Origin of the sequence: Flavobacterium sp. UBA7680 (assembly GCF_002482975.1) — a bacterium.
Taxonomy (GTDB): Bacteria; Bacteroidota; Bacteroidia; order Flavobacteriales; family Flavobacteriaceae; genus Flavobacterium.
Genome location: NZ_DLHA01000020.1, coordinates 1 through 54,245 on the forward strand (window position 1 = coordinate 1; position 54,245 = coordinate 54,245).

The 54,245-nt window shown below is 32.5% G+C and carries 51 protein-coding genes, 1 tRNA gene, 1 pseudogene and 1 riboswitch; of the genes and pseudogenes, 16 read left to right on the plus strand and 37 right to left on the minus strand.

What is annotated here, in order from left to right; genetic code table 11:
- The 3 genes and pseudogenes from B3C18_RS07930 to B3C18_RS07940 all read right to left on the minus strand — a co-directional run.
- Positions 1-182: pseudogene (locus tag B3C18_RS07930) on the minus strand (DUF4252 domain-containing protein); the annotation flags it as partial.
- An 18-nt stretch (positions 183-200) separates the two neighbouring features.
- A complete protein-coding gene (locus B3C18_RS07935; RefSeq protein ID WP_291145041.1) occupies positions 201-656 on the minus strand; it encodes a hypothetical protein in 456 nt (151 codons plus the stop codon).
- Positions 643-1,152, minus strand: coding sequence for an RNA polymerase sigma factor (locus B3C18_RS07940; RefSeq protein ID WP_291145043.1), 510 nt, complete (start codon positions 1,150-1,152; stop codon positions 643-645). Before B3C18_RS07940 ends, B3C18_RS07935 begins: the two co-directional genes overlap by 14 nt.
- 161 nt (positions 1,153-1,313) lie before the next feature.
- Here B3C18_RS07940 and B3C18_RS07945 point away from each other — a divergent pair, with 161 nt between their 5' ends.
- On the plus strand, positions 1,314-2,786 hold the full coding sequence (locus tag B3C18_RS07945) for a S41 family peptidase (RefSeq protein ID WP_291145046.1): 1,473 nt from the start codon (positions 1,314-1,316) through the stop codon (positions 2,784-2,786).
- Between the two features lie 68 nt (positions 2,787-2,854).
- Here B3C18_RS07945 and B3C18_RS07950 read toward each other — a convergent pair whose 3' ends face one another.
- The 9 genes from B3C18_RS07950 to B3C18_RS07990 all read right to left on the minus strand — a co-directional run bounded on the left by B3C18_RS07950 (position 2,855) and on the right by B3C18_RS07990 (position 11,374).
- Entirely contained in the window at positions 2,855-3,889 is a 1,035-nt protein-coding gene (locus B3C18_RS07950; protein WP_291145049.1) for a YncE family protein, read from the minus strand.
- A gap of 5 nt (positions 3,890-3,894) precedes the next feature.
- Positions 3,895-5,745 (minus strand): TonB-dependent receptor plug domain-containing protein, encoded by a 1,851-nt coding sequence (locus tag B3C18_RS07955; RefSeq protein ID WP_291145052.1) that lies wholly within the window; start codon positions 5,743-5,745, stop codon positions 3,895-3,897.
- A gap of 27 nt (positions 5,746-5,772) precedes the next feature.
- Positions 5,773-5,974, minus strand: a riboswitch (cobalamin riboswitch).
- 66 nt (positions 5,975-6,040) lie between these two features.
- Positions 6,041-6,577 carry an alpha-ribazole phosphatase gene (cobC, locus tag B3C18_RS07960; protein ID WP_291145055.1) on the minus strand — a complete coding sequence of 179 codons (537 nt, stop codon included), beginning with the start codon at positions 6,575-6,577 and terminating at the stop codon, positions 6,041-6,043.
- Positions 6,562-7,347 (minus strand): adenosylcobinamide-GDP ribazoletransferase, encoded by a 786-nt coding sequence (locus B3C18_RS07965; RefSeq protein WP_291145059.1) that lies wholly within the window; start codon positions 7,345-7,347, stop codon positions 6,562-6,564. The genes cobC and B3C18_RS07965 overlap by 16 nt, the downstream gene beginning before the upstream one ends.
- 428 nt (positions 7,348-7,775) lie before the next feature.
- On the minus strand, positions 7,776-8,207 hold the full coding sequence (locus B3C18_RS07970; RefSeq protein ID WP_291145062.1) for a transposase: 432 nt from the start codon (positions 8,205-8,207) through the stop codon (positions 7,776-7,778).
- A 66-nt stretch (positions 8,208-8,273) separates the two neighbouring features.
- Entirely contained in the window at positions 8,274-9,953 is a 1,680-nt protein-coding gene (cobT, locus tag B3C18_RS07975; protein WP_291145065.1) for a nicotinate-nucleotide--dimethylbenzimidazole phosphoribosyltransferase, read from the minus strand.
- A 92-nt stretch (positions 9,954-10,045) separates the two neighbouring features.
- A complete protein-coding gene (cobU, locus tag B3C18_RS07980; RefSeq protein ID WP_291145068.1) occupies positions 10,046-10,570 on the minus strand; it encodes a bifunctional adenosylcobinamide kinase/adenosylcobinamide-phosphate guanylyltransferase in 525 nt (174 codons plus the stop codon).
- A gap of 30 nt (positions 10,571-10,600) precedes the next feature.
- Positions 10,601-10,981, minus strand: coding sequence for a four helix bundle protein (locus tag B3C18_RS07985; protein ID WP_291145071.1), 381 nt, complete (start codon positions 10,979-10,981; stop codon positions 10,601-10,603).
- A 30-nt stretch (positions 10,982-11,011) separates the two neighbouring features.
- Positions 11,012-11,374, minus strand: a complete 363-nt coding sequence (locus B3C18_RS07990) for a DUF5522 domain-containing protein (protein WP_291145074.1) — start codon at positions 11,372-11,374, stop codon at positions 11,012-11,014.
- A 95-nt stretch (positions 11,375-11,469) separates the two neighbouring features.
- Here B3C18_RS07990 and B3C18_RS07995 point away from each other — a divergent pair, with 95 nt between their 5' ends.
- The 3 genes from B3C18_RS07995 to B3C18_RS08005 all read left to right on the plus strand — a co-directional run bounded on the left by B3C18_RS07995 (position 11,470) and on the right by B3C18_RS08005 (position 14,551).
- On the plus strand, positions 11,470-12,612 hold the full coding sequence (locus B3C18_RS07995) for an ABC transporter substrate-binding protein (protein WP_291145076.1): 1,143 nt from the start codon (positions 11,470-11,472) through the stop codon (positions 12,610-12,612).
- A gap of 1 nt (position 12,613) precedes the next feature.
- On the plus strand, positions 12,614-13,642 hold the full coding sequence (locus B3C18_RS08000) for a FecCD family ABC transporter permease (RefSeq protein ID WP_408611600.1): 1,029 nt from the start codon (positions 12,614-12,616) through the stop codon (positions 13,640-13,642).
- Between the two features lie 132 nt (positions 13,643-13,774).
- Positions 13,775-14,551, plus strand: a complete 777-nt coding sequence (locus tag B3C18_RS08005) for an ABC transporter ATP-binding protein (protein WP_291145079.1) — start codon at positions 13,775-13,777, stop codon at positions 14,549-14,551.
- A 10-nt stretch (positions 14,552-14,561) separates the two neighbouring features.
- On the opposite strand, the gene B3C18_RS08010 is transcribed toward B3C18_RS08005, so the two are convergent.
- From B3C18_RS08010 to B3C18_RS08025, 4 genes are read right to left on the minus strand one after another with little or no spacing between them, the layout of a single operon-like run.
- Entirely contained in the window at positions 14,562-15,032 is a 471-nt protein-coding gene (locus tag B3C18_RS08010) for a hypothetical protein (protein WP_291145081.1), read from the minus strand.
- Positions 15,033-15,064: 32 nt separating this feature from the next.
- The gene (locus tag B3C18_RS08015; protein ID WP_291145084.1) at positions 15,065-15,541 is read right to left on the minus strand and encodes a hypothetical protein; all 477 of its coding nucleotides are present in this window, start codon (positions 15,539-15,541) and stop codon (positions 15,065-15,067) included.
- Between the two features lies 1 nt (position 15,542).
- Complete coding sequence (locus B3C18_RS08020) at positions 15,543-15,998, minus strand: tRNA (cytidine(34)-2'-O)-methyltransferase (RefSeq protein WP_291145086.1); 456 nt, start codon at positions 15,996-15,998, stop codon at positions 15,543-15,545.
- A gap of 51 nt (positions 15,999-16,049) precedes the next feature.
- Complete coding sequence (locus tag B3C18_RS08025) at positions 16,050-16,625, minus strand: pseudouridine synthase (protein ID WP_291145089.1); 576 nt, start codon at positions 16,623-16,625, stop codon at positions 16,050-16,052.
- 138 nt (positions 16,626-16,763) lie between these two features.
- Here B3C18_RS08025 and B3C18_RS08030 point away from each other — a divergent pair, with 138 nt between their 5' ends.
- Together B3C18_RS08030 and B3C18_RS08035 are read left to right on the plus strand one after the other, a co-directional pair.
- On the plus strand, positions 16,764-17,138 hold the full coding sequence (locus tag B3C18_RS08030) for a hypothetical protein (protein WP_291145091.1): 375 nt from the start codon (positions 16,764-16,766) through the stop codon (positions 17,136-17,138).
- Positions 17,139-17,422: 284 nt separating this feature from the next.
- Positions 17,423-20,833 (plus strand): T9SS-dependent choice-of-anchor J family protein, encoded by a 3,411-nt coding sequence (locus B3C18_RS08035; RefSeq protein WP_291145093.1) that lies wholly within the window; start codon positions 17,423-17,425, stop codon positions 20,831-20,833.
- 58 nt (positions 20,834-20,891) lie between these two features.
- Here the strand turns inward: B3C18_RS08035 and B3C18_RS08040 are convergent, their stop codons facing one another.
- The 4 genes from B3C18_RS08040 to B3C18_RS08055 all read right to left on the minus strand — a co-directional run bounded on the left by B3C18_RS08040 (position 20,892) and on the right by B3C18_RS08055 (position 24,958).
- Positions 20,892-21,419 carry a MepB family protein gene (locus tag B3C18_RS08040; RefSeq protein ID WP_291145096.1) on the minus strand — a complete coding sequence of 176 codons (528 nt, stop codon included), beginning with the start codon at positions 21,417-21,419 and terminating at the stop codon, positions 20,892-20,894.
- A gap of 120 nt (positions 21,420-21,539) precedes the next feature.
- Complete coding sequence (locus tag B3C18_RS08045) at positions 21,540-23,396, minus strand: hypothetical protein (RefSeq protein ID WP_291145099.1); 1,857 nt, start codon at positions 23,394-23,396, stop codon at positions 21,540-21,542.
- A complete protein-coding gene (locus B3C18_RS08050) occupies positions 23,393-23,944 on the minus strand; it encodes an RNA polymerase sigma factor (RefSeq protein ID WP_291145101.1) in 552 nt (183 codons plus the stop codon). The genes B3C18_RS08045 and B3C18_RS08050 overlap by 4 nt, the downstream gene beginning before the upstream one ends.
- Before the next feature lie 162 nt (positions 23,945-24,106).
- The gene (locus tag B3C18_RS08055; RefSeq protein WP_053474304.1) at positions 24,107-24,958 is read right to left on the minus strand and encodes a protease complex subunit PrcB family protein; all 852 of its coding nucleotides are present in this window, start codon (positions 24,956-24,958) and stop codon (positions 24,107-24,109) included.
- A gap of 200 nt (positions 24,959-25,158) precedes the next feature.
- On the opposite strand from B3C18_RS08055, the gene rmuC reads away from it, so the two are divergent.
- The 4 genes from rmuC (at position 25,159) to B3C18_RS08075 (ending at position 28,845) form a co-directional block, all read left to right on the plus strand.
- Positions 25,159-26,544 (plus strand): DNA recombination protein RmuC, encoded by a 1,386-nt coding sequence (rmuC, locus tag B3C18_RS08060; protein WP_291145104.1) that lies wholly within the window; start codon positions 25,159-25,161, stop codon positions 26,542-26,544.
- A 167-nt stretch (positions 26,545-26,711) separates the two neighbouring features.
- Positions 26,712-27,260 (plus strand): acyl-CoA thioesterase, encoded by a 549-nt coding sequence (locus tag B3C18_RS08065; RefSeq protein ID WP_053474302.1) that lies wholly within the window; start codon positions 26,712-26,714, stop codon positions 27,258-27,260.
- A gap of 42 nt (positions 27,261-27,302) precedes the next feature.
- Complete coding sequence (locus B3C18_RS08070; protein ID WP_291145108.1) at positions 27,303-27,698, plus strand: VOC family protein; 396 nt, start codon at positions 27,303-27,305, stop codon at positions 27,696-27,698.
- Positions 27,699-28,275: 577 nt separating this feature from the next.
- A complete protein-coding gene (locus B3C18_RS08075) occupies positions 28,276-28,845 on the plus strand; it encodes a YceI family protein (protein ID WP_291145110.1) in 570 nt (189 codons plus the stop codon).
- Positions 28,846-28,847: 2 nt separating this feature from the next.
- Here the strand turns inward: B3C18_RS08075 and B3C18_RS08080 are convergent, their stop codons facing one another.
- Positions 28,848-29,759: a TIGR01777 family oxidoreductase gene (locus tag B3C18_RS08080; RefSeq protein ID WP_291145112.1), complete on the minus strand. Its 912-nt coding sequence runs from the start codon at positions 29,757-29,759 to the stop codon at positions 28,848-28,850.
- A 99-nt stretch (positions 29,760-29,858) separates the two neighbouring features.
- On the opposite strand from B3C18_RS08080, the gene B3C18_RS08085 reads away from it, so the two are divergent.
- Both B3C18_RS08085 and B3C18_RS08090 read left to right on the plus strand, forming a co-directional pair.
- Positions 29,859-30,521, plus strand: a complete 663-nt coding sequence (locus tag B3C18_RS08085; RefSeq protein ID WP_291145115.1) for a TetR family transcriptional regulator C-terminal domain-containing protein — start codon at positions 29,859-29,861, stop codon at positions 30,519-30,521.
- Positions 30,518-31,822: an ABC1 kinase family protein gene (locus B3C18_RS08090; protein ID WP_291145118.1), complete on the plus strand. Its 1,305-nt coding sequence runs from the start codon at positions 30,518-30,520 to the stop codon at positions 31,820-31,822. The genes B3C18_RS08085 and B3C18_RS08090 overlap by 4 nt, the downstream gene beginning before the upstream one ends.
- Positions 31,823-32,012: 190 nt before the next feature.
- Here the strand turns inward: B3C18_RS08090 and B3C18_RS08095 are convergent, their stop codons facing one another.
- The 11 genes from B3C18_RS08095 to B3C18_RS08145 form a co-directional block, all read right to left on the minus strand.
- Positions 32,013-33,308, minus strand: a complete 1,296-nt coding sequence (locus B3C18_RS08095) for a cryptochrome/photolyase family protein (protein WP_291145121.1) — start codon at positions 33,306-33,308, stop codon at positions 32,013-32,015.
- A 193-nt stretch (positions 33,309-33,501) separates the two neighbouring features.
- On the minus strand, positions 33,502-34,011 hold the full coding sequence (locus B3C18_RS08100) for an SRPBCC family protein (RefSeq protein WP_291145124.1): 510 nt from the start codon (positions 34,009-34,011) through the stop codon (positions 33,502-33,504).
- Positions 34,012-34,063: 52 nt separating this feature from the next.
- Entirely contained in the window at positions 34,064-34,504 is a 441-nt protein-coding gene (locus B3C18_RS08105; RefSeq protein WP_291145127.1) for a sterol desaturase family protein, read from the minus strand.
- A 249-nt stretch (positions 34,505-34,753) separates the two neighbouring features.
- A complete protein-coding gene (locus B3C18_RS08110; protein ID WP_291145130.1) occupies positions 34,754-35,593 on the minus strand; it encodes a phytoene/squalene synthase family protein in 840 nt (279 codons plus the stop codon).
- Between the two features lie 2 nt (positions 35,594-35,595).
- Positions 35,596-37,062 (minus strand): phytoene desaturase family protein, encoded by a 1,467-nt coding sequence (locus tag B3C18_RS08115; RefSeq protein ID WP_291145134.1) that lies wholly within the window; start codon positions 37,060-37,062, stop codon positions 35,596-35,598.
- Positions 37,063-37,100: 38 nt separating this feature from the next.
- A complete protein-coding gene (locus tag B3C18_RS08120) occupies positions 37,101-38,000 on the minus strand; it encodes a MerR family transcriptional regulator (RefSeq protein WP_291145138.1) in 900 nt (299 codons plus the stop codon).
- Positions 38,001-38,071: 71 nt separating this feature from the next.
- Entirely contained in the window at positions 38,072-39,031 is a 960-nt protein-coding gene (locus B3C18_RS08125) for an ion channel (protein WP_291145143.1), read from the minus strand.
- A 13-nt stretch (positions 39,032-39,044) separates the two neighbouring features.
- Positions 39,045-41,114 carry a CotH kinase family protein gene (locus B3C18_RS08130; RefSeq protein ID WP_291145147.1) on the minus strand — a complete coding sequence of 690 codons (2,070 nt, stop codon included), beginning with the start codon at positions 41,112-41,114 and terminating at the stop codon, positions 39,045-39,047.
- Between the two features lie 142 nt (positions 41,115-41,256).
- Complete coding sequence (locus B3C18_RS08135) at positions 41,257-41,757, minus strand: tetratricopeptide repeat protein (RefSeq protein ID WP_291145150.1); 501 nt, start codon at positions 41,755-41,757, stop codon at positions 41,257-41,259.
- Between the two features lie 155 nt (positions 41,758-41,912).
- Entirely contained in the window at positions 41,913-42,686 is a 774-nt protein-coding gene (locus tag B3C18_RS08140; RefSeq protein ID WP_291145153.1) for a hypothetical protein, read from the minus strand.
- 178 nt (positions 42,687-42,864) lie between these two features.
- Entirely contained in the window at positions 42,865-44,403 is a 1,539-nt protein-coding gene (locus B3C18_RS08145; RefSeq protein WP_291145156.1) for a C1 family peptidase, read from the minus strand.
- 418 nt (positions 44,404-44,821) lie between these two features.
- On the opposite strand from B3C18_RS08145, the gene B3C18_RS08150 reads away from it, so the two are divergent.
- From B3C18_RS08150 to B3C18_RS08160, 3 genes are read left to right on the plus strand one after another with little or no spacing between them, the layout of a single operon-like run.
- Entirely contained in the window at positions 44,822-46,657 is a 1,836-nt protein-coding gene (locus B3C18_RS08150) for a tetratricopeptide repeat-containing sensor histidine kinase (RefSeq protein WP_291145180.1), read from the plus strand.
- Between the two features lie 11 nt (positions 46,658-46,668).
- Entirely contained in the window at positions 46,669-47,430 is a 762-nt protein-coding gene (locus B3C18_RS08155; RefSeq protein ID WP_056201482.1) for a LytR/AlgR family response regulator transcription factor, read from the plus strand.
- A 32-nt stretch (positions 47,431-47,462) separates the two neighbouring features.
- Positions 47,463-50,600, plus strand: a complete 3,138-nt coding sequence (locus B3C18_RS08160; RefSeq protein WP_291145162.1) for a DUF7619 domain-containing protein — start codon at positions 47,463-47,465, stop codon at positions 50,598-50,600.
- A 68-nt stretch (positions 50,601-50,668) separates the two neighbouring features.
- Here the strand turns inward: B3C18_RS08160 and B3C18_RS08165 are convergent, their stop codons facing one another.
- Complete coding sequence (locus B3C18_RS08165; protein WP_291145165.1) at positions 50,669-50,878, minus strand: hypothetical protein; 210 nt, start codon at positions 50,876-50,878, stop codon at positions 50,669-50,671.
- A gap of 126 nt (positions 50,879-51,004) precedes the next feature.
- Positions 51,005-51,703, minus strand: coding sequence for a hypothetical protein (locus B3C18_RS08170; protein ID WP_291145166.1), 699 nt, complete (start codon positions 51,701-51,703; stop codon positions 51,005-51,007).
- A gap of 206 nt (positions 51,704-51,909) precedes the next feature.
- On the opposite strand from B3C18_RS08170, the gene B3C18_RS08175 reads away from it, so the two are divergent.
- On the plus strand, positions 51,910-52,236 hold the full coding sequence (locus B3C18_RS08175; RefSeq protein ID WP_053474281.1) for a winged helix-turn-helix transcriptional regulator: 327 nt from the start codon (positions 51,910-51,912) through the stop codon (positions 52,234-52,236).
- A 15-nt stretch (positions 52,237-52,251) separates the two neighbouring features.
- Here the strand turns inward: B3C18_RS08175 and B3C18_RS08180 are convergent, their stop codons facing one another.
- The 3 genes from B3C18_RS08180 to B3C18_RS08190 all read right to left on the minus strand — a co-directional run bounded on the left by B3C18_RS08180 (position 52,252) and on the right by B3C18_RS08190 (position 54,185).
- Positions 52,252-52,740, minus strand: a complete 489-nt coding sequence (locus B3C18_RS08180; protein ID WP_291145171.1) for a hypothetical protein — start codon at positions 52,738-52,740, stop codon at positions 52,252-52,254.
- Between the two features lie 58 nt (positions 52,741-52,798).
- Positions 52,799-53,983: a DUF6438 domain-containing protein gene (locus B3C18_RS08185; protein ID WP_291145173.1), complete on the minus strand. Its 1,185-nt coding sequence runs from the start codon at positions 53,981-53,983 to the stop codon at positions 52,799-52,801.
- A 119-nt stretch (positions 53,984-54,102) separates the two neighbouring features.
- A tRNA-Leu gene (locus tag B3C18_RS08190) sits at positions 54,103-54,185 on the minus strand.
- Positions 54,186-54,245: the final 60 nt, after the last annotated feature.

The window sequence follows — 54,245 nt, forward strand, 5'->3', positions numbered from 1 at the left end:
ATGTATTGCTGTGTTTCTTTATCAGAAGCATCAACTTTTACTTTACTCATTAAATCAAACATTTTTTTGTTTACAATTACTGAGGTTACATCGTCCTGACCGTCATATTTGTCAAAGGCACTTTGAGCATAAAAAGCTTGTGTAACGAATGCGAAAACTAGAGTTATGATGAAATTTTTCATGATTATTTTTGTGTTTAATTACTGTTTAAAAATTTTGTTTTTTGATTGTTCATATTCGCCAATGTATTGTACACTTTCAATACCTACATTAACATTGTTTGACAATAGAGCCAAAGCTTTTTGCGTTGCTGCAAGGGCTTCTTCAGGATCGTCGTAGGTTCCTAATTCTGACTGAGCGACAACCGGAGTTGTTTTTTCGCCTGCAAAATAATAGGTTCCAATTCCTAGTAAAACAACTACTGAAGCCGCAATTGATATCCACGCCACATTTCGTTTTTTAGTTTTTAGTGGAATTTCCTGCGTTGATTTTTGTTGTTTTACCTGAGAGAAATAACCAAAAATAGGTTTGTACTGCTCCAAATGCTGCGCAACATCTGATGAAGAAAAATATTCTTTTAATTGATTTTCTTCGGCAATAGAGGTTTCTCCCTGAAAGTATTTTTCTAATATATTTTCTATTTTATTTAATTCCATAACTGTGTGCATTTACCATTGATTCTCTTATTTTTTTTCTCGCTCTCGAAAGCGCCACCCGAATTGCGGTTTCGTTCATATTAACGATTTTTGCAATTTCTTCAAATTCATATTGTTCTACATCCCGTAACTGAATTAATATTTGAAGCTGTTCCGGCAGCTGATTTATAATTTTCCCAACCCATTCTAAACTATCAGCATCTTCTAATTTCCGGTCTAACTGCGGCTCACGATCTGTAAAATTATTATGAACAATCTGGAGGTTTCCGGCTCTTTTAGATTTTAACTGATCTAAACAATAATTTTTTGTCATCGTCATCGCCAGTGCTTCAACATTGTTGTAAGTGTCCAGATTCTCTTTTTTATTCCATAATTTTACCATCACTTCCTGAGTAGCGTCTTCGGCTTCCTCGGTACTGGTAAGCAATCGTTTTGCCAGACGAAAAACTTTGTCTTTAAAAGGATTAACTAATTCTATAAACACATTCTGGTTCATAAATTAAAAGGTTATTCGTTAGCTTATATAGTCAAGACGAGCCACAATTATTTTTGTTACAGGAATAATGTAAAATTTTTTTAGATAAAAAGAATACTACTTAAAACTAAAGGTAGTATTTTTACGTTAATAGAATACCAATACACCGAAACCTAATTTCTATGAAACCAATTTTAAAGTCAATACTGTTTTTATTTGTATTAACATTTGCTCTGCAATCTTGTGAAGATGAGGATGATGTAAGGGCTCCTGCTAAATTACAAGTGAATGATTTTATTTGGAAAGGCTTAAATGAAGTTTATTTATGGCAGGCTGATGTGCCTAATTTAGCCGATGATCGTTTTAGTTCTCAGGAGCAATTAAATTCTTTTTTAGAGGGATATTCTGATCCGGAAAACTTATTTCAGGATTTATTAAATAAACCAGTAAGTAAATATCCAAGTAATGCAATCGACCGTTTTAGCTGGATTGTTGACGATTACACTGTTTTAGAACAAGAACTAAACGGAATTACGAAAAATAACGGAGTAGATTTTAAATTAACGAGAGTTGCAGAAGGATCTAATGATTTAGTGGGTTATGTTCGTTATATTATTCCAGGTTCTGATGCTGCGAATAAAGATATCAAAAGAGGAGATTTATTTACGGCTGTAAATGGAACAAAACTGACAGTTTCTAATTACCAGTCATTATTGCTGGGGCCTGATAATTATACTTTAAATTTTGCCAGCCATAGTGGTTCTTCTTTTGTTTTGAATGGAAAATCACTTTCGTTAACGAAAACAACTTTAGAAGAAAATCCAATTTTAATTCATAAAGTAATTACTTCTGGCAGTCATAAAATAGGCTATTTAATGTATAATGGTTTTTATCAGGAATATGATGCCAGATTAAATGATGCTTTTGGCGAATTAAAAGCACAGGGAATTACAGATTTTGTTTTAGACTTAAGATATAATGGAGGAGGTTCTGTTCGATCTTCAACTCGTTTAGCAAGTATGATTACCGGGCAGTTTGAAGGAAGTGTGTTTTCGAAAAGACAATATAACTTTAAATTGATGGCAGGTATGACTACAGAAGATTTGGAGTCATTAAAAGAAAAATTTGTAAGCGGTTTTGACGGAAATACGGTAAATAGTTTAAATATGGCAACAGTTTATATTTTGACGACCTCAAATACTGCATCTGCAAGTGAATTGGTTATAAACGGATTAAAACCTTATATTAACGTAGTACAAATAGGGCAGACTACTATTGGTAAAAACGTAGGGTCATTTACTGTTTATGATTCACCAACTTTTACGAAATCAAATGTAAATCCTAATCATAAATATGCCATGCAGCCTTTAGTTTTTAAAATTACGAATGCTGCAGATTTTGGAGATTATACCGGAGGTTTGGTCCCAACTTATGTTCAGTTTGAATACATTGATAATTATGGGGTTTTAGGTGATCCTTCTGAGCCGTTACTAAATTTGGCAATTTCTAAAATTACAGGTTCAGCAGCTAAGAAAATACAGAATGATCATAGCGCAGTTTTACCAGATATAAGCGATTCTAAAAAAATCAACGGACTACGAAATGAAATGTATTTAGAAAATGCCCCAAAAGAGCTTCTAAGGACATTGAGATAAATAAAAAAAAAGGCTTTCAGAAATGAAAGCCTTTTTTTACCAAAAACAAATAAAAACTAATTCAAAAATTAATTAAAGTAAAAACCGTTTGGACCCACTCCAACAGTTAATTCTTTTTGTAAACTTCCAGTTAAACTGTATATATATGCTTTGCTGTCAGCTTTAAAATCTCCGCTGTCAGCTATGTAAATACGGTTGTTGTTAACTGCAAATCCGTATAAATAACCTAAACTAGGCGTTACGATTGCAGTTGTTGAAGCTTCAGTTGCACTTGTACCAATAGCGTAAACTGAATTGCCTACTGTATAATAAATTTTATTCTCGTAAACATCTAAAAACGCAGCTCCGTCTAATGACTCAGGGAATGTAATTCTAGAAATAGAGTTGTCTGCTAATTTTACTTTTACAATTTCGCTTCTGTCTCCGTAAGGACCTCTTAAAATATATAAAGTTCCATTATCTTCTTCGATACCATCTGCACTTGAACCAATTGCTACAGGAGTCTCTAATGCTTTTGTAGCAATATTTACCACTAATAATTTATCACTATTATAAGGTTCAGTGATATATAATTTACCGTTTTTTTCTACCAGTCTGTTACCTGTTGCGTTTAGATTAATTTTAGACTCATATGTATTTGTAGCTAAATTGATTACCGCAACATAATCATCGGTATTTCCGTTTGGATTACTTACTGAAAAATAAGTATTTGCATTAGTTACATACGCTTTACCATCTTTTACAACACCATATCTTGGGTTTGCAAGTCCAGTATCGATTTTAGCAATCAATTTAAACGTGTATTTGTTTACCACATTTATAACATTTGAACCACCTGCAATAATATAAGCTCTGTCTCCGTCAAAAAAGATGTTTTGAGCATATTTTCCAAGTAAATCTGATCCGTTTGCAGCAGTGTAAACATCTTTTTCAAAAACGTTGAAATCATTACTTGAAAAAGAAACACTTCCTTGTCCTGCGCTTCCTTCATTTAAAATAAGGAATCCGTTTTTATATTCTACCTGGTCATTATCGTCATCACTTGAACAAGAAACGAATAACGAAACGCTAAACGCCATTAAAAGTAATTTACTAAGTTTCATAATTATTAAAATTTTAGAGTTAAATACATATTGAAATTTCGACCCGGCATTGGTCTGTCTTCCAGACTTTCATAATTTTTATTGAAAATGTTTAAGACCTGAAAACCAAGTTTGAAAGAGTCTAAGAATTTAAAATCATAATCGATTCCGACATTTGAAATGTTATAATCGTTTATAATTTCGTCCGGATTATTATCGGCTCTTGTGTAAACAAAACCGTTGTATAAAAATTGGTAATAAGCAGAAATCCTGTTTCGTGAATAAGCAACAGAAGCCGTTACTTTATTATAAGGAACAAAGAAAAGCTGTTTTTTAGTTGCCTCATCTTTTGAAGCGGTATAAGCATAAGAAGCATTGGCACTTAAGTTATTTTTACCGTATTGTTTTTTCCAGCTCAATAAAGTTTCAGCACCGTAACTATTAACATTGTCTTTATTTATAGGACTCCAAATTCCGTTTTTACCCGGAATCCATTGCAGTAAATCTTTAATTTTGATATAGTAGAAAGTCTGCGTAAGCGAAATGTTTTTGAAAGTGAACACGTTTCCAATTTCTGCCTGATAAGAACTTTCAGGTTTTAAATCCGGATTTCCGCCTTCTTCCCAATACAAATCATTATAAGTTGGAATTCTGAAGTTTCGGGAAACATTCAGTTTGAAATTGTACAATTTACTAAACTGATACGAAGATCCTAAAGAGAATAAAACGGGAGATTTGTAATTATCTGTAAACTCTTTTCGAACACCAAATTCGTTTTTCCAGGCTTCAGAAAAATCTTGTTTGACCAATAATCCTGTTGAACTGATTTCGCGAACGTGATCGCCAAAACTGCTTCCGTATCCTTTAGTTCTGTTATAATCTAAAATTCCATTTATCTGTGTTGATTTGAATAAAGTATATCCTAAATCAAGTTTTGTAATTAAACTTTCGGTTTTTCCGTAAGTGTAGATATTGCTTGAATTATCAGCAAAATATTGATAGTTTTCAAAGATATACGCCGTTTTAAAATTGGTTTTAAATTTTCCAAAATCACCGTCGTACTCTAATAAACTTCGATTGAAACCATTTACATATTTGCTTTTCGTTTCCGTTTCTACAACCAAGGAAGTATTTCGGTCTGTATTTGAAAACTGACTATAAAGCTTTAAAGTATTTTTTGAGTCGATTTTATAACCAGCATTGGCGCTCATAGTTATAATATCGTATTGCCCGTTTTGATTCCAGCGTTGTTCGCCTCGCCAAGTGTAACGGTTTAAATATTTATAATCGTTTGTGGAGCTGTTTTTAGAAAAACCAATTTGTGCGCTCCATTTTTCGTTAGAAATATTCGTTTTATAATTTATTCCAATAGTATTAAAACTTCCGTAATCGAGTTTTAAATTATTCTCAAATCGATTATAAAATGCCAGATCGTTATTTAAATGCACCGTTCCGCCAATCGCACCGCTTCCGTAAATAACACTTCCGCCGCCCGCTTTTACACTAATCGAATTATAATCAGAACCCGAAATTGTGTTGAAATCGGTACTTCCGTTCATTTGCGAATTAATATTAATTCCGTTCCAGATTACAGCCGTTTGAGAAGAGGTAGTTCCGCGAAAAGAAACCGTAGAAAGCATTCCGCGTCCGTATTCTTTAAAATAAATCGTAGAATTGAAATTTAAAAGATCAGTCAGTAAAGCTTCATTTTTATTGATAATTGAATCACTAAGCTTTAAAACCGATTGTGAATTGGAGTATTTTTTAAGATTCGCATCAGAAACGATGATTTCTTTTAATTTAATAGAATCGCTCTGCGCCGAAATTAATTGGCACAACATTAAAAGTAAAAAAGCAAAACGTATTCTTAAAGTCATAATTTCTACACTCTTTTTCCCGAGAGCTCGATATTTGTTACAAAGGCAGGTCTCCTGGCTTGCGTCTTGTTGTTTACCTTCCCATTCGCCGGGGCGAGCAGTGGTTTTGTAGTTTACAACAAGCATTCTTTTTAGAACTTAGCTTACAGTTGCGGGAACAGCTCAAGATTTTACTTGATTCCCTTTTAATGTGTTTTGTAAAAACACAACCTTAATTTGCTGCAAAGATAAAGTTAAAATTACTGAATATTCAAATTTGTTTTACTATTTCAATTAAATTCTAAACAAAACTAAATTAAAATGTAATTTTTATGACTTGTCCGAAATCGACTTTATTTTGAAAAGCTTCTTTTAATGGCAGTGAAGTTTGATGGCATAATATGCTTCTGATAATTCCGGCATGCGCTACAATAATAATAGGCTGCTGATTTTTCTGCGAAATTTGTTCTGCTAAAAAATCACCCGCTCTTTGATGTAATTCCACAAATGATTCACCATTTAAAACTTGAATGTTTACAAAATCTTCCATCCATGGATTTAATTGTTCTGGCGGAATTTCGTTCCAGTTTTTCAGTTCCCAGTCGCCAAAATTCATTTCTTTCAAGCGCTCGTCTTCCTGATAAGAAATTGTTTTTATATTTTGCTGAATGTGTTTTGCTAAAATAGAACAGCGTTTTAACGGACTTGAAAAAATAATAGCTTCTGAAGGTAATTCTGAAACAATTCGGTTAAAAATTTCGTCAAAAGGTTCTGCAATATTTACATCAGACTGACCGTAACAAATTCCTTTTTCGCAGATGGTTTCGGTGTGGCGAACTAAATAAATTTCCATATAAAAAGAATACTTAAATAATAAATTACTTCGCAAACTTGCTGTGTTGCGCCAAGACAATCTCCGGTATAACCATTAATCCATTTTTGAAAATATCGAGCAAGAAAATATCGGGTTATAAAAACAGGAATTATAGCTAAGAGAACTTTATAATTGAAATAGGAGAGTGCCAATAACGGAATTAACCCAAAGAAAAAAGATCCGAAAACTTCTTTCCAGCTATGTTGTTTAGCTATTGGTTTGCTTTTACTTGAAGCATCATCACGAGAATATTGATGTGTAAAAATAATGCTGATCGCCGCCAAACGACTTAAAGAATGTGCCGAAATAAATAAGAGGAAAATCAGTAAAATGTTATTAGTGAAAAGTAAAATGGATTCTGAAAGTAATTTGAATTTTGCCAAAAAAAGTAAAACCAATCCAATTGCTCCATAAGCGCCAATCGCGCTGTCTTTCATGATCATCAGGATTTTTTCTTTGGTCCAGCCGCCGCCAAATCCGTCGCAGACATCTGCAAATCCATCTTCATGAAATGCACCTGTTGTTAAAACTGAAATTATTATTGCAAAAATCACAGCTGTTTCTGTAGAAAGAAAAAGGGAAAAAATATAAAAAGCCAGAAATGAAATTGTTCCAACAATCCAGCCAATAAAAGGAAAGTATCTTGTTGCTTTATTTAAATAATCTGGATCGTGAGTAATGTTTTTTGGACAGGGAATTCTGGTGTAGAACATTAAACAGGTAAAGAAAATGTGTAGTTCTTTTTTCATTTAGATTGTGGTATTTGGCTAAAGCCTTTTTGAGAGGCAATTATTTTATTCCAACATCTAAAGATGTTGGCAGTTAATTTTTGTATTATTTTATTAATAGTTCCTTCTTTCAGATTTAATAAGTAATCGAAAATAAAAAAAAGTTTAATTGCCTCCAGATTTATCTGGAGGTTTGAGGAATGTTATGTCTAAAAGGCTTTAGCCAAATATCATTAAGATATTTTAAAATAAAAATTCTTTACAAATTTATTTGGCTAAAGCCTCTTTAGGTATCATAATTTTCACCAACATCTAAAGATGTTGGCAATTGATTTTTTTAAATGATTTCTTTATTGAAAAATATTTGAAAATAAAAAAATATTTAATTGCCTCCAGATTTATCTGGAGGTCTCAGAATACCATATATGAAAGGCTTTAGCCAAATTTCGTCAAGATATTTTAAATCCAAATTTGACTATAAATTCATCGTATTCCTCTTGAAATGTTTTCTTTTTACGATGTTCCTCTTGATTAATAATATAATCTCTCACTTTGCCAACTATAGATTCTGATACAGAAACCGCAAAATATTCATCCTGCCATTCAAATTTTTCTTTGGTCAATTGATTTTTATTAATCCAATACGAAGATTCACCTTTTAATAATTGTATTGTTTTTTGAATAGTCTGATTATTTCCTAACGAAATCAAACAATGGCAATGATCAGAATATCCACTAATATAATCAAGATATATTTCTTTTTTTAATGCATTTTCTTTTATGTGGTGCCAAATTTTTTGGCGAAGATCAATCGAATTTAAAAACGGAAATCTGTTTTTTGTGCTCCAGACACAATGAATATAAACTTTAGTAAAAGGCATGTATGATTTTTTAAAATAATTTCAATTTATGATTCAAAGATATAAACTGTAAATCAAAATTGAAAACTATTTCCTACTAACTCCGGCACTTTCAAAACTAGCCATATCATTCAAAAAAGCCTCAGCCGATTTTAAAATAGGAAAAGCAATTGCACAGCCCGTTCCTTCGCCAAGACGCAAATCTAAATTTAAAATAGGTTTAGCACCAAGATAATCTAATAATTTTTGATGCGCTTTTTCGGCAGAACAATGACAGAAAACGGCATTTCTTTTAATATCAGGATTTATTTTAGAAGCAATTAAATATGCGACAGAACAAATAAAACCATCAACCAGAATCAGCATTTTATTTTCATAAGCCGTTAGCATTCCGCTTGCCATTTGAATAATTTCAAAACCTCCAAAATAGGCGATATGTTGTTTTAATTCGGCTTGACCGGAATAATTCCCGATTGCTTTTTTTAGAATATTTTGTTTATTTAGAAGTTTTTGATCGTTAATTCCAGTTCCTTTTCCAACACATTCTTCGATAGAAAAACCAGTTAAAAGACTCATTAAAACCGATGCTGTTGAAGTATTTCCAATTCCCATTTCGCCAAAACCAATGCAGTTTGAACCTGTTTTCGCAATGTTTTCTACAATTGATTTTCCTTTTTCAAAACACAAATTCAATTCAGTTTCGCTCATGGCGGGAACATGTAGAAAAGATTGCGTTCCTTTTGCAATTTTGGCATTAATCAATTTTGCATTTGTTGGAAAATCATAATTTACGCCCGAATCTACAATTGATAATTCGATATTATTTTGTTTACAGAAAACATTAATCGCAGCTCCGCCTTCGAGAAAATTAGTCACCATTTGACGCGTCACATCCTGCGGATAATCGCTCACGCCATGATTCGCAATTCCGTGATCTGCTGCAAAAACAACAATATTAGGATTTAGGATTTTGGGATTTAAAGTTTCAAAAACGGTCGCCATTTGAAAAGCCAAAGTTTCTAACGTTCCTAATGAACCAACAGGTTTTGTTTTTGAATCTATTTTTTCTTGTAAAAGTGTACCGAAATCAGTTTTGTCTTCAACTTTACTTGAAGGCTTTAAATCAAAATCAGAAATATTGATTTGATGAATTTCGTTGATTTCTTTACAGTCTGCAGTTTCAGATTTTTGTTTCCAATGCAATTGCTGTAACATAGGCTGATTGCCGTAATTTGTGGCAGGTTTACCAATACAGAAATAACCAAGCGGTTCTATATTTTCTGGTAAATCTAAAATCTTTTTAAACTGAAAATAGTTTAAAATAGAAACCCAGCCCATTCCGTAACCTTGTTCCGTGAGTGAAAGCCAAATATTCTGCGCCGCACAAACCGAACTAAATTTCACGGCTTCATTACTGCCAATAGTTCCAATTGTAAATTGATTTAAAACCGAACGATCGTAAGCAATGATAAGCCCAATTGGAGCTTCTTCAATTGCTTCTAATTTTAGTGATCTATAAAGTTCTTTCTGTTCCGGATTATCGGTAAGTTCTTCGGCTTTTTTGTTATAATCTAAAAACAGGTTTTTAATAGCGCATTTAACTTCATCCGATTTAATGATATAATATCTTGTCGCATCAGTCAAACCAACAGAAGGAGCCCAATGTCCGGCCTGTAAAGCTTTTTGAATTACTTCATCAGGAACTTCATCGGTTGTAAAATGTCGGGTATCGCGACGTGATTTTAATATATCGTCTAAATGGCTCATTTCTAAATTCCAATTTTTTTAAATTCCAAATTCCAATTTTTCATAATTGAAATATTCTAGTAAAGATAAAGTATAGCCTTGGAATTTGGAATTTAAATTTTGGAATTTTCTCCTTTGATCTTTACTGGAATTCCAGAAACCATTAAAACAACTTCATCTGCATTTGATGCTAAAAACTGATTCATCCAGCCTTGAAGTTCGGTAAATTTTCTGCCAATTTCAGTTGCGGCGTGAACGCCCATTCCAATTTCGTTGGTTACAATAATTAGAGTTGCATTTTCCTGATTGGCAATTGAAAGAAATTCTTTTTTAGCTTCTTCTAAACTTAAAGTTACGTCATTTTTATTGTCGACAAAAAAGTTGGTCAGCCAAAGCGTTACACAGTCGATTAAAGCAACTTTTCCTGAAAAGTTTATTTCGCTTAAATGTTTTTCTTTTTCAATATTCGTCCAGCGTTCGTCTCTTTCCTGTTGATGACGATCAATTCGATTTTGAAAATCCGAATCCCATTTTCGGGCCGTCGCCACATATATAGGTGAATTAGAAAGCCGCAAAGCGAGATTTTGAGCATAACTGCTTTTTCCTGATCGCTCGCCGCCGGTTATTAAGTAAATCATTTATAATGGTTAATTATTGATTGTTAATTATTAATTTAATTTGGAAACTTTTTTTGCTTCTAAATGATTTTTGGAAGTTTTAAGAATACTCGTTATTAATTTCAAAATTGAAATTGCGTCATTATTAATATTTTCGAATTCCTTTTCATTTAAATAATCAGTTGCTTTTAATAATTCTAACCAATAAACAGTTTCATTAGCTTCTTTCTGGGCAATTGCAAATTTATGAATGAAGTCACTTTTGCTTTCAGCATGTTCAGCTTCTCTAATCATTGCGCCAACGCTAGTTCCTGATCTTAGAAGTTGTTTAGAAAGTATAAATTCTTTTTTATCATTATTTAAATATTGATATAGCTTGACAATTCTGATCGCAAAATCAAAACTTTTATTTTTAACAACGTTGTTTTTCATAATTAACAACTAACAATTTATAATTAACAATTAGTACGGGCAATGACGACACTTGTTTCCACAGCAAGTTCCGCGTTTTAAATGAAACCAGGCTTTAAAAACCATATTGCCATCTTCCGTATAATAGTCAATTCCCTCAATTAGTTTTTCTGTTTTGGGTAAAGATATGGCTTTATTTTTAAGGGCATTTTTAGGAGTAATAGTTTCAATATAAGCATCGATTTTATCCTCGCATGCTTCTTTAAAACAAACGGGACAAAGACAGTCTCCTCCTTCAGAAAGATTGAAAATAGGTGGGTAATCATTACACCAGCATTTATCTTCAACCGAAATATCTCCACAGCTGAATTGAGATTCACAGCTTGAGCAAACTTTAATTTTTGTGGTATTCATGATGCAAAGATACAAATTGTTGAATTTTGTAAGAATAAAGATAAACAAAAAATTTAGAAAATGCTTTACCTTTGTTCCTTTCGAAAACGTAAAATATGAGACATTTATTCCCTAAATTGATTTTTATTTCTTCTTTTTTTATTCTCTTCGGATGTAAGAAGAACGAAACGAGCGAAGTAGCTAAAATTGAAACTGCAAAAAATAGTATCGAATATGCATCTGGACTTTCTATTGTAAAATATGATGCTTACTCAGTCGTAACAGTTTCAAATCCATGGCCTAACGCAAATAAGGATTTTAAATATATTTTAAAAGAAAAAGAAGCAAAAGTTCCGGATAGTCTTCAATCTTATACTACAATTCAGGTTCCGTTAGAATCTGTTGTGGTGACTTCAACTACTAACATTCCGTTTTTAGAAATGCTTGAAGTGGAGAATAAATTGGTTGGTTTTCCCCATACCGATTATATTTCATCTGAAAAAACCAGAGCTTTAATTGACAAAGGTTCTGTGAAAAACGTTGGACAAAATGAAAAATTAAATATCGAACAATTAATAGAATTATCGCCAGATTTGATTGTGACTTTTGGAGTAGATAATAATAATCCGATGCTGGACAATTTGAAAAAAAGCGGTTTAAATGTTTTAATTCAGGGCGACTGGATGGAACAATCTCCACTTGGAAAAGCAGAATGGATAAAGCTTTACGGAGCATTATTTGGTAAAGAAGAAAAAGCAAAAGAATTGTTTGATAAAATTGTTCAGAGTTACGATCAGGCTAAAAAACTGGCTGCAGAAAAAACAGCAAATTTAACAGTTTTATACGGTTCGATGTATGAAGATGTTTGGTATGTTGCCAAAGGAAACAGCTGGGTTGCCGAATTTATGAAAGATGCTCACGCTAATTATTTATGGGCAGATTTAAAAGGAACAGGAAGTGAAGGTTTGTCTTTTGAAAAAGTTTTAGATAAAGCAAAAACAGCAAACGTTTGGATTGCTTCGGGTTCTTTTAAAAGTCTGGATGAATTGCAGAAAGCAAATCCGCATTATAGTGAATTTGATGCTTTTACAAATAAAAGTGTTTATAGTTTCGAAGGAAAATTAGGTGCAACCGGAGGAACGGTTTATTACGAATTAGCGCCAAGCCGTCCGGATTTAGTTTTAAAAGATTACATTAAAATTTTTCACCCTGATTTAATGTCGAATTACGAATTTACTTTTGCATCAAAACTGAATTAAATTGGCAAACAAAAAACGAAATACCATTTTATTTGTTGTTTTGGCTTTAGGTCTTTTATTGATGTTTTTTGCGAGCATTAGTTTAGGATCTGTCACGATTCCGTTAAAAGATGTTTTTACAAGTTTAACCGGAGGACATGCAACAAAATCAACTTGGGAATATATCATTATAAATTATCGTCTGCCAAAAGCTATTACCGCAGTTTTAGTGGGAACGGGACTTTCGATCAGCGGACTTTTAATGCAGACTTTATTTAGAAACCCGCTTGCTGGGCCTTATGTTTTAGGATTAAGTTCCGGAGCGAGTTTAGGCGTTGCTTTTGTGATTTTAGGAGCGGGTTTTTTACCTTCATTTTTAAGTGTTATTGCTTTATCGTCATACGGAATTGTAATTGCGTCTACTTTTGGTAGTACATTAGTTTTATTGTTGGTTTTAGTAGTTTCTCAAAGATTACGGGACACAATGGCCATTTTAATTGTTGGATTAATGTTCGGAAGTTTTACAACCGCAATCGTAAGTGTTCTAACGTATTTCAGTACAGCAGAACAATTACAGAAATTTACTTTTTGGTCAATGGGAAGTCTTGGGAATCTTTCCTGGCCAACAATTGGAATTTTGACTTTCTGTGTTGGAATTGGATTGCTTTTAAGCGCTAAAAGTATTAAACCTTTAAATGCTTTGCTTTTAGGAGAAAACTATGCAAAAAGTATGGGTTTGAATTTTAAAAGAGCCAGACTGATTATCATATTTGCAACAAGTATTTTATCTGGAGCGATTACGGCTTTTGCCGGGCCAATTGCTTTTGTTGGATTAGCGGTTCCGCATATTGCAAAGCTGACTTTTCAAACCAGTAATCATACTATTTTGTTTTGGAGTACTTTGTTTTTCGGATCGATTATAATGTTGTTTTGTGATATTGTATCTCAAATGCCGGGATTTGATGTTACGCTGCCAATAAATGCCATAACGTCTATAATTGGTGCTCCGGTTGTGATTTGGCTTTTGGTACGAAAAAGAAATTTCCAATAATTATTGGTCACAGATTTTACGGATTAAACAGATTTTCACAGATTATTTTTTAATCATTTTAATCCTTGTAATCTGTGGCAAAAGAAAAAACTTAGCAGCTTAGTATCTTAGAACCTTAGCAACTTTAAAAAAATGATAAGTATCTTAAAAACTTCAAATTTAAATATTGGATATAAATCCAAACATGCGGTTGTGACTATTGCTGAGAATTTAAATTTGAATTTAAGTTCTGGAAAACTCATTTCTTTGATTGGTGCAAACGGAATTGGGAAATCGACTTTATTGCGCACCATTACCGGAATTCAGCATCCTTTATCTGGGAATGTTTATTTGAATCATAAAAATATTTCAACATATAAACCTTTAGATTTAGCGCAGAATTTAAGTTTGGTTTTAACCGAAAAACTACCGCCAAGTAATCTTTCTGTTTTTGAATTGGTGGCACTTGGTCGTCAGCCTTATACCAATTGGGTGGGAACTTTAACCCAAACTGATATCGATAAAGTTCAGGAAGCCATGCAGCTGACGCAAATAGAACATCTTTCGCATAAAAAACATTATGAAATAAGCGACGGACAATTGCAAAAGGTTTTAATTGCCAGAGCTTTGGCACAAGATACGCCGCTGATTATTTTAGATGAACCAACAACACATTTAGATTTATTACATAAAGTTTCATTATTTAAATTATTAAAGAAACTAACTCAGGAAACTCAAAAATGTATTTTGTTTTCAACACATGATATTGATTTGGCAATTCAATTAAGCGACGAAATGATTGTCATGACTCCTGAAAATGTAGTTCAGGATGAACCTTGCAATTTAATTTCAAACGGAAGTTTTGCAGCCTTGTTCAAAGATGAGCATATTATTTTTGATGCTGAAAAAGGGAAGTTTATTGTGACTTAATTATTTAAATTTAGTCTTTATTTTCCATTTCAATATTTAGAATTTTTGTTAGAATTTTTAAAGATGCATTAGCTTTATTTTTAAAGTTAATGTAAAATGCGATGGCTGTAAAAACTATGAAAAATGCCAATATTTTCCAGCTGAAAAAATCATCTATTGGATTTATAAATAAGAAAACAGTAAAGCTTATATTTAATAGTAGAATTAAAAATAATATCAGCTTTAAATGAGAAGGTATTTTGAAACTTAAGATGATAACACGATGATTTAAATATTCTATTATCTCGCCATTAATTTCAGGGCGCAATTGATTTTTTGGACCAAAATCAAATGTTGGGAATATTTGAAATTCAGAAGCTGATATCTTTCCTTCAAACTTATATCCTTCTTTTGAATTTGTATAAAATTTTTCGGTAATAGAATTGAGTTTATTTACAATATCTTCAGTTTTTAAGTTTGTTTTTAATTTAAAATTATACATTTTTTAATGTTATTAGATTCAGGAAATATACTTTATAGAATATTATTTTCTTTCTTAAATCTATTTCGATGAATAGTAAGAGTGTGTTGCAATTCAAGAAAATTAGTACTCAGACTTGAAATGTTAAACTGCATTATCTGATTTGGTTCGATAATATGGTAGACAAAATAATAGGAATTCCTTTGATTACCGCGTTTAATATCAACTCTTTCATTTTCAATGTTGCTCCAAGGAACTATAGCTTGTTCTTTATACTGAATTCCCTTAGAATTTATTCTAAACTGAATTTCATCAATTGTTCTTATGAATTTAATTAGATAACGAATCGGGAACAGAGAAATTAAAAAAATTATCGATGCTATTACGAATTCATGTTGTTTTAAAGCATTAATGATCCAAACAAATAAGGCAATTACTATTAGTATTCCAATAAGAATATTTGCTCTGGTCTTATAAATCAGAGTTTCTTTGGAATAACTAAGGTTATTTAAATCTATAAATGGCCTCATATTATTTCTTTAACCCAATCTGTCTCTTAGCTTCACCAACCACAAAAGCAACAGAATTCGCAATATTAAAAGAGCGAATAAGCGGAGACATAGGAATCGTTAAATGATTTTCAAATCGAGCCATAAATTCTTTGCTTAAACCCACGCTTTCTTTTCCAAAAACTAACCAATCGCCATCTTGAAATTCATTTTCTAAATATGATTTGTCAGAATGAGAACTCATTAAAAATACACGAGAATGATCTGGAATTTGTTGCACCCATTCGTCTACATTTTGATATTCGGTAACATCAAGGTGTACCCAATAATCCAAACCGGAACGTTTAAGGTTTTTATCATTAATTACAAAACCAAAAGGATGAATTAAATGAAGTCGGCTTTCAGTTCCTACGCACAATCTTCCAATGTTTCCAGTGTTATTTGGTATTTCTGGTTCTACAAGAACTACGTTTAGCATTTTTTTGAATTATGAGTTATGAATTATGAGTTTCCTAAAATTATCTAATTATCAAATTGACACATTATCAAATTGATCTACTTCTAAAACCTCTCCGGCTTTTAAGTTTTGCAAATATACATTTCCTATCCGAACGCGAACTAAGCGTAAAGTGGGAAAACCAACTGCGGCGGTCATTTTTCGAACCTGACGAAATTTCCCTTCATTTACTGTAATCGAAGCCCAGGAAGTTGGGCCGTGTCGTTCGTCTCTGATTTTTTTGGCTCTCGGCCCAAAATCTGGAATTTCAGTAACGATAAAGGCAGAACAGGGTTTTGTTTTATATTTTCCGCCTTCAAAACCTATTTCAACACCTTTTTGCAATTTTTCAATTGCTTCGGGCGTAATTATGCCGTCAACCTGAACATAATATTCTTTGTCGACTTTTTTACTTCTTATCTGCTCGCTTACTTTTCCGTCAGTTGTTAGCAAAAGCAAACCTTCGGAATCTTCATCTAATCGACCAATTGCCATTGTGCCTTCGGGAAAATCATGAAGTTCGCCCAAAAGCTTTTTCTTTCTTTTCAATTCATAAATAAATTGACTTAAGTAGCCGTAAGGTTTAAAAAGAATGAAGTGTCGGTGCATGTTTTATTTTTTGCAAAGATAACCTTGTTTTTTCTTCATTAGAAATAATCGGTTAATAAACTAAAAGCAATGTTAAACCACTTTCTTTTAAAATTTAGAATTCGTAATATTAATATAGAAACTCAAAATAATAAAGATATGGAAACTAATAATTTAGGCTCTAAAAAGATAAATGGAGTACAAAAGGATATAGACGAAACGAAAGGAAAAAATATTTCACACGACGGAAAAGCTGATGATGCCAACCTGAAAAAAGAAGTAGTAGCAGATAAAAACGGAAATAAAAAAGTGGTAGACAGAGCCAGAAATGAAAATGAAGATATTCAAAAAGTAAAAGACGATGTAAATCCAGATAATCCAAATGCAAATCGCGGTGTTTCAAGTGATGAAGAAGCAAAAAAGACGGTAGAGAATAAAGACAGAAATTCTGATGTTGAACCAAACCGCTATCCAAACTCACATCCGGATAATCATGAAGATCGGGGGAATATGAAATTAGACGAAGATGAATAATTTAAGAAAAAGCTGTTCTGTTTAGAACAGCTTTTTTTATTGCAAAATAATTTAAAATGAAGTTTTTTCTTATAAAAAATAAAACGCTGTTTCGAGATTTCATAATTATTAAAAAATAGTGCGAAAACGCATTCTGCCTAAATCAGAAAAATTTTAGAATACAAAATTAGACTTACTGTTGATAAATATTTATGTAAAAACTTACAATTAATTTATGTTTTTACAATATTCCCTTAACTTTAAACAGTATAACTTTGATTTCTAAACCCCTATTATTAAAATTTATGAAAAACATTTACTCAATTCGCCATCTCGTGGCCTTTTTAAGTTTTTTTTGTTGTTCACTAAGTCTGGTTGCGCAAACCTTTCCAACTCCTCAGGATTTGCCATACCAGCAAAATTTTTCTATTGCTCCAAGTATTACAGCATATCCTGCTGGATTTCAAGGATGGACAGCAAGTACAGTTCCCGGATCTGCTTTTAATACAAATGCAGTATTAGTGGCAGACAGACCTTTAGTAGCTAATAGTACTGCGGTAACTAACAGCGGTAATTTTCATAATTATGATGGCAAAATTGGCTTTTTAAATACAGGTTCATTAGACCTTGCAATTGGTTTTGCTTTTGATGCTACGGGAGAAACAGCAATACAAGTACAATATGATGCCATGACAATTCGTAACCCTTATGATGTCGCTGCAAGCAGTACTCGTATAAATGAAATGGTTTTGCAATATAGAGTAGGTACAAGTGCGCCTTTTATTTCTGTATTATCAACTGTTTACCAAAATAATGATGTAAAGCAGACAACTGCCATTACAACTCCTCAAAACTTGAGAACCATAAAAGTAACTTTACCGGCTGAGTGCGACAATCAGCCAATAGTTCAAATTAGATGGATTTCAAGACAAGTTTCAGGATCAGGTTCGCGTCCGTCATTTGCAATTGATAATATCGATATTAAAAGCGATGTTGCAGCTCCGGTAAATGCTGCAGGTTATCCAAAAGCAGATAACATTTTAGCACAAAGCTTTGATTTTATTAATAAAGTAGACGAGCCTGCAAAAACGTATTATGTATTATTACCGGGCGGAAGTGCAGAACCTACAATTGCCCAGATAAAAGCAGGACAGGATGCAGCAGGAACAGCAGCCTTACAATCTGGATTTTTAGATATTACAAATGCATCTCAGGAATATGTAAAAAGTTTTACAGGATTAAGTTTAAGTACCGCATATTCTGTTTTTTCTATTTCCGAAGATCCTTATGGAAATATTGAGTCAACAGTAAATAGAATTGATGCAGCAACTTCAAGTGTTGCGCTTCCTAATTTAACACCATCAGTTGTTTCTTTGAATTTAGGTTTTTCTGAAACAAATTTTGATTCAGATATTTTTACGTACCAGCTTCAAGGTTTAAATCTTACAGATAATGTTGTTTTAACTTCAACAGCAAATTTTACTATTTCTAAAGATAACAGCACTTTTGCATCGACATTGACATTTACAGTGGCTGATTTTGCTTCAAATGCAACTCCAACTGTTTATGTAAAATTTAAACCAAATGCCATCAGCAGTTTTACTGGTGAAATAACGCATGAATCAAATGGAGCCGCAACAAAAATTGTTACGCTGACAGGAGTAGGAATTAATCCATACATACAAGGATTTAATGATCCTAATGTTTTATCTAACAGCGGATGGACACAGTATAACGTTGCCGGAACGATAAACAAATGGTCGCCAACAACTGTGGCAAGAAATGTAAATTCAGGAACTGGCGCCGTTTTAATGAACGGATTTTCAGATACCGGAGCGAGCAAAGACTGGTTGATTTCACCAAAATTACATTTAGATACTTTTGGACAATTTGCATTATTATCTTTTTACTCGCGTAAATTTTATGCTGGAACAAGTTTAAAATTAGTGGTATCTACGGATTATGATGGAAAAAGTAATCCGGAAACAGCAACCTGGACAGAATTACAAGGTAATTTTCCAACTGTTACAGGAACTTACACCAAATCACAGTACATTAAATTAAACGATTATATATCAAGCCATACGTATTTAGCCTGGGTTTATGAAACTACAGCTGGCGGAACTAATTTTGCAGCCGAATGGTCATTAGACGATGTTGCTATTACAAGTGAATCAGGTTATGTAGATTCAAATCCTGTTTTGGACTTTGGAGATGTTGCACAAAATACCGTTTCTGCAAGCCAGTCTTTTATTCTTAAAGCAGAAGGTCATAACGATATTACGATTACAGCTCCGGCATCTTTTGAATTATCATTGGATAATATTTCATTTCAATCCAGCATTGTAGTTACAACTGCCGATGCTGCAGCTGGAAAAACACTTTATGCAAGATTTGTACCTACTACAAAAGAGCTTTTAATATCTGGACAATTGACAGTAACCGGAACTGGATTAAACAAACAAATTGGTTTATTGACAGGTTCTTCTTTACCAAAAGCAGATACATTTGATGTGGTAACGTACAATTTAGAATTTTTTGGAACAGATGTAAAAGGAACTGACGGAGTAGAATTTGGTCCAACAGATGATGCTTTACAAATTGATAATGTTGCCAAAGTAATGAACAAACTAAATGCAGACGTTTATGTAGTTCAGGAAGTTTCTGATGATCCTTCGATTGATGCTTTAATTCAAAAAATAAACATCAACGGAAAAACATTCGGCAAAACAACTTCGACATCATGGTCGTATTCTTTTCAGGCACCAGATCCAAATTTCCCTCCGCAAAAACTAGTAGTACTTTACAACACGCAGACAACAACTGTAAAAAAGACTCGTGTTATGTTTAAAGAGTTTTATGATGAAGTTCGTGCCGGAACAAAAACGTTACCGAATTATCCGGGCGGAAATGGTTCAAGCTTTTTCTCTTCTGGACGTTTGCCATATTTAGTAACAATCGAAACTAATATGGGCGGATTTACAAAAGAAATTAATCTTGTAGATCTTCACGCACGCGCCAACAGCGGAAGCGATATTTCACGTTACAACATGCGTAAATATGATGCTCAAGTTTTAAAAGATAGTTTAGATGCGCATTATTCAAATTCTAATTTGATCATTTTAGGAGATTATAACGATGACGTAAAAGCATCTGTTATTACACCAAATCCTTCTTCTTATGAAAACTTTGTTACAGATCCTAATAACTACAATGCACTTACTTTAGGAATTAGTCAGGCTGGTGCTTACAGTTTTTTAAGTTCAGGCGGATTTTTAGATCACATTATAATTTCTACAGAATTAAGCGATGAATATATTCCTAATTCAATTGCGGTTTACGATCCTCGTAATGATATTCCAAATTACACCACAACAACATCAGATCACGGACCTGTAATTGCTCGTTTTGAATTAAAACAAGATGTTTTATCTACTCCTGATTTTGGAACTAAAAATGGATTTTTTGTAAGAGCATATCCAAATCCGGCAGTTGATGATTTAAATTTTGCAGTAAAAACAAGCGAAAACAGAAATCTTAAACTAAGACTTTACGATATAAACGGTCGTGTATTAGGAAATTCTATTGAAATTAAAAGCAGTCAGGAACTTTCAAATACAGTAATGTCAGTTCGTAATTTATATCCGGGACTTTACATTTATACATTATCAGAAAACAATAAAGTAATTTATAAAGAAAAAATCCTGAAAAAATAATCTTAGAGATTAATTCATAAAAAAAGGCAGTTCAATTGAACTGCCTTTTTGTTTCTATTTATTTGCCCAGTAAAAACTTAGCCCGATTTATATCTATTGGATCAGAAACGGACAAAAAATAGTCCAATTGCCATTGCTGTGTTTTTTGCGCTTGTTTACTTGTTGTTTCATCCCAAGGTGGATAAACTCTCGTGGCTCTTATTCCTTCTTTTGTTTGAGTTGTGAAAATTCCTTTTTTAAGCAAAGTCTCTTTCGGAAAAATAAACTGACCTAAAAGATTTTCTTTTTGAACACTTACAATCACAAAATCTATTGCATCAGAATAATCAAAAGGTTCAATAATTCCAGCTTTATTTCGTTTCCATAAAGTTACAAACTGACCCGTTTTGGTTGGCGTAATTTTAGCCGATCTAAATTTAATCTGGCTTTCGCCGATTTTAAAATCAAAAGCGTCATATTCCTGACTTTCTTTTTCAGGTTGAGGTTCAGAACATTCGAAATCGCAAATGTCATAAATCAATTCTTTTGCAACTTGTAAATTCTTTGGAATAAATTTTAGATCATTCCAGTTGTTTTTAAAGGTCATTTATTGTTTTATTTTTTCTGAAAATTACAATAAATCAAACATTATTCAATAAAAAAGGCAGTTCAATTGAACTGCCTTTTTGTTATATCTATTGGAATTAAAAACAATAAACTATAGATATTAAAAGTTAACATTTAATCCAAAATTCAATCCCCATTGAAATTGATTAAAAGATTGATTGCTTAAAGGATTTGCATAATAATTAACGGCAGGTTCAACAAAAACGTTTGTTTTTTTATAAACTCTATATTGTACCGTACTGCTCAAAGTTGTACCATAAACATAATCGTTTGCATTTACATTTTCACCCATAGAATTTCCATCGATGGCAACACTATTCGAAATCAGTTTACCAACAAATCCGCCTGTGTTTAGATTAATGTTTGTTCTGTTTTTATTAAAAACAGAATACGAAACTTCTAAAGGCATTTCGATGTATCGCAAATTTTGATCTAAATTTCCGGTTTCAATATTTTCACTTTTCAAAACATCCTTTGTACTGTTTGAAACCAAAACATAACGTGTATCACTTGCAATTTGAGGAACACTTTCATTTTTTACAAAATAATCGCTTGAGCTAAAAAGAGCTTGGTTTCTTGTGCTTAAATAGGAAACATTTGCTACACTTTGTCCCAGTTCATTGATTTTAAAACCAGAAGCAACGGCCCATTTTTTATTGATTTTGTACTGTGTTTTTACACCGTACGAATTACTTTGTTTCGAATCGTTTACGTTTCCTAAAGTTTTATTGTTTTTATAATTTTCAGAATTGGCAACACCGGCAAAAAGCTGTAAAGCCCATTTTTCTGATTTAGATAATACTTTGTCTTCTTTTTTCTTTTTCTCCTCTTCCGGAGTAACAGCTGCGATTCCTTTTTCTAAATTTTGAAGTTCAGCTAACTGTACAGAATCTTTTTTACTCAAAACATTTGAATTGGTAAGAGCAGTATTGTTTTTCGAATTACCATTTTGAACACTTGCAATACTTTTGTCAGCAGTCGTTTTTTGAATGTTTTCTTTCTCTTTATTCAACGAAAGACTTAAAGCATTTGGATTTCTCTTTGCAGCAGAATTTGAAGCATTAAGTGCAAGTACATTTTTGTTTTTTGAGGAAGAAAGATCCTCAAAAATTGAATTCGGTAATTGATTTCCTGAAACAGCATTAAAATTATTTGTTTTTGCCGGAGCAAATTTCTTCTCTGCTAAAATCTTATCAGCATTTCTTTTTTCAATGTCTGACTGACTTTTCGAACCAAAATTAAAAGAATCCGATTTGTTTGGGGCAAATGATTTCTCGGCAACAGCCTTATTTGAATTCTCCTTTTTAGTGGTCGAAAGTTGATTTTTAGATGCCACATTAAATCCATTTTCTCCAGCTGAAACAAATGATTTTTCGGCGACAGCGCGATTTATATTTTCTTTTTTATTGTTAGAAATTTGACTTTTAGAATCTGCATTTAACCCATTTTCTCTAGCTGGAACAAATGATTTTTCGGCTACGGCATTATTTCTTTCGACATTTACTTTTGGTTCAAAGCTGTTATTATTTGTTTTGTTTTGAGAACCTGTTTGAGCTTTAACTGTTTTTGAATTTTGATTTAATTGATTTTGGTCTGATTGATTAGTTGTTTTTTCTGATGACGAAACTCGATTATTATTAGATTCTTTTTCAAGGATATTTTCTTTATTTGGAATACTTCTTTCTGTGTCCTTATTTTTTTGATCCAGAACAACATTATTATCAATAGAATTGTTTTGTATGATTTTAATTCCCGAATTATCAGAACTAAAATGCAATACAGATGGGAGCAGTAAACCTAATAATAAGCATGCAGCCGCCGACCACCAAAGAATTGCTCTCTTCTTCTTTTTAGGTTTGTCGAGTTTTTCTTCAATCTGCCCCCACAATTCAGGAGGCGGAACACTCGAAAAGTCTTCCATTGATGAAAAAATATCTTCTATTTTTTGCTTCTTCATGCTATCTTAAAATTTTTTATGCTCAGTATTCTTTTTTGTAAAATATGCTTAGCTCTATTTAAATTTGATTTTGATGTTCCTTCAGAGATTTTTAGTAATTCGGCAATCTCTTTGTGTTTCATCTTTTCAAAAACATAGAGGTTAAAAACCGTTCGATATTGATCCGGTAAATCTCTAATATATTCTAACAGTTTTTCTTGTTCTATTGGGATAATGTCCAGTTCCTCTTCTTCTACAAAATCAGTATCGGGATCAAAAACATCAAGAAAGAAACTCTCTTTTTTCTTCTTATTTAAAGTCTCAATCAGTTTATTAATGAAAATCCGTTTTAGCCAGCCTTCAAAACTTCCTTCAAATTTATATTGGCCGATTTTTTGAAAAACAATTACAAATGCCTCTTGGAAAACATCCTTCGCATCGTCTTCGTTTTTCATATACTTTAGGCAAATACCATATAAAACAGGAGAGAACAACTGATATATTTTCAGTTGTCCTCCTCTGTCATTTTTCATGCAAAGCTTAATATATTTCTCTAAATCGTCTTTCAAAAAATGGATTAATTTGGTTTTGCAAAAATAGTTCTTAAAAGCTTACAAAACTACATTTTGTAAATAGTTAGAACTAGTGGTATTTTGTGTTAGTTTTTGATTATCAAGTATATCTGTATCTTTTGTTGGGTTGCAAAAGATACAGACGTTACTCAATGAGTATTATTTTAAGCTGTTGATTTTTGCCTTAAGCGCCATTCTGAAAGCTTTTATTTCACTGCTCATATCTGGAGTATCATTATTGTCAATAGTAATTTTAGTTACTGTAATTCCCTGACGAAGCTCAAAATAAACGCCACCCTGAGCACCTGGTGTACCATAGGTTTTTGTCTGACCTTTAATTGCTGTAATTTCTGTAGGGATAGTTTTTGACAATGTAGTATATTCACTTCTTACCGTTTTAGCATTATATTTATATTGCTCAAACTCATAGTTTCCGGTAGTTACGCCCAGGAATTTTAAAATATTGTAATCATTGATCTGAAAAAAGTCATTTGTAGTTCCAAAACTTCCAATCACGATATTATCAGGACTTTCGTTTGTTCTGTTAAACAAAATAGCTTTTGCTGTTTTTGGGATCAGGATGAAATCTGTTGGGTAAGTTGGAGTCTGCGTTAAAGTTTCTCCCGTTTGAGGTCCTTTTTCGTAGAAATTGACAATGATTTCGCAGTTATTTTGTACAATAGAAGTAATTTTTATAGCGTAACCATTTGTAGGTTTTACACCTGCAAAAAGTGCAATCATATAGTTATCACTAAAATTAATGTTTGGATCACTTGCAACTGTACAGGTATTGGCATGTTTTGTAAAATAAGCGTCCATTTTTTCCTGCGAAGTTATAATAAGCGCACTTGGATTATTAGGTAAAGTTTTTACACTATAATTGCATAAAACAGGGAAGCCCGAAAAAGGTAAATCTACATTAGTTCCACAGTCAACATTCAGGTCGTCATTACTAAGAGAGCAGGCGCTAAATCCAAAAGCGATAAATAAGCTCAACATTAATTTTTTCATGATTATTTTTTAATAGGTTATATAATGTAGATGAAGCTGCTTTAAAATGGTTGCGTGAAAAATTATTTTTTTAAAGGATTTCCGTAAATCTTATTTAGATTGTTTGTTTAATTTAGACCCCATACTAATTCGTGATATTTTAATTTTTAAAACCACGAACTACGTATTATTGCGTACTTTTACTTAAAATAAACTTAGATATGATAGAATTTCTTCCACTTTTATTGGCTTTTGTAATTGCTCTGTTTTTGGGTATATACTTAGGAAAAATGTTGTTTTCGGCTAGATTTCAGGCAGAAAAAGTAAGTTTAGAAGAAAGACTTAATGCAAATACAAATCAGTTTCAATTACAGAAAGAGCAATTTGAAACAGAAAGAAATAATTTTCAGAAACAACTTCATTTAACCAATTCTGAAAAAGAAAGCATTAGAACAGAAAAAGACAGTCTGGCCATTCAGCTTTCTAAAAAAGAAGTTGATTTTGAGAATCTATGGGAACGCCATAAAGAACAAAAAAGTGAAATAAACGAACTTCAGGAAAAATTTACCAAAGAATTTGAAAACCTTGCCAATAAAATCCTTGAAGAAAAATCGGCAAAATTTACAGAACAGAATAGTGAAAATATGAAAAACATTCTGCTGCCGCTTCAGGATAAAATTCATGTATTTGAACAAAAAGTAGATCAAACCCATAAAGAAAGTATCGATTATCATGCGGCATTGCGTCAGCAGATTATCGGTTTAAGTGAGATGAACGCTCAAATGAGCAAAGAAACCTTAAACTTGACCAAAGCATTAAAAGGCGACAGCAAAATGCAGGGAAATTGGGGCGAACTTGTTTTAGAACGTGTTCTAGAAAAATCTGGTTTAGAAAAAGGAAGAGAATACGAAGTGCAGCAAAGTTTTGTAAATGCCGAAGGAAACCGAGTTTTCCCAGATGTTGTAATCAATCTTCCAGACGGAAAGAAAATGATTGTCGATTCTAAAGTTTCTTTAGTAGCTTACGAAAAATGGGTAAACGAAGAATCTGATTTACTAAAAATAGATTGGCTTAAAGAACATGTTTCGTCCATTAAACGTCACGTTGAACAACTCGGAAATAAAAATTATCACGATTTATATCAAATAGAAAGCCCGGATTTTGTTTTGCTTTTTATTCCGATAGAACCCGCTTTTGCGATTGCGTTGAACGAAGATTCTACTTTATACAATAAAGCCTTCGACAGAAATATTGTAATTGTTACGCCAAGTACATTATTGGCAACTTTAAGAACAATTGATAGTATGTGGGCAAATCAAAAGCAACAGGAAAATGCTTTTGAAATTGCCAGACAAGCCGGGGCTTTATACGATAAATTTGAAGGTTTTGTTACCGATTTAGTTCGAATTGGAAACAAAATTAAAGATACCAAAACAGAATATGAAAGCGCCATGAATAAGCTTGTTGATGGCAAAGGAAACTTGATTTCGAGTGTAGAAAAATTGAAAAAGATGGGTGCAAAAGCCAAGAAATCACTTCCCGAAAATATCATCAACAGAGCTTTAAATACGGATGAAACCGAATTATTGAATCAAGAAAATATTTAAACACATAGAAACATAGATTTTATTTTTCTGTGAAAGAATTAAAAGAAACTAGTTTCTAACACATAGCTATGTTTTTTAATGCAAGTGAAACGCCTTTAACGACATTTAAAAACTATGTTTCTATGTGTTTAAGATAATAACTATAGAAATTTCCAAAAACAAAAAACATGACTACAGATTTTAAACCCGTTTCTTCATCAAAAATCAGCATTTCAGAATTAATGCTTCCGTCGCATACTAACTTTAGCGGTAAAATTCACGGGGGATATATTTTACAGCTTTTAGATCAGATTGCATTTGCTTCGGCTTCAAAATTTAGCGGAAACTATTGCGTCACGGCATCTGTTGATACAGTAAACTTTCTTAAGCCAATAGAGGTGGGAGAATTAGTAACCATGAAAGCTTCTGTAAATTATGTTGGAAGAAGTTCGATGATTGTGGGTATTCGTGTTGAAGCAGAAAATATTCAAACCGGAGTAATCAAACATTGTAATTCATCTTATTTTACAATGGTTGCCAAAGATAAAGAAGGAAAAAGCGTTCCCGTTCCCGGACTTATTTTATCTAATCTCGATGAAGTTAGACGTTTTAGAAAAGCAATCAAACATATTGAAGTTAGAAAAGAAGTTGAAGAACACGAAAAAGTTGCCAATATAAACTCAATCGAAGACTTAGCAAGCTTAGATAAATACAATGTACTTTTAGAAATCAGCTAAATTTCCCTATCTTTATTTGATACACATTTAAATAAAGAAATCATGGTAAAGTTTGGATATACAATTTTGTACGTTGAAGACGTAGAAAAATCAATAGAGTTTTATGAGAATGTATTTGGATTTGCAAGAAAATTTATAAGCCCGGATAATGATTATGGAGAATTAAATACCGGAGAAACCACCATTTCGTTTGCATCAAAAAAGTTAGCATCGCATAATTTAAGCGAAGGTTTTATTGAAAGCAGTTTAGAAGATAAACCTTTTGCAATAGAATTGGGTTTTATTACAGAAGATGTTGGAGATCTTGTTCAAAAAGCAACTTCGTTTGGAGCGGTTTTAGTTACAGAACCAAAGAAAAAGCCGTGGGGACAAATTGTGGCGTATGTAAGAGATACAGATGGTTTTTTATTGGAGATTTGTACGCCAATGCATGGATAAAATGTCATTAATAATAGCAGTATAGTCCCTACGGGACATTTTGGGGCTATTCATTGTTTTTTTCTACCGATATGTAATCTCTACGAGATATTCCGTTAGGAATTACATATCGGTAGAAAAAATTAAAATTTTCAAAAACGAATTTTGTTCAAATAGAATATTCACAAAAGAATATCTCGTAGAGATTACATATCGGTAGAAAAAAAATAAATTGTCTATCCCATTTTTGTCCCGTAGGGACTATATGGCATTTATTATTTCGCTGTCAAAAAAAATATCTCGTAGAGATATCTCGTCGGTAGAAAAAATAACATTTTCGACCCCAATATTTGTCCCGTAGGGACATTTGATTTCACCTCAAATAAATTACATTTCACATTTTATATCCACCATTTCGTACACCAAAATATTCACAAATATTTAGCACTAGTTCAAGAACTCCGCATCTCTAAATTTCGTAACTTTAAGTATAAACATTAGGTTACGAATTTTTTCACGGAGTACTGCCGTTCTATTTTTGAACTTGTAAAATTCTTCTTAGAAATAGAATGACATAATTGTTTAATTGATGACGATTATGAAAAGAACTACATTGCTTATTTTATTTTTTACTGCATTTTCATTACTTGCCCAAGACAAATTTAAAACCACTACGGCAGTTGTAAATTTTGAAGCTTCTGTTCCTTTTTTTGAAGAAGTAAAAGCAGTAAATAAACTCGGAACTATTATTCTAGAACCAGAAACAAGTACTTTAATCTGTACTGTTGTAATCAAAGATTTTCGTTTTAAAATGGATTTAATGGAAGAACATTTTAATGAAAATTATATTGAAAGCCATCGTTATCCAAAAGCAGTTTTTAAAGGAAAAGTTCAAAAATTTGATTTAAAAAACGTTGATGAAATTGAAAAGGAATATGACGTAAAGGGAAAACTTTACCTTCACGGAAAATCGAAAATCATTGAAATGAAAGCTTTGATAAAAAGAGTTCCGGACGGAATACAAATTTCGTGTAATTACCCCATTTCAGTTTCAGATTTTAATATAGAAATACCGAGCGTTGTTGCCAGCAAAATTTCACAAACGGCCAATACTAATTTACTTGGAGTTGTGAAAAGTGAAGATATGAAGTATCTAACTTTGAAATGATTTTAATGAATGCTTGCTATAAGCGCTTTTTCTAAATCGGTAAACTGAAATTCAAATCCGGTTTTTTGTATTTTTTCTGATGACACCCTTTGCCCTGTTAAGACAGCTTCACTCATTTCTCCTAAAACAACTTTAAGAATAAAAGGAGGGATTTTAGGAAGCCAGATCGCATATCCGTATAATGTTGCTAATATTTTAGAAAACCTCGAATTTGTAGTGTTATCTGTCACGGCTGCATTATACGGGCCATGCATTTGGTTATCTGTAACTGCTTTGCAATAAATTTGAGATAAATCCTCGATATGAATCCACGGTAAATATTGTTTTCCTGAACCTAAAACTGCACCAAAACCGGCTTTAAAATTAGGATTGACTTTTTTTAGAAACCCTTCATCTTTTCCCAAAACAATGGCAGTCCTGATTTTTACAGTCCGAATTCCTAACGATTCAATTTTATCAGCTGCATTTTCCCAAATTTGGCAGGTTGTCCCTAAAAAATCATTTGCCGCAGGCGTTTCTTCTGTACAAACTTTGTGACTGGTAACAGCGCCGTAAATACCAACTCCCGAAGCCGAAATAAAAGCATCAAGTTTTTTATTGTTTTTTTCTAAAACCGAAAAAATCAAATCAATGGGTTTTATGCGGCTTTCCAGAATTGCTTTTTTTCTCTTTTCTGTCCATCTCTTTTCAACGATTCCTTCGCCCGCAAGATGAATTATGAAATCAGCATTTAGGACGGCATTTTCATCTATATAATTTTTGTTCAAATCCCATTTATAATAGGTGATTTCAGCAGTGTTTTCTTTATTAGAACGACTCAAAACAGACACAGAATATCCAGCTTCAATAAGAACATTTGTTAAATGCTTTCCAATGAATCCGCTTCCGCCGGTTAATAGAACATTTTGAGCCATAATAGTTTATAATATATTTAACAGTGCTTGCTGATTAATGATGAGTAAAGGTACTTAAACAATGTTTACCTTTATGGCAAATTCTAAATTTTAAATAAAATGACGACTAAAAAGAAGGTAATTACCAAAGATGATATCGTTTCAAAATACATGGAAGAAGTTTTAGAAAAAGGCCAAAAACCAAAATCAGTTTATCATTTTACCAAAGAAAATGATTTTACTGAAGCTGAGTTTTATTCCTTTTTTGGAACATTAGAAGGTTTAGAAAAAGAAATATTCCGACTGTTTTTTGAAAACACAGTCAGCTTACTTCACAAAAACGAAGAATATCAGGAATATGACATGAAGAATAAAATGCTGAGTTTCTATTTTACCTTCTTCGAAATCTTAACCGCAAACAGAAGTTACGTTTTACAATCGCTTAAAGTTGATAGAAATCCGCTTAAAAACCTGGTTCAGTTAACTACACTTAGAAACAGTTTTAAAGAATATGTTGCAGAAATTCTGACTGATGATTATAGATTAGAATTAGAAAAACTGCAGAAATATCAGGAAAAAGCCATTCAGGAATCGGCATGGTTACAGTTAATGCTGACCATTAAATTCTGGATGGAAGATGAATCTGCTGCTTTTGAAAAAACAGACATTTTTATCGAAAAATCAGTTAATGCATCATTTGAGTTAATGAATGTTGCGCCAATGAATCATTTAATAGATTTTGGAAAATTTCTATTCAAAGAAAAAATATACAGCAAACAATGAAAACGATTGATTATATCCCAACTTCAAAAATAGAAAGAGCCGGAAAACTAGTTCAAACCGGCGCCAAAATCGGAGTAAATTATATTAAACACTACGCCGAAAAAGTAGTAAACCCAGATTTAACTCGTGACAAACTAAACGAAAATAACGCCGAAGATATTTATGACGGACTTAAAAGTTTAAAAGGAAGCGCCTTGAAAGTCGCGCAAATGCTAAGCATGGACAAAAACTTTTTGCCTCAGGCTTATGTGGAAAAATTCTCTTTGTCACAATTTTCAGTTCCGCCGCTTTCTGCGCCTTTGGTTTTAAAAACGTTCAAAACTAATTTTGGGAAAACACCTTATGAAATTTTTGACGAGTTCAATGCAAATTCAGTAAACGCAGCAAGTATTGGTCAGGTTCATTTAGCCAAGAAAGATGATAAAAAACTGGCAGTTAAAATTCAATATCCGGGCGTTGCCAACAGTATTTCTTCAGATTTAGCTTTGGTAAAACCTATTGCAATCAGAATGTTTAATCTGCAGGGAAAAGATTCTGATAAATATTTTAAAGAAGTCGAAGACAAACTTATTGAAGAAACGAACTATTTGTTAGAATTAAAACAAAGTCAGGAAGTTGTACAAGCCTGTAATAAAATTGAAAACATCATTTTCCCAAATTACTATCCGGAATTTTCATCAGAGAAAATCATTACAATGGATTGGATGACAGGGATTCATCTTTCTGAATTTACGGCTAAAAATACAGATCAGGAAGTTGGCGATAAAATAGGGCAGGCGCTTTGGGACTTTTACATGTACCAAATTCACGTTTTGCGAAAAGTACACGCAGATCCGCATCCGGGAAACTTTTTGGTTAATGATGAAAACCAATTAATTGCTTTGGATTTTGGCTGTATGAAACAAATTCCTGAGGATTTTTACACGCCATATTTTGAGTTAATCAATAAAAATGTAATTACAGATGAAAAACTTTTTAATGAGAAATTATTCGAATTAGAAATTCTGCGTCCAGATGATTCACCTTCAGAAGTGGAATATTTCACCGAAATGTTTCATGATTTATTATCACTTTTTACCAAACCTTTTCAAAACGAAACTTTTGATTTTGCCGATGAAACTTTCTTTGAAAGCATTGCTAAATTAGGCGAACGTTTCTCAAACGATACGAATCTTAAAAAAATGAACGGAAATCGTGGTTCTAAGCACTTTATTTACATGAACCGTACTTTCTTCGGACTTTATAATTTAATGTTCGATTTGAAAGCGAAAATTGTGGTTGATAATTATTTGAAGTATTAAGAATTGTTTCTTTTGTTTCAGGTTTCAAGTTTCAGGTTATTAGATTGAAAACAATTGTTGTCTTCCTGAGCGAAGTCGAAGGACTGCAAAGTAAGGACACACAGTATGGATAAAGCATGCGATCCTTCGACTTCGCTCAGGAGGACACACTGGATGTAACTTGAAACTTGAAACCTGAAACAAAAAAAACTTATTTCAAAATCCCCGCTTTATATGTCGCAATCGCGCGATCTCTCGCAAAGGCATGATCAACCATAGGTTCGTTATAACCAAAATCAAACTCAGGAATCCATTTGCGGATGTATTCTCCTTTTTCGTCAAATTTCTTTTGTTGGATTTCAGGATTAAAAACTCTGAAATAAGGTGCGGCATCGCAGCCTGTTCCCGCAGCCCACTGCCAGTTTCCTACATTTGAAGCGAGTTCGAAATCCAGTAGTTTTTCGGCAAAATAAGCTTCGCCCCACTGCCAGTTAATCAATAAATGTTTGCATAAAAAACTAGCCACAACCATACGAACGCGATTGTGCATATAACCCGTTTCGTTTAACTGACGCATTCCGGCATCGACCATAGGATATCCGGTTGTTCCGGAACACCAGCGTTTGAAATCTTCTTCATTATTTCTCCATTGAATTCCGTCGTAAGCTGATTTGAAATTATGATTGACACAATTGGGAAAACTGAACAGAATCTGGATAAAAAATTCTCTCCAAATCAATTCGCTTAAAAAAGTCTGATTTTTTCGATTTGCCCAGTTTACTAATTTCCGAATACTCACGGTTCCGAAACGTAAATGCGGCGAAAGATAAGATGTACTGTCAAGAGCCGGAAAATCTCTTGTTTCTTTATAATTGGCAATTTGTGTTAAGTTGTGTGGCTGAACTTTTATCGTACTTCTTTCAAAACCAATTGCTGCTAATTCAGGAAATGTAAATTGATTTTTTGCAAAATTAGATTGAAATGAAACAGAATCATATTCTGGAGCTGATCCTGAAAAATGATATTTCTCCAACCATTTATTTTTATAAGGCGTATAAACTGTGTACGGAAGTCCGTCGGCTTTTGTGATTTCTTTTTCTTCGAAAATAACGTGATCTTTAAAAGAGAAACATTCGATATTATTTTCTTTTAATAAGGAACAAATTGCAGTATCACGTTCAATAGCAAAAGGCTCATAATCTTTGTTGAAGAATACGTTTTGAATGTCGAATTCTTCCAGAAGCGATTTCCATACGTCTTTTGTTTTTCCTTTTTTGATTAAAATCGAAGACTCAAAAGTATTTAATTCAGTATTTATTTTTTGAAGTGAATCGTAAATGAAGCTTACTCTGGCATCGTTTTTTGGAAGATTATCCAGAATATCATCATCAAAAATAAATAATGGAATTACAGGAAAATTGGATTGTAAGGCGTGAAATAATCCGGTATTGTCTTCTAAACGCAAATCACGTCTGAACCAGAAAAAGGAAACTTTTTGTTTTGTCATTTTATAATTTTCGCTTGACGAATATTTTGTATTGTGTGTGGTTTTTTAAACACATAGAAACATAGGTTTTATTTTTCTTGTGAAAGAATATGGAAAGAAACTAGTTTCTCACACATAGCTATGTTTGTTTATGCAAGTGAAACGCCTTTTCTAAGCAATATAAACTAAGTTTCTATGTGTTTAAAATAAATATTTATATGCTTTTTTGTTCGGCATTAATCTGAATAATCCTTGGCTGTGATTTTGAATTAAACAATTCCTCGATTTTGTTATAACGGAAATCAAAAATCGTTTTTAGTTTGTTCTTCACCACCAACCGATTCATAATTCTTCCTAATATTCCGAGTGGGAGCGCATAATGAACAATGTCTGTCATTTTGGTTCCGCCGTCGATTGTTCGTTCAAAAAAGTGTTTGTGATGCCATAATTTATAAGGACCAAAACGCTGAACATCGATAAAATAATTATTTTCTTTGCAAGCTGTGATTTCGGTAACCCACGAAATTTTGATTCCTAAAAGCGGTCGCAAAGTATACGTTATAATTTGTCCGTGATACATTCGCTTTTCGTCAAAATCCTTGATTTCAAAATTCATATTGTCGAGTGTAATCGTCTGTAGGTTTTTTGGACTGGAGAAAAAATCCCAGCAGTCTTCGACCTTGGCGTTTACATATTGTACGGTTGCTATCTTGTATAATTTCATCTTCTAACTAAATCAATTGTTACAAATGTATCTTTGGGAACGCCCAAATAAACTACATTTTATAATATTTTAAGGGTACAAACAACATTCCGAAACATTCTCCTTTTTCTTTATTTAGGTGTTTGTGGTGTATTTTATGCGCCTTTCGGAGTCCGATGAGGTATTTGTTTTTGGTGTTTTTGAACCATTTAAATCGCTGATGAATTAATACATCGTGAATTAAAAAATAACAAGCTCCGTAAAGCGTAATACCGCAGGCAATAAAAAACAAATAATTGAACCCGCCCTGAACTCCAAAATAAAATAAAAGAATACTCGGCGTCGCAAAAATGACAAAGAAAATATCATTGCGCTCAAAAGTATGCTCGTATTTTGGCTGATGATGATCGGCATGAAAATACCACATAAAACCGTGCATTACATATTTGTGCGTAAGCCAGGTAACACATTCCATAAACAGAAAAACGCCTAAAAAGATTAAAAAAGAAATCATTTTATAAATGTTGTTATTAAAATTATGATTTAAAATCTGTAGAGTTTAGCTTTAGTTTATAAAATATTGACTCTAAAGATTATTTTTTTGTTATTGTGAGTTCTCTCATTTTTGTCATCCTGAGCGAAGTCGAAGGACCGTAAGCAGCTCCGCAATCTAAAGTGACAATCTTTGTAGAGCTTCTCGCGTTCCTTCGACTTCGCTCAGGATGACAAACTGTTGGCTTAACCGCAAGCATAGCTTGAAAAATCATACTAATTTCAATTTATACGTCACAAACGACTGCGCTAAAAGCCCGGCTTTTGTATAATTTGAAACCCGGATTCTTGAATTTCCAATTTCATGAGACGGCGTATTTTTTAGTTTTTTAAGCAGTTTTCTGTAATAAACATAAGCGGTATAAACTCCAAATTTAGCTTCAATTGGCAGTTTTACAATTCCCTGATAAGCAACACGAAAATCTTCTTCGATTTCTTTGATGATCTGCGCTTTTGAATCTTCGTTGAAATTGTTGAGGTTAACGCCCGGAAAATAAGTTCGGTTTAAGATGGTATTGTCATCTTTTAAATCTCTCAAAAAATTCACTTTCTGAAATGCCGATCCTAATCGCATGGCTTCGCTTTTTAACTGCTCGTATTTATGTTCTTTTCCCGATACAAAAACCTTTAAACACATTAAACCCACAACATCGGCAGAACCGTAAATGTAATCTGCATATTCTGCTTGTGTGTTGTAAGTTGATTTTATAAGGTCGAGTTTCATGCTTTTTAAAAATGCCTGAACCAGATCGTCGGTAATATTATATTCTTTCACCGTATGCTGAAAAGAATTTAAAATAGGATTTAGGCTGATTCCTAATTCCATTGCTTTGTAATACTCTTTTTCGAAATCGTCGATAAGATATTCTTTTTCAAAATCATGAAAAGAATCTACAATTTCATCAGCAAAACGAACAAATCCATAAATGCTGTAAATGGCATCGCGAATGCTTGGTGACAGCATTTTTACGGCAAGTGAAAAAGAGGAACTGTAGTTTTTGGTAACTAATTTGCTGCATTTAAAAGAAACGGCGTCGAATAGTGATTTCATTTTTAAGATCTTAAAGATTTTTGAATTAATTCAGCGGCTAGTTTTCCTGAAATTAATGCAGGAGGAACACCTGGCCCGGGAACAGTCAATTGTCCTGTGAAATATAAGTTACGTACTTTTTTGCTTTTTAGTTTTGGACGCAAAAATGCCGTTTGCAATAATGTGTTGGCCATTCCGTAAGCATTTCCTTTGTAGGCGTTATAATCTGCTTCAAAATCGTTTTTACAGAATGATTCCTTAAATATAATGCTATTTCTGATTTCTTGTTGCGTAAGCAGCTCGAAACGAGTAATTATCTTTTCAAAATATGTTTCTCTTAGTGTTTCGTTATCTTCAATTCCGGGTGCCAGCGGAATCAGGAAAAATCCGGTTTCCATTCCGTCGGGCGCAGCGGTTTGATCTGTTTTAGACGGAAAGTTGGCATAAAATAACGGAGCTTCCGGCCATTTTGGATTATCATAAATATCTGCCGCATGCTGATTAAAATCGACATCAAAAAATAAAGCATGATGCGAAATGTTGTCAATCTTCTTATTGAAGCCTACAAAAAACAGGAGAGAAGACGGTGCAAAGATCCGGCTTTCCCAGTATTTTTGAGAATAAACCTGATGTTTTTTTTCCAGTAAAGTTTCGGTATGTTGATAATCTGCACCGCTTAAAATTATATCAGCATTTATAATTTCGCCGTTGATAACAATTCCTGTCGCGGTTTTATTTTCAACGATTATTTTTTCAATAGGAGAATTTGTTTTGATAGTAACGCCAAGTTCTACAGCTAATTTTTCAATTCCTCGAATAACATCAAACATTCCGGTTTTAGGATGCCAGGTTCCGAGTCCGAAATCGGCATAATTCATAAAATTGTAAAATGAAGGCGTTTTGGTTGGCTTTGCTCCGAGGAATAAAACAGGAAATTCAAGAATTTGAATCAGTCTTTCATTTTTAAATTTCCTGCGAATATCAGAACTCACATTGCTAAAAAACTGATTGAGTTTTAACGCGCTTTCTTTTGTAATTAATTCTAAAGGAGAAACTCCGGGACGATAAACCAAATCTTTTATAGCAATATCATAATTGCTTTTGGCTTGATTGATAAAGGTTTCCAGTTGTTTACCGCTTCCTTTTTCAATTTCTTCAAATGTGGCTTTAATGTCTTCCAAATTATCATAAATGCTGATAAAATCATTTATTCCAAAATAAACACGATAGGCAGGATTTAGTTTTATAAGCTCGTAATAATCGGATGGTTTTTTATTGAAGTCATTAAAAAAACGTTCAAAAACATCTGGCATCCAATACCAGCTTGGACCCATATCGAATGTGAAACCCTCTTTTTTGAATTGTCTTGCGCGGCCTCCAATCGTTGGATTTTTTTCATAAATAGTGACCTTGTTTCCTTGTTGTGCCAAGTAACATGATGCGGCTAACGAAGAAAAGCCCGAACCTATAATTGCAATAGTTTTTGTCATTTTTGTTTAATAAATATACAAAAACTTTGAACAAAATATTAAATTGTTTCCATTGTTTCTTCCATCGAATCAAAAATACGGATTCTATCCGGCAGGTTTTTTTGATCAATATGTTCGACCATTTTACCCATAAGCCAGATTTCATTATTTTTTTGCAGCAGTTTTTGCCCCATTGACTTGACATATTGGTTAATAACGCCTCGATCCGGCTGGATTGTCATGAAAGATACAAAAGTAATGTTTTCAAAATGCTTGGTTAAATCCTGCAGGTTTTCAATTGGCATACTTTCACCTAAATAAATGGTTTTGTAGCCTTTAGATAAAATTTCATATTGAAGATAAAGTAATCCTATTTGATGAATTTCATTTAATGGAAGGGAAAGAACAAAGATTCTGTCTGTTTTTGTTGGTTTTTGAATCTGAAGGCTTTCGGTATAAATTAAGATTTTCTGTTTGATCAAATGACTCATAAAATGTTCATTTGCAGGCGTAATCGTTTCCGACTGCCACAATAATCCCAATTCTTTTAATAAGGGTAAAAAATGTTCTTTAAAAACTTCTTTGAACGTTTTTTCAGAAATAAGCCAGTCAAACGTATTGAAAAACAGTTCCTGATCAAAATTCATCATCGCCATTTTAAAAGAGGTAATGGCGTAATTTTGAGAGTTTTTCTTCGAAATAATTTCACGTACCAACTGCGGAATTTTTTCTTCCGGGTAAGTTGCTATTTTAGAAATTTTATAACCGTATTCGTGTAATAATGTGATGTTTAGAAGTTTCTGAAGGTTTTGCAGATTATAAAGTCTGATATTGGTATCAGTACGCATTGGCTCCAAAATGTTATATCTTTTTTCCCAAATGCGAATCGTGTGTGCTTTTATTCCGGATAAATTCTCAAGATCTTTTATACTGAAAACAGTTTTTATATTGTTTACCATTTGATACGATTATGTAAACAAAAGTAAAATAAAATCTCAAAAAACCTTAAAAACTTGAGAAAAATGATTCTTTATGAGAAGTTTGTAGTATCAAACTGATCTAATTTGTCTAAATGTAAAATAGTTTTAGAGCCGTCTTTGCTTCGGTTGTACATAATTTTGAATTTTGCACCGTAAATGATTTCGCTAAAAGTATACGAAGTTCTGGCTGCCACGGTATTACTAAACATATCATCAAAAGTGGTGATAAAAACTAAAATCTCGCCGTGTGTGTTTTTAAAATCTTCTTCGGTAAAAGTGTACAATGGGCTGTTTTCATCAATGGGATGAACTAATGTCCAGCTTAGCGAAAGCGCATTTATACGATCTATTTCGAGGTTAAGACTATAGAATTTATTTACTCTTTGTCCATTTTCTTCAACGCTCATTCCTAAAGTCACTTTTGCTATTGCATCTGTAAAATTGGTGTTTTTAAAAGGAACAAGTCGTATCATTAAACCTTTGCCTTCTCCGTAAGGAGAAATTAAAGCATTGTGCGAAAATTTTAAAAAAGCAGTTGGTTTGCTGAATCTTCCAAAGAATAAACCCGTTGCAATGGCAAAACTGAGCAAACCAATTAAAGCCTCGGCTGCAGATAAAGCACTTGTAAGGAATCCGGTTGGGCTGATATGTCCGTAACCAACGGTTGTAAAAGTCTGTGCACTAAAAAAATAAGCCTGTCCAAACTGTGTTAAAAGACTTCCGGATGGTGAAATTCCGTCCAGATGTTCAATCCCGATGGCGTAATAAACAACCGCAAAAATAAAATTGATTATAATATAGAAAGAGAATAAAATGAGCATGAATTTCCAGTTGGGCATATCGATCATGGTATGATACCAGCTTATTCTTCGAAGCAGGTTCATACCTCTTTTTTCGATATTTGGAGTTCCGTTTTTATTTACAAATCTTCCGCCGTAGCTTCCGGCATTCGTGCCAAATCCTGAATTTTTATCTGTTTGAAGGTTATTTATTTTTCTTAAAAGTGACATGCAGTTTTTACTGTTATTGTTTGATTACCTTTTTGGTGCTGTATCCATTTTCATTGGAAATCGAAATATAGTAAATTCCTTTTGGATACAAACTCCAATCTGATTTTATTGTATTAGAATCTTGTTTAGATTCATACAACAAACGTCCCAGCACATCATACACTTTGTAATTTAAAATTGGTTTGCTCGCCTGAATGGTTAATGTGTTTTTTACCGGATTTGGATATAAAACCGCATTTTTCAATTCAACACTTTCAGGAATAGATAAATTATTATCTGATGTTGCAATCCAGCTCGAAGCCAGCGCATTGTCAAGTTCTGTGCTTGAAAGTTGTAAATAACTTCCGTTTCCATCTGCATTTGGCCACGGAGATACATTTGTATATTCAACAGAATCGATTGTGTTTCCAAAACCATCTGCTAAAATTATTTTTTGTGAGGTATTGGATAAGTTGCGTGAGAATTGCCCAAAAGAGGTTACTCCGTATTTAGATTCAAAAGTGGTTTTATTGCTTGTAATATAAATACCCTGATTTGCCGCTAATGTTGAATTGGCAGGAAATTGATACGAAAGCCCCAATTCGCTTAAATAAATACCAGTTAAATTAACGGTGGTGTTTCCTGTATTTTTAATTTCTATAAATTCCAGATCATTGCTGGTTGGAAAAGTGGCCGAAACTCCGGGATTGTAATTTATTTTTGTGATAACAAGCGAAGGTGTTTCAATATTACTGCAGGTGCTAAAACTTCCTAATTGGCCTGTTATCCATGAAATTCTATTGGATAAAAATGATTTTAGATTGCTAATTTCAAGTGCATCGTTTGGAATTGTTCCCCATTTTTGATTTTCTCTTGCTTTTGCTTCGCTGATATAATTTACAGTTTCGTCTATAAACTGGGTAAGGCTGTTGTAGTTTAAAGGCTTTCCTTGCAGTGTAAGTTCATTCCATCTTTTAGTGAAATAGCATTTAAAAGTAGTGTCATTAAATAAATCCTGCCAAAATCTGGCACCTTCATTATCTCCGTTTGAAAATTGCCAAACATCGTATTTACTTCTGTCAAATCCCCAGCTAAATAAGTCATTTCCGTATGTTAGGTTAAAATCCCAAATAGGGCCGGCACGCAGTTTTCCTTGTTTGTCTTTATGAAAATAAGTGCTGTATTGATAACTGTCGACATTTGAAGCTAATTCGGCCAAAATCATATAATCAACAAAAGAGGGAACATCAATAATCGATGAATATCCTGTTGCTAAATCAATATTATGTGCGGTGGTTGTAATTTCCAGATTTTTAAACTGGTTTTTAATATAATCATTTTGCTCAATAGTAACGTTCTCCGGTTTTGGCAATTCATGAATAAAATCGACAGAAGAACCAGTATACGAAGACATTGTCCAGGCAACAGGATCTCCGCCTGTTGTTTTATCGGCTTTTGTAATATAACCTCCGCTCACATTTGGAAGTGTATTATCAGTATCAGCCATTTTAATGACATTTACTCTGTTAACGTTCGATTTTACTTTTTCCTGTAAAATATACAATCCTTTGTATTCATTGTTAATGACAACTTCGCAATAAACGGTTCTGGTGGCATAATCGCCAATTTGTCGGGATAAATTATACGAAATATAATCGCGAATACAAGAAGGGTCAAAAGCTAATGAATTTAAAATCCAGTCATTTTCAACCGGCATTCCCAGTAAACTTACATTGTTATTGCTGGTATTATTGGCTTTTAAAGTTGTAAATCCGTACGGTTTTTTAGGAAGAGACTGTGAAGACGATCCTCTCAGCTCGATGCCAATTCTTCCGTTATAATTTAAATAGGCGGCAGTATTGCTGTCGGTTAAATAATTTCTAGTTCCGTCTGGTCTTTTAATAATTTTCATCGATGCCAAAACTTTTGGATCATCCGGAATTTCTATTGGCTGATTTGTATTGGGATCAATATCAGTATTGATAATGACAATGGGTAAATTACTGTCTGTAAAGGTTTGTGATTTTACATTGGCTGTAAAAAGAAAAACTAATATAAAAAAGGTATAAGTTGTGTAAGTTTTTGAAAAGTAGTGTTTTATCATGGTTAGGTTAGTTTTGTAACAAATGTAACAACTAACCAGATTATTAAAAAATGGGCACTATTTTTTTATGAATTAGATATAAAAAGTAATCTGCAAAGCCATTCTTTTGCAGATTACTTTTTGTTAACACAAATTTGATTTATTATTTACAAAAAGTGCTTTTGTTTTTTATAGCACTTTGGCTTCCTAATTCGATTGCTTTTAGGAAATCTTTGCAGGAATTTGCCTTGTCTCCAATTTTATTGTAAGCTAAACCTCGTAAATTGTAAGCAACATAATCTCTTGGGTTTAATCCAAGAGAAGATGTACAGTCTTGGATAGCTTCGTGGAATTTTGAAAGTTTGAAGTTTACGTTTGCACGGCCCGTAAAAGCATCGGCATTCATATCGTCAAGTTCAATTGTTTTGCTAAAGTCGGCCATTGCGCCTTGTAAATCATTCAATTGGTATTTTGCAACGCCACGATTTTGATACGCTTCAACAAATTTAGAATTTTTGCGAATGGCTTTTGTGTAATCAACAATTGCGCTTTTGTAATTTCCAGTTGCAGCTTTGTTAAAAGCTTTATTAAAATAAATTTCTGCGGTTTGTGACCACGACGAAAAGCTTATCATAATAAATGATAATAATAGTAGGTTTTTCATAAAACTAATTTGGGATTAGCAGGTTAATTATTCTTCAAACGAATTTAGCAAAGTTTTGTTTTTGTGAAAGAATTCTTTTGTAAAATAATTACTAATTATGAATTATGAATTATGAATTGTGAGTTGTGAATTGTGAGTTGTATTTTGGATAATACTTATTTTTTCTCTGTTCCTATTAAATACAGTACAACTCCAGGACCAGATTTTATACGGTTAATCTGCCAGTTGTAAGATTTTGTATTATGTAGGTCTTTTATAAGATCGTTCATTTCTTCGACAGAATAGGTTCTTAGAGAGGAAACAATGCCATCCCATAAAACGAAAAGAGGAATTATAGGAATGAAGTACGTAAAAATAATTCGGCCAATTTTAAAAGGCCTTATAAATAGCGTAGTCAATAAAACACTTATGGGAGAAAAAATCATGGCTGCGATACTGGCAAAGCTTCTTTCCTGAACTTCAAAAATTGCAATTGGAGATTTAGAATCTATTGCATTTTGCAAAATCTGTTTGGCATCGTTTGGTTTAAAATGATGTAAGGAAAGGAATTGAGTTCTCAGTCCGTTTAATTCTGCAGGAACATTTCGTGCATCGACAGAATGACTTATATATTCAAAATTATCAGCTTGTTTTTTAGTGTATTCAAAAGCTGGAATATTTGGGTAATAATCGGTTAGAATGATTTTTAAATTTGGGATTTCTTTTTTTAATTCACCATTTAACCAAATGAGTCCGCCGCCACCGCCAGAAGCAAGGTCAATAATTGTTGTTGTATTGTTGGCTTTTAAAATATTTACAAGTAGAGGAACAACAGGTTTGTACATTCCGGTTTTGTTCGACAGGAATTGCAAAAAGTCGGTTATGTAGTTTCTTAAAAAAACAGGAAACCATTTTTGATCTTCAAATTCAAATAAATGTATTCTTGCCATACGTTTATCTTTTAGTGAATAATTTTGGAGAAATTTAGTCTGTAATTTATGATGAATTTACAAAAAAGTTTGAAAATGATATATTTAAAATTTCCGATTTAGAATTTGAACACAATTACGCTTAAAATAAAAAAGCACAAAGAAATCTTTGTGCCTTTTATAATTATAGTTTAAGATATTATTCATACCATTGAAGCCAAGGTGTTTTTGTATCAAAATTATCGATACCCATTAGCTTACCGTTTTTATACATTCTAATATCAGTAATAGCACCCATAGTACCTACGTTATGTATATAAAAAGTTTTTAATCTACTTATTCCTGATGGCATTTTTAAACCAGGAGTACTCAAAATGAATTGACCATTTTTAAGATGGAATCTTATAGTCCTGTCTCTTTCAAAAGAATTATTGGTAGCCCTATAATCATTTACATAGGGATCTGCTGAATAACGATAAATTTCACCTAAAGTGTTTGTAAATACAGCAGGTTTGTTAAGACCTTCCATTGGAACAATGCAACTCATATATTTACTTGGACCTCCAAGTCCTCCATTCCATAATCGTAATTCAATTCCTTTTTCGGTATTTAAAGGATAAGAATTGTTTTTACTTGATTCTATTCTTACTCTTACCTCAAAAGTTAAATCCCCTTCTAAATCAATTCCTTCATTATTAGAAGGTAAGAAATAACTTAGATCTAATACTGGGTTGTTATATAGCTCATAATTAGGCTTTATTAAATCATTATTCCAGTTAAATTCACCATTGTTAATAAAAGGAATTGATTGACCATTTGCAAATTTAAATTTTATATTATCTGCAGAATTACTTATGTCCTTGATTAGGATAATATTAGGTTCGATAGTGCTTTTGTATGTCAATGGATTATCTTTTTGTAATACATACACATCACCATGCATAGCTTCATCTATTTTGCTGTAAGTAGCCCAGATATATCCATTTTCGCCCCAGTCTGATCCCCAAGAATTAAGAAGTCTAAAGGCTTGTTTTTCATCATCGTAACCAGTTAAAACAACGGCATGGTTTCCATAAAATGCAGAGTTATTTTTGTCCCATAATCGAATAGAACGGGAAGTAAAATCTCTATCGACCTCCATTCCAATTAAGACTGGATTTCCATTTGCTATTTGTCTTTTCATATCTTCTATTGTGCCTCTAAAGCCATCTGGTGTTCTTATTACAGCATAATCAAATATTCTGTTTTTTGGTGCATTATTTTGTTGAGATGTATTAGGAAGAACGCCGCAGCTTACGAATCCCATATCTGTATAACTAGGTGTTCCTTCTGTTTTTACAGCGTCTAAGGCTTCCCAAAAATAAACACCGTTACCACAATTGTTCATGTCAACTTTATACTTTTCGTATATGTAATCTCCACTAGGATAAACACTAAAGTCGGGGCTTCCGTTGGCTAATCTTTTTGACTCACTTTTTAATAAAGTAATAGCATGGGCGATTGAATAAGGAACACAGGAACCCTTTGAGCCTTGGTTAAGAGCAGCGGGCAGTTCTGGCAGCTCATAACGCGCAGGAATAGCTTCTTTTCTGGTAAGCGAAGATGTTTTTAAAGTTCTAAGCTGTGCCAGCTGCTCAGGAGTAGACGGAATATACCCTGTTGCTCTTTCTTCTTCAATTAAAGTACTGTCATTTTTTGCATTTAACGGAAGTTCATCTTTTTGGCAAGAATGAATCAACAATAAGGCGCAAAATACTCCTGCTAATTTTAAAAATTTTGTTTTCATAAAAAGGTATTAATTAATTTGATTAGCAGCTAATATAATAATTACCTTATATTTTAATTGTTAAAATGTAATATTTAACTTATAAAAAGATATAAATTATAATATAAGATATATCTTAAAGAATGATGTGCTTTTTGAAATTTTGATACTGATGTATATTTTGAAATAGATGAAAAAAAGCAAATAATAAGTGAAACCTGAGAAATAATAATTCATGTTCTGTTACTAAAAAACATATCATACATTTGTCTAACAACAAGCAAAATAAAAAATAGTGAATCAAAAATTACGTCTAATAATTTTCTTTTTCTTCATTCTTACAGGGCAGGTGTCGAACGCTCAAAATGCTAAGATTGATAGTTTGAAAAGAGTGCTTATTTATACTAAAATTGATACTTCAAAAGTCAATGAGTATAATAAAATAGCCGATTTGTATAAAGAAATCAATCCTGATTCAACCTTGTTTTATGCTCAAAAAGCTGCAAGTTTAAGTTTGAAATCTGATTTTACTTTTGGACTTGCTACAGCTTATGTCAACAAAGGAAATGCCTCAATCATTTTAGGAAATTACCCAAATGCTTTAAAATATTTTCAAACTGCTCAATTAGAATTTAGAAAGCTTTTAAAAGAAGATTCCAGTAAAAAAGTAAAAAGCGGTCTGGCGCGTGCTTATGCGAGTTCTGGCGTGGTTTACTCGGAACAGAGCAATCAAATTTTGGCATTAAAAAATTACGAAGAAGCACTGCAGTTATATCAGGAAATTGACGAACAAGCCAATGTTTCTAAAGCACTTAATAATATCGGGATTATTTATAAATCGCAGTTAAATTATCCAAAAGCACTAGAATACTTAAAGAAAGCTTCTAAAATTCAAACTGAAACTGGAGAAAAAAATGCAGCCGTTACACTAACCAATATTGGTGCGATTTATTTTGAAACGGGTCAAAATAAAAATGCGATTCAGTATTATAACAAAGCTAAAAGGCTTTTTGAGAATACAGACAATACAAGAGGATATGCACTTTTGTGTAATTATTTAGGCGATTATTACAGGAAAGAAAACGATTTAAAATTGGCCAATGACTATTATACGAAGTCATTGAATTTATATGAAGAATTACAGAATAAATTCGGGGCTTCACTTTCTTTATACAATATCGCAGGTTTACTTCAAGATCAAAAGAAATATAAAGAAGCAATGCCTTTTGCAGAGAAATCTCTTGCTTATGCAAAAGAAATAGGTGTTCTGGATCAAACCTATCATTCTGAAAAATTGTTAAGCGAATTGTACGAAGCTTTAAATGATCCAAAAGCGGCATTAGAACATTATAAAAATTATGTACAAGCGCGAGACAGTATTATTAATGAAACTACCAGTCAAAAATTTGCATTGGCAGAAGTTAATTACGAATACAGAAAAAAGGAAGCTTTATTGTCTGAAAAGAATAAAAGACAGATTCAATTTGTTATTTTCTCCATTTTAGGTGCTTTACTTTTAATTGCTTTGATATTGGTGATTTATAATAGGATGCAGGTTAAACGTCAGCTGACTTTGAAAAAAGAAGTGGCAGAGTACGAACAAAAAGCACTGCATTTACAAATGAATCCGCATTTTGTATTTAATTGTTTGAGTTCGATTTCGAGTTTTATTGTTCAGAATGGAACTGATTCGGCATTGAAATATTTGTCTAAATTCTCCAAATTAATGCGCCTTACACTCGAATATTCAAAAGGTTCATTAATCCCGATTGATAAAGAAATTGAAAGCCTTCAGAATTATCTGGAATTAGAAAAACTCCGCTTTCATGACAAATTTGAGTTTGAAATAAGATCAAGCGAAAGAGTCGAATTTAATATGGGATTACCGCCTTTGTTGATTCAGCCATTTGTAGAAAATGCGATTCTTCACGGAATTGTTCCTAAAGATGGAACCGGAAAAATTGAAGTTGATTTTGATGTTGAAAAAGAACAGTTGATCTGCACGATTAAGGATGATGGAATTGGTTTATCTGAATCGAAACATTTAAAAGAAAACTCGGTTACAGCCCATAAGTCAATGGCTTTGGGGATTACAAAAAAGCGTTTGGAAATCATGGAATCCATAACCTCCAAATCGGCTCAAATAGAAATTACCGAATTACAATCAGAAAATAAAAAAACAGGAACAAAAGTCGTTCTGCGTCTGCCTGTTCAATACATACCTTAATTTTTTAATAAATGATAACAGCAGTATTAATAGAGGACGACAAACATTTGAGAACGGGTTTAAAAGCGCTTTTAGAACGTTATACAAATGATATTTTAATTATTGGCGAAGCCGAAAGTGTAAAAACCGGAATTGCCGTTATTGAAAAATTAAGGCCTCAGGTTATTTTTCTGGATATTCATTTAACCGACGGAACTGGTTTTGATATTCTCGAAAGATTAAATAAAGTAAACGGAAAACTAAATGCTCACGTCGTATTTATCACTGCGCATGAACAATACGCTGTAAAAGCATTTAAATTTAGTGCTCTTGATTTTATCTTAAAACCTGTTGATCCGGAAGAATTGCAAGATACAATGGCAAAAATTAAAGAAGCTGTTGGAAAAAACAATTCATTCGAAAACATTGATTTACTGCTGGAAAACATCCGAAAAAAAGTGGACAATTTTAAACGTATAGCACTTTCTACCAGCGATGGAATTCATTTGTTTGAAGTTTCGGATATCATTCGTTGTGAAGCAAAAATTAATTACACGCAGTTTTTTATTAAAAATCACAAACCCATATTAATTTCTAAAACGCTTAAAGAATACGAAGAATTACTTTCAGAACATGGTTTTGAGCGCATTCATCAATCGCATTTAATCAACCTGTCTTATCTGAAATCTTATATCAAAACAGATGGCGGTTATGTGATTATGGCTGATAATTCGAATATTCCGATTGCACAGAGCAAGAAAGAAAAACTACAGGAATTAATAAATGCTCTTTAACGATTTCCCCAAAAACCAAAATATCACTAATTATGAGAAAAAAATTACTCCTATTTTTACTGTTCTTCACAGTAATACTAAAAGCACAGATTTTAAATTTTACCGATCCAACATTTAAAAACATGCTTGTAAATGGCGGTGCGGCAAATTTTACAGCTTATTCTGGCGGCGTTGCTGTTACAAGAATCGATACTAATTTTGATAATCAGATTCAGGTTTCAGAAGCGGCTTTAATCGATAAACTTTGGATAGAAGGAACCAATGCTTATGCTGTGACTAATATTCAAGGAATTGAAGGATTCACGAATGTGACAGAATTAGGTTTTAACGGTATCAGCACAACTTCGATTAATTTAAGCGGTATGCCAAACCTAAAAACGATTTATATAAAAAGTCCAACCTTGGCTTCTGCAACGGTTTCAGGAATGAACGGATTAACAGGAGTTACTTTTATGGAAAATCCGTTGATGACTTCGTTGACTATTTCAAATTGCTTGAGTCTTACTAATATCGTGGCGCAGCAAAATCCGGTTTTTTCTGCATTAAATTTCAGCGGTCTTTCAGCTTTGAACCAATTGTATTTAGAAGATAATGTTTTAACTGAACTTGATTTAACAGGCTGCCCAAATTTAGAATATTTTAATGCCGTAAATAATAAACTAACAACATTAAATGTTTCGGGATTAACAAAATTGACTACTTTTTTAATAACAGATAATCCAACTTTAGAAGATATAAATGCTTCGGGATGTACGCTGCTTAATTTTCCGCAGTCTACTTTTCCTTCTAATCAGCTATTGAAAACAGCTGATTTTTCGGATTGCTCCAGTTTACAAAATCTTCTAATTCAGGATAATCTGCTGACTACTTTAAATTTATCTGGCTGCAGTTCGTTACAGGGATTAAATGTGTTTAACAATACATTGACAAATTTAAATCTCACAGGATGCTCGGCACTTTTGACTATTGAGTGTTCTAAAAATCAATTAACGGCTTTAGATTTGAGTTCGTCTCCAAATCTTACTCAACTTAGAGCAAACACAAATTCTATTTCGAATTTGAATTTGACAGGTACTGTGAATTTAAAAAATGTTTTTTTGGTTTCTAATCAAATTCCTTCGGTTGATCTTTCGGGAAATACAAATTTGGAAATTTTAGAATTGGATATTAATCCAACAGCAAATCTAAATCTTTCAGGATGCACGAAGTTGAATATTTTAAGCATTCAGAATGTTCCGTTAGTAACCGCCGACTTTTCAAATTGTAATGCTCTTAAAGTTATTAGTAATACCAGTGAAGCATTGAATTCAATAAATGTTCAGGGATGTAGTGCGCTTGAAACACTTGTACTTTTGGGGACAAATGTTCAAAAAGCACCCTTGACTTCGTTGAATCTATCTGGATTGACTAATTTAAAACTTTTAAACTGCAGTTATAATAACATCAATTCAGTTGATTTAACAAATTGCAGTGCATTGATAAATGTATTTTATTCTGATATGCCTTTAGCGACAGCTGATTTTTCTGATTCGCCAAATATTACGGTTTTAAATATTACTAAAACAGGATTACAAAATATTGATGTTTCGAATTTTTCAGCATTTCAATCTTTAACAGCAAACGATAACCCGAATCTAAAAATGGTATTTGCAAAAAACGGACGTGATGAAGATTTCTATTTTAATAGCGGAAATTCAAATTTAATTTTTGTTTGTCAGGATGATGCAAATGTAGCTGATACAAAAAGTTATTTGGTTGGTATTGGTTTACCGGCAGTTGTGGTAAACTCGTATTGCAGTTTTATTCCAGGCGGAAACTACAATACCATAACCGGAACAATTGCTTTTAATGTTGACAATAACGGCTGTGATGCTGCCGATTCTAAACAAGCTAACGTAAAAGTGAATTTAAATGATGGTTCTTCTCTAAGTTCGACTTTTACAGATTTGAGCGGGAAATATACTTTCTTTACCGATGCCGGAAATTTTAATATAACAACAGCGGTTGAAAATCCTGCTTTCTTTTCTGTTTCGCCAACAACACCAGTTGTTTCATTTGCAGATAACAACAATAACACCGCGCAGCAAAATTTCTGTGTAAGCGCATTAGGAACAAACAGCGATGCAGAAATCGTTATTGCGCCTATATATCCTGCAAAACCCGGATTTATGGCTTGGTATGAGATTTTGATACGAAATAAAGGAAATCAAACTCTAAATGGTACAGCTAATTTTACCTACAATCAAAATATATTGCATTATGGAATAGCAACGCTGGCACCAAACGTTCAAACTCCGGGTAATATTGGATGGAATTACGCTAACTTGCTTCCGTTTGAAAGCAGAAGAATTTATCTGGGATTAAATGTGAATACTCCGGTACAGGTTCCGCCGGCAAATTTGGGAGATATTTTAAACTTTACTGCTTCAATAAATCCAATTGCGGGAGACAGTAATCCGGCAGATAATCAATTTGTTTTTAATCAGGAAATAGTGGGTTCATTTGATCCAAATGATATTACTTGTTTAGAAGGTGAGAGCGTTTCTCCTTCAACAATTGGGAATTATTTACATTATGGGATTAATTTTGAAAATACAGGTACCGCTGAAGCCGAAAATGTGGTTGTAAAGGTTGTTATCGATGAAAGTAAATATGATATTAATTCGCTTCAGTTATTAGATGCTTCGCATGCAGTACATGTTATCATCAAAGGAAATACAGCCGAATTTATTTTTGCAAAAATTAAATTGAGTACCTCGAAAGCGCCGCCAGTTGGAGGTCATGGAAATATTTTATTTAAGATAAAAACACTGCCTTCACTTCAGTCTGGAGATGAGGTTGGACAAGATGCCAGTATTTATTTTGATTATAATGAAGCAGTTGATACAAATACGGCCGAAACCATTTTTAAATCATTAGGAAATAAAGATTTTGAAAAAGACAGCACTATAAATATATATCCAAATCCAACAAAAGGAGAGGTGTTTATTGATTGTGATAATACAATAAAAAGAATTGAATTGTTTGATGTGCAAGGAAGAATACTTCAGTCTGTAATTGAGAATAAAAACAGTTCGAAAATTAATCTATCGAATAAATCAAACGGATTGTATTTTATTAGAATAACGTCTGAAAAAGGAATCTCTGTAGAAAAAATAATTAAGGAATAAATTTAGGTTACAATTTTATTCTGATTTAAGAGCCTTTCAAAGTTTGATTACTTTGAGAGGCTTTTTTATTAAATTTTGAATTTTTCAATTCGTTTAGAATATAAATTAAAACCAAAAATTATTGCCCCCATAACGAATGGAACAAAGTGAGAAATTTGCCAAAAAAGATCAGTTCCAGTTTTCAATCCTTCATTTGATACTTCAAATATGCCTAATCCTATAAAGAATAAACATATAACGAATAAAACAAATTGGATTTTATAGTTTATCTTAATCATAGATCTTTATTTTCATAAGAAAAATCAACTAATTTAGCTTGAAATGCTTTAATAAAAAAATATCTTGTGAAAAGTAAAAGAAATCTTGAAATAAATAAACTTCGGTTTATAGAGGTTTATTAGGCTCTAGCGGTTTAAATTCAAAAGCACTAATTGATTCTGTATGGTTATTAATTCCTGCATTGAATTTTTTAAATCAGTCGGCATTGAATCAATTTCCTTTTGTTTGGTATGAAATTCATTTTCATCCTTATAATGCGTAATACTCACTAAAAGATTTTTATCTTGAAAAACAGGCAATCTTGGAAAATCATTTTCAGTCATTTCGCTTACCCAAAGCGTTACATCTTCTATTTTTAAATTTTTAAGAAAAGGAATATAAGCAGTATCAAATAAGTTAATAACCTTTTCAAGTGTATTATTACAAATATAAAAGTCTACAACACTAAATGTTTTATCCGTTTTTAGTAATTCGCTATTAATTTCTTTTTTTAACGGTCGTAACAAATAAACATTATCAGAGTTTATCATCATCTCGTTCGCGCCTTTGCCATATTCTTTCCAAGTTGTGCTATTGATATAAAAATCATTTAGAAAATCTAATCTGGTTTTCATATCAGTAAAACCACGAAACCAAACAAATCGGTCGTTTATATTATTAATTTTGAATTCTCCCAGCGTGTAGCCGCCTAATTCATTCATTGGAGCAACAAATTTCGAATGAAAATAATCGCGGAACTTATCCGTTAAATTTGGTTTTAATAAATAATTCCGGATTTCTAATACTCTTATGTTTTCTGAATCTTGTTGGGCTAAATTACTCATAGTGTTTTATTTATATGTATTAGTATCAGTTCGTGAGAAATTATAATGAATAACATAAATGATGCTGACTTTTTATATTCATTTTGTTTTAAACGCCTTAACAAATAAAGTAATTTAATATCTTTATCGCAAGTACGTACATTTTAGTTCTTTAGGATCTAAAAGTATACTATTGTTGATTATTAGTGTTTTATAAATAAATTATAATGGAGAAAAAAAATATAAAAGTATATTGCCCGGTTGATTATGCTTTTCAAAGAATAGGAGGGAAATACAAAGGAAGAATTTTGTGGTATTTAAAAGATGGTTTGATGAGATATGGTGAATTAAAAAAAGCTGTTGAAGGCATAACACCAAAAATGCTTACTCAAACACTCAAAGAGTTAGAAGCTGATGAGCTGATTTCAAGAAAGGTTTATCCCGAAGTTCCGCCTCGTGTTGAATATACTCTTATTGAAAATGGACAAGAATTAATTCCTTTTATCAATCAGATGAGGATTTGGGGAGAAAAGCAAATGGGTTTGAATAAATGATTCAATTGTTTTGATTTATTTTTCTTCAATTCGTATTTTGTCAATGCTTAATCTTACTCTAAATTTTTCTACCATTGTTAAATATTCGTGTCTGGAAAAATTGAATTCATCTAATTTATCAAACCATTCTACAGTTGAACCTGTTTTTTCAGCATCCCATTCTTTTGTTTTGTCAAGCCCAATTTGTTTCCATTGAATTAAGTCTCCACAATTTCTAATTTCGGCAACAATTAAAGTACATGAAAAGTCATTGTCATCAGGACACATTAAAATTGGACAAATAGACGTTTCATTTTTGTTTGGCAGAATTCTTTTCCAAGCAACTTCTTTTTCATCTTCTCTTTCCATCCAATGCACTAGAGTGGGAATTAGTCCTTTGTACAAATTATTAGGATAAAGCTCATCAAGTTTTTCATCTAGCCAATAACCGTCAATTTGATAGTTGAGAAAGTCCCAATAATCTTCGTAATCGCTTTGATCTTGTATTGCTCTTATTGTATTCATCTATTTGTTACTCGATAAATTTTAAGTTATGTATAAATTTGTATTGATGAAACTTTTATCAATCATACTTGTCTTTCTGTCTAAATTTCTCAGACAGGTTATTTACAGTCAAAAAATTGTATCCTATATCAATAATTTTGTCTCTGCATTTAAAATATCTCCCGTCAGTATTGATTATTTCTTTTTTGTTCTGATCATCGTTCCAAAATTCAATTTGGTATCTGCTTTCAAATTTATAAGCTGTTTCTTTGCCTTTTAATATTTCAGTTAAAAGATAAAAACTCTCAGATTTTGTAAGGACACAAATTTGATTTCCTTTTGTAAAGCCAATACTCCATATTGATAATAAAGGTTTTTCGACCTTTAAAGGAATCAGCTTTATTTGTTGATACAAATATCTAACAGGCACATAAGCCCAAATTAACGCTGATGGAGATTCTCTTCCATAATCACTAATAGATTTTACTATTTTATTATTTTTAATAAATGAAATAGTGACAGTTTCGTCATCAGTATGATTTGCAGAATAATTGTCTTCGAGATTTTTTATATCAGCTTTTTTAAAATTAGTTTGAATTTTTTGATATTCGTTTTTGGTAATCTTGGATTTAAAAATTCCATTTTTAGTATTATATTCCTGACCATAATAAATAACATTGCCATTATTATCAATGCTTATGTTTAATACGGGACAAGAACCATAACAACCGGAAGAAGAAACTATAATTTTATCATAGTTTTCATTTGGGTCTATTTTATATTTTGTTCTTGCATATTTTGCAAATATACTGTCACTAATTTCTGTTGTTAATGTGTCTCCAATAATTGAAGTTATTTTTTGATTTTCCCAAGTCTTGGTTGCTAAATCTAAAATTTTTAAACTATCGTTTTCGATTTTGTATTTAGTTTCAGTCCCTAAGAAAAAAGTCTTTCTATTTTCCCTTTCAACTGCCTCGATTCTTTTAAAATAACCGGATTTGTTTTCACATAAGTTATTTTCTGAAAAAATATATCCAGGTATGTGTCTGCCAAAAGGTGGAGGTGGTGGGAGTTTAATATCATCGTTTTTTTGGGGTCTTCTTTGATCTTCTGTTTTGATGTAAGTCCATTCGCCAATTATATCTTTACTTAATTGTGCGTCATTATTTTTTTGACAAGAGTATAAAATGAAAATAGTTAAAATGGATAGTGAAATTTTTTGCTTCATAAATTTATTTCTACGACTAATTATTATTGTCTTCAAGATTACAGTTTTGTAAATATAAATGATTTTTAAAGCAATATCTGGATAATTATATGAATTGGTTATTTGAAAAAATAAAAAAAGGGGAAACCTTTTAAATAAAGATTTCCGCTTTTCAGTGACCATGGAGGGATTTGAACCCTCACGCCCTTGCGAGCACCACCCCCTCAAGATGGCGAGTCTACCGTTTCTCCACATGGCCTAAATGCAAAAAAGGTCAAGTAAATTAATACTCGACCTTTTTGTGACCCGACTGGGGCTC

Bases quoted from the DNA above. Each gene is read 5' to 3' on its own strand.
- B3C18_RS08010 (WP_291145081.1), bottom strand. From the start codon at position 15,032: ATGTATAATTTTAAATTAAAAACAAACTTAAAAACTGAAGATATTGTA.
- B3C18_RS08090 (WP_291145118.1), top strand. From the start codon at position 30,518: ATGAAAACGATTGATTATATCCCAACTTCAAAAATAGAAAGAGCCGGA.
- B3C18_RS07990 (WP_291145074.1), bottom strand. From the start codon at position 11,374: ATGAATACCACAAAAATTAAAGTTTGCTCAAGCTGTGAATCTCAATTC.
- B3C18_RS08140 (WP_291145153.1), bottom strand. From the start codon at position 42,686: ATGGCAAGAATACATTTATTTGAATTTGAAGATCAAAAATGGTTTCCT.
- B3C18_RS08115 (WP_291145134.1), bottom strand. From the start codon at position 37,062: ATGACAAAAACTATTGCAATTATAGGTTCGGGCTTTTCTTCGTTAGCC.
- B3C18_RS08160 (WP_291145162.1), top strand. From the start codon at position 47,463: ATGAGAAAAAAATTACTCCTATTTTTACTGTTCTTCACAGTAATACTA.
- B3C18_RS08120 (WP_291145138.1), bottom strand. From the start codon at position 38,000: ATGGTAAACAATATAAAAACTGTTTTCAGTATAAAAGATCTTGAGAAT.
- B3C18_RS08045 (WP_291145099.1), bottom strand. From the start codon at position 23,396: ATGAAGAAGCAAAAAATAGAAGATATTTTTTCATCAATGGAAGACTTT.
- B3C18_RS07995 (WP_291145076.1), top strand. From the start codon at position 11,470: ATGAGACATTTATTCCCTAAATTGATTTTTATTTCTTCTTTTTTTATT.
- B3C18_RS07985 (WP_291145071.1), bottom strand. From the start codon at position 10,981: ATGAAAAACAACGTTGTTAAAAATAAAAGTTTTGATTTTGCGATCAGA.
- B3C18_RS08095 (WP_291145121.1), bottom strand. From the start codon at position 33,308: ATGACAAAACAAAAAGTTTCCTTTTTCTGGTTCAGACGTGATTTGCGT.
- B3C18_RS08135 (WP_291145150.1), bottom strand. From the start codon at position 41,757: ATGAAAAACCTACTATTATTATCATTTATTATGATAAGCTTTTCGTCG.
- B3C18_RS08155 (WP_056201482.1), top strand. From the start codon at position 46,669: ATGATAACAGCAGTATTAATAGAGGACGACAAACATTTGAGAACGGGT.
- B3C18_RS08055 (WP_053474304.1), bottom strand. From the start codon at position 24,958: ATGAAAAAATTAATGTTGAGCTTATTTATCGCTTTTGGATTTAGCGCC.
- B3C18_RS08085 (WP_291145115.1), top strand. From the start codon at position 29,859: ATGACGACTAAAAAGAAGGTAATTACCAAAGATGATATCGTTTCAAAA.
- cobT (WP_291145065.1), bottom strand. From the start codon at position 9,953: ATGAGCCATTTAGACGATATATTAAAATCACGTCGCGATACCCGACAT.
- B3C18_RS08100 (WP_291145124.1), bottom strand. From the start codon at position 34,011: ATGAAATTATACAAGATAGCAACCGTACAATATGTAAACGCCAAGGTC.
- B3C18_RS08130 (WP_291145147.1), bottom strand. From the start codon at position 41,114: ATGATAAAACACTACTTTTCAAAAACTTACACAACTTATACCTTTTTT.
- B3C18_RS07970 (WP_291145062.1), bottom strand. From the start codon at position 8,207: ATGCCTTTTACTAAAGTTTATATTCATTGTGTCTGGAGCACAAAAAAC.
- B3C18_RS08075 (WP_291145110.1), top strand. From the start codon at position 28,276: ATGAAAAGAACTACATTGCTTATTTTATTTTTTACTGCATTTTCATTA.
- B3C18_RS08035 (WP_291145093.1), top strand. From the start codon at position 17,423: ATGAAAAACATTTACTCAATTCGCCATCTCGTGGCCTTTTTAAGTTTT.
- B3C18_RS08040 (WP_291145096.1), bottom strand. From the start codon at position 21,419: ATGACCTTTAAAAACAACTGGAATGATCTAAAATTTATTCCAAAGAAT.
- B3C18_RS08070 (WP_291145108.1), top strand. From the start codon at position 27,303: ATGGTAAAGTTTGGATATACAATTTTGTACGTTGAAGACGTAGAAAAA.
- B3C18_RS08020 (WP_291145086.1), bottom strand. From the start codon at position 15,998: ATGCTAAACGTAGTTCTTGTAGAACCAGAAATACCAAATAACACTGGA.
- B3C18_RS07935 (WP_291145041.1), bottom strand. From the start codon at position 656: ATGGAATTAAATAAAATAGAAAATATATTAGAAAAATACTTTCAGGGA.
- B3C18_RS07940 (WP_291145043.1), bottom strand. From the start codon at position 1,152: ATGAACCAGAATGTGTTTATAGAATTAGTTAATCCTTTTAAAGACAAA.
- cobU (WP_291145068.1), bottom strand. From the start codon at position 10,570: ATGATTTACTTAATAACCGGCGGCGAGCGATCAGGAAAAAGCAGTTAT.
- B3C18_RS08110 (WP_291145130.1), bottom strand. From the start codon at position 35,593: ATGAAATCACTATTCGACGCCGTTTCTTTTAAATGCAGCAAATTAGTT.
- B3C18_RS08065 (WP_053474302.1), top strand. From the start codon at position 26,712: ATGACTACAGATTTTAAACCCGTTTCTTCATCAAAAATCAGCATTTCA.
- B3C18_RS07965 (WP_291145059.1), bottom strand. From the start codon at position 7,347: ATGAAAAAAGAACTACACATTTTCTTTACCTGTTTAATGTTCTACACC.
- B3C18_RS08170 (WP_291145166.1), bottom strand. From the start codon at position 51,703: ATGAGTAATTTAGCCCAACAAGATTCAGAAAACATAAGAGTATTAGAA.
- B3C18_RS08080 (WP_291145112.1), bottom strand. From the start codon at position 29,759: ATGGCTCAAAATGTTCTATTAACCGGCGGAAGCGGATTCATTGGAAAG.
- B3C18_RS07945 (WP_291145046.1), top strand. From the start codon at position 1,314: ATGAAACCAATTTTAAAGTCAATACTGTTTTTATTTGTATTAACATTT.
- B3C18_RS07955 (WP_291145052.1), bottom strand. From the start codon at position 5,745: ATGACTTTAAGAATACGTTTTGCTTTTTTACTTTTAATGTTGTGCCAA.
- B3C18_RS08175 (WP_053474281.1), top strand. From the start codon at position 51,910: ATGGAGAAAAAAAATATAAAAGTATATTGCCCGGTTGATTATGCTTTT.
- B3C18_RS07950 (WP_291145049.1), bottom strand. From the start codon at position 3,889: ATGAAACTTAGTAAATTACTTTTAATGGCGTTTAGCGTTTCGTTATTC.
- B3C18_RS08165 (WP_291145165.1), bottom strand. From the start codon at position 50,878: ATGATTAAGATAAACTATAAAATCCAATTTGTTTTATTCGTTATATGT.
- B3C18_RS08015 (WP_291145084.1), bottom strand. From the start codon at position 15,541: ATGAGGCCATTTATAGATTTAAATAACCTTAGTTATTCCAAAGAAACT.
- B3C18_RS08025 (WP_291145089.1), bottom strand. From the start codon at position 16,625: ATGCACCGACACTTCATTCTTTTTAAACCTTACGGCTACTTAAGTCAA.
- cobC (WP_291145055.1), bottom strand. From the start codon at position 6,577: ATGGAAATTTATTTAGTTCGCCACACCGAAACCATCTGCGAAAAAGGA.
- B3C18_RS08125 (WP_291145143.1), bottom strand. From the start codon at position 39,031: ATGTCACTTTTAAGAAAAATAAATAACCTTCAAACAGATAAAAATTCA.
- B3C18_RS08030 (WP_291145091.1), top strand. From the start codon at position 16,764: ATGGAAACTAATAATTTAGGCTCTAAAAAGATAAATGGAGTACAAAAG.
- B3C18_RS08180 (WP_291145171.1), bottom strand. From the start codon at position 52,740: ATGAATACAATAAGAGCAATACAAGATCAAAGCGATTACGAAGATTAT.
- B3C18_RS08005 (WP_291145079.1), top strand. From the start codon at position 13,775: ATGATAAGTATCTTAAAAACTTCAAATTTAAATATTGGATATAAATCC.
- B3C18_RS08105 (WP_291145127.1), bottom strand. From the start codon at position 34,504: ATGATTTCTTTTTTAATCTTTTTAGGCGTTTTTCTGTTTATGGAATGT.
- rmuC (WP_291145104.1), top strand. From the start codon at position 25,159: ATGATAGAATTTCTTCCACTTTTATTGGCTTTTGTAATTGCTCTGTTT.